57 protein-coding genes and 1 pseudogene (1 of these 58 only partly in view) are annotated in these 56,026 nt (G+C 53.8%); 31 read left to right on the plus strand and 27 right to left on the minus strand.

What is annotated here, in order from left to right; genetic code table 11:
- Positions 1-427 carry the 5' portion of a TrmH family RNA methyltransferase gene (locus PsWM33_RS14840; protein WP_063291332.1) on the minus strand. 410 nt of this gene lie to the left of the window's left edge, so the window shows 427 of its 837 coding nt (coding positions 1-427); the start codon lies at positions 425-427; its stop codon lies off the left edge, out of view.
- Positions 428-431: 4 nt separating this feature from the next.
- Positions 432-1,637: a class I SAM-dependent methyltransferase gene (locus PsWM33_RS14845; protein WP_446737453.1), complete on the minus strand. Its 1,206-nt coding sequence runs from the start codon at positions 1,635-1,637 to the stop codon at positions 432-434.
- A 356-nt stretch (positions 1,638-1,993) separates the two neighbouring features.
- Between PsWM33_RS14845 and PsWM33_RS14850 the strand changes: the two genes are divergently transcribed.
- From PsWM33_RS14850 to PsWM33_RS14870, 5 genes are all read left to right on the plus strand, one after another.
- The gene (locus tag PsWM33_RS14850) at positions 1,994-2,695 is read left to right on the plus strand and encodes an SRPBCC family protein (RefSeq protein WP_057464200.1); all 702 of its coding nucleotides are present in this window, start codon (positions 1,994-1,996) and stop codon (positions 2,693-2,695) included.
- A 193-nt stretch (positions 2,696-2,888) separates the two neighbouring features.
- Positions 2,889-3,377 carry a (2Fe-2S)-binding protein gene (locus tag PsWM33_RS14855; RefSeq protein ID WP_063300744.1) on the plus strand — a complete coding sequence of 163 codons (489 nt, stop codon included), beginning with the start codon at positions 2,889-2,891 and terminating at the stop codon, positions 3,375-3,377.
- Positions 3,378-3,485: 108 nt separating this feature from the next.
- The gene (locus tag PsWM33_RS14860) at positions 3,486-5,849 is read left to right on the plus strand and encodes a xanthine dehydrogenase family protein molybdopterin-binding subunit (RefSeq protein ID WP_063300745.1); all 2,364 of its coding nucleotides are present in this window, start codon (positions 3,486-3,488) and stop codon (positions 5,847-5,849) included.
- Between the two features lie 3 nt (positions 5,850-5,852).
- Entirely contained in the window at positions 5,853-6,350 is a 498-nt protein-coding gene (locus tag PsWM33_RS14865; protein ID WP_063300746.1) for a hypothetical protein, read from the plus strand.
- Between the two features lie 42 nt (positions 6,351-6,392).
- Positions 6,393-7,190 carry an FAD binding domain-containing protein gene (locus PsWM33_RS14870; RefSeq protein WP_063300747.1) on the plus strand — a complete coding sequence of 266 codons (798 nt, stop codon included), beginning with the start codon at positions 6,393-6,395 and terminating at the stop codon, positions 7,188-7,190.
- Positions 7,191-7,235: 45 nt separating this feature from the next.
- On the opposite strand, the gene PsWM33_RS14875 is transcribed toward PsWM33_RS14870, so the two are convergent.
- Complete coding sequence (locus PsWM33_RS14875) at positions 7,236-9,221, minus strand: methyl-accepting chemotaxis protein (protein WP_063300748.1); 1,986 nt, start codon at positions 9,219-9,221, stop codon at positions 7,236-7,238.
- Between the two features lie 225 nt (positions 9,222-9,446).
- Positions 9,447-10,208, minus strand: a complete 762-nt coding sequence (locus tag PsWM33_RS14880; RefSeq protein ID WP_057464195.1) for an SDR family NAD(P)-dependent oxidoreductase — start codon at positions 10,206-10,208, stop codon at positions 9,447-9,449.
- A 117-nt stretch (positions 10,209-10,325) separates the two neighbouring features.
- Here PsWM33_RS14880 and PsWM33_RS14885 point away from each other — a divergent pair, with 117 nt between their 5' ends.
- Complete coding sequence (locus tag PsWM33_RS14885; RefSeq protein WP_057464194.1) at positions 10,326-10,535, plus strand: (2Fe-2S)-binding protein; 210 nt, start codon at positions 10,326-10,328, stop codon at positions 10,533-10,535.
- A 54-nt stretch (positions 10,536-10,589) separates the two neighbouring features.
- Complete coding sequence (gene bfr, locus PsWM33_RS14890) at positions 10,590-11,075, plus strand: bacterioferritin (protein WP_054784322.1); 486 nt, start codon at positions 10,590-10,592, stop codon at positions 11,073-11,075.
- Between the two features lie 53 nt (positions 11,076-11,128).
- On the opposite strand, the gene hrpB is transcribed toward bfr, so the two are convergent.
- The 4 genes from hrpB to PsWM33_RS14910 form a co-directional block, all read right to left on the minus strand.
- On the minus strand, positions 11,129-13,582 hold the full coding sequence (hrpB, locus tag PsWM33_RS14895; RefSeq protein ID WP_063300749.1) for an ATP-dependent helicase HrpB: 2,454 nt from the start codon (positions 13,580-13,582) through the stop codon (positions 11,129-11,131).
- Between the two features lie 99 nt (positions 13,583-13,681).
- A complete protein-coding gene (glk, locus tag PsWM33_RS14900) occupies positions 13,682-14,725 on the minus strand; it encodes a glucokinase (RefSeq protein ID WP_063300750.1) in 1,044 nt (347 codons plus the stop codon).
- Positions 14,726-14,739: 14 nt separating this feature from the next.
- Positions 14,740-15,168 (minus strand): methylglyoxal synthase, encoded by a 429-nt coding sequence (locus tag PsWM33_RS14905; RefSeq protein WP_063300751.1) that lies wholly within the window; start codon positions 15,166-15,168, stop codon positions 14,740-14,742.
- 261 nt (positions 15,169-15,429) lie between these two features.
- The gene (locus tag PsWM33_RS14910) at positions 15,430-16,254 is read right to left on the minus strand and encodes a DUF1194 domain-containing protein (RefSeq protein WP_208860247.1); all 825 of its coding nucleotides are present in this window, start codon (positions 16,252-16,254) and stop codon (positions 15,430-15,432) included.
- A gap of 728 nt (positions 16,255-16,982) precedes the next feature.
- Between PsWM33_RS14910 and PsWM33_RS14915 the strand changes: the two genes are divergently transcribed.
- From PsWM33_RS14915 to PsWM33_RS15020, 22 genes are all read left to right on the plus strand, one after another.
- Positions 16,983-17,915 (plus strand): sugar-binding transcriptional regulator, encoded by a 933-nt coding sequence (locus PsWM33_RS14915; RefSeq protein WP_244272480.1) that lies wholly within the window; start codon positions 16,983-16,985, stop codon positions 17,913-17,915.
- 69 nt (positions 17,916-17,984) lie between these two features.
- Positions 17,985-18,983: a BMP family lipoprotein gene (locus tag PsWM33_RS14920; protein ID WP_063300752.1), complete on the plus strand. Its 999-nt coding sequence runs from the start codon at positions 17,985-17,987 to the stop codon at positions 18,981-18,983.
- 306 nt (positions 18,984-19,289) lie between these two features.
- Positions 19,290-20,828 (plus strand): ABC transporter ATP-binding protein, encoded by a 1,539-nt coding sequence (locus PsWM33_RS14925; protein WP_063300784.1) that lies wholly within the window; start codon positions 19,290-19,292, stop codon positions 20,826-20,828.
- A 61-nt stretch (positions 20,829-20,889) separates the two neighbouring features.
- The gene (locus tag PsWM33_RS14930) at positions 20,890-21,993 is read left to right on the plus strand and encodes an ABC transporter permease (protein WP_063286754.1); all 1,104 of its coding nucleotides are present in this window, start codon (positions 20,890-20,892) and stop codon (positions 21,991-21,993) included.
- Between the two features lie 10 nt (positions 21,994-22,003).
- Positions 22,004-22,972 carry an ABC transporter permease gene (locus tag PsWM33_RS14935; RefSeq protein ID WP_057464188.1) on the plus strand — a complete coding sequence of 323 codons (969 nt, stop codon included), beginning with the start codon at positions 22,004-22,006 and terminating at the stop codon, positions 22,970-22,972.
- 11 nt (positions 22,973-22,983) lie between these two features.
- Complete coding sequence (cdd, locus tag PsWM33_RS14940; RefSeq protein WP_057464187.1) at positions 22,984-23,388, plus strand: cytidine deaminase; 405 nt, start codon at positions 22,984-22,986, stop codon at positions 23,386-23,388.
- A 2-nt stretch (positions 23,389-23,390) separates the two neighbouring features.
- Complete coding sequence (locus PsWM33_RS14945; protein ID WP_063286755.1) at positions 23,391-24,197, plus strand: purine-nucleoside phosphorylase; 807 nt, start codon at positions 23,391-23,393, stop codon at positions 24,195-24,197.
- Positions 24,198-24,211: 14 nt separating this feature from the next.
- Positions 24,212-24,991, plus strand: coding sequence for a deoxyribose-phosphate aldolase (gene deoC, locus PsWM33_RS14950; RefSeq protein WP_057464250.1), 780 nt, complete (start codon positions 24,212-24,214; stop codon positions 24,989-24,991).
- Position 24,992: 1 nt separating this feature from the next.
- A complete protein-coding gene (gene deoA / locus PsWM33_RS14955; RefSeq protein ID WP_057464185.1) occupies positions 24,993-26,309 on the plus strand; it encodes a thymidine phosphorylase in 1,317 nt (438 codons plus the stop codon).
- A gap of 99 nt (positions 26,310-26,408) precedes the next feature.
- The gene (locus PsWM33_RS14960; protein WP_063286756.1) at positions 26,409-27,629 is read left to right on the plus strand and encodes a phosphopentomutase; all 1,221 of its coding nucleotides are present in this window, start codon (positions 26,409-26,411) and stop codon (positions 27,627-27,629) included.
- A gap of 250 nt (positions 27,630-27,879) precedes the next feature.
- Entirely contained in the window at positions 27,880-28,755 is an 876-nt protein-coding gene (locus tag PsWM33_RS14965) for a phytanoyl-CoA dioxygenase family protein (protein ID WP_063295148.1), read from the plus strand.
- A 3-nt stretch (positions 28,756-28,758) separates the two neighbouring features.
- Entirely contained in the window at positions 28,759-29,760 is a 1,002-nt protein-coding gene (locus PsWM33_RS14970; RefSeq protein ID WP_063286758.1) for an adenosine deaminase, read from the plus strand.
- Between the two features lie 243 nt (positions 29,761-30,003).
- Entirely contained in the window at positions 30,004-31,239 is a 1,236-nt protein-coding gene (locus PsWM33_RS14975) for a DUF1688 family protein (protein WP_063300753.1), read from the plus strand.
- Between the two features lie 127 nt (positions 31,240-31,366).
- Positions 31,367-31,996 carry a uracil phosphoribosyltransferase gene (gene upp, locus PsWM33_RS14980; protein ID WP_057464180.1) on the plus strand — a complete coding sequence of 210 codons (630 nt, stop codon included), beginning with the start codon at positions 31,367-31,369 and terminating at the stop codon, positions 31,994-31,996.
- A gap of 171 nt (positions 31,997-32,167) precedes the next feature.
- Positions 32,168-32,830, plus strand: coding sequence for a phosphoribosylanthranilate isomerase (locus PsWM33_RS14985; RefSeq protein ID WP_063286760.1), 663 nt, complete (start codon positions 32,168-32,170; stop codon positions 32,828-32,830).
- A 164-nt stretch (positions 32,831-32,994) separates the two neighbouring features.
- Positions 32,995-33,504 (plus strand): retropepsin-like aspartic protease family protein, encoded by a 510-nt coding sequence (locus PsWM33_RS14990; protein WP_208994572.1) that lies wholly within the window; start codon positions 32,995-32,997, stop codon positions 33,502-33,504.
- Positions 33,505-33,646: 142 nt separating this feature from the next.
- A complete protein-coding gene (locus PsWM33_RS14995; RefSeq protein ID WP_063300754.1) occupies positions 33,647-34,639 on the plus strand; it encodes an aldose epimerase family protein in 993 nt (330 codons plus the stop codon).
- Positions 34,640-34,686: 47 nt separating this feature from the next.
- Positions 34,687-35,736, plus strand: coding sequence for a histone deacetylase family protein (locus PsWM33_RS15000; RefSeq protein WP_063300755.1), 1,050 nt, complete (start codon positions 34,687-34,689; stop codon positions 35,734-35,736).
- 250 nt (positions 35,737-35,986) lie between these two features.
- Positions 35,987-36,430, plus strand: coding sequence for a DUF805 domain-containing protein (locus PsWM33_RS15005; protein WP_063300756.1), 444 nt, complete (start codon positions 35,987-35,989; stop codon positions 36,428-36,430).
- A gap of 102 nt (positions 36,431-36,532) precedes the next feature.
- Positions 36,533-37,702, plus strand: a complete 1,170-nt coding sequence (gene dapE / locus PsWM33_RS15010) for a succinyl-diaminopimelate desuccinylase (protein WP_063300757.1) — start codon at positions 36,533-36,535, stop codon at positions 37,700-37,702.
- 24 nt (positions 37,703-37,726) lie between these two features.
- The gene (locus PsWM33_RS15015; RefSeq protein ID WP_063300758.1) at positions 37,727-38,335 is read left to right on the plus strand and encodes a hypothetical protein; all 609 of its coding nucleotides are present in this window, start codon (positions 37,727-37,729) and stop codon (positions 38,333-38,335) included.
- Between the two features lie 95 nt (positions 38,336-38,430).
- Positions 38,431-39,249, plus strand: a complete 819-nt coding sequence (locus PsWM33_RS15020; protein WP_063300759.1) for a DUF2189 domain-containing protein — start codon at positions 38,431-38,433, stop codon at positions 39,247-39,249.
- Positions 39,250-39,311: 62 nt separating this feature from the next.
- On the opposite strand, the gene truA is transcribed toward PsWM33_RS15020, so the two are convergent.
- From truA to PsWM33_RS15045, 5 genes are all read right to left on the minus strand, one after another.
- Positions 39,312-40,142 (minus strand): tRNA pseudouridine(38-40) synthase TruA, encoded by an 831-nt coding sequence (truA, locus tag PsWM33_RS15025; RefSeq protein ID WP_063295156.1) that lies wholly within the window; start codon positions 40,140-40,142, stop codon positions 39,312-39,314.
- Between the two features lie 152 nt (positions 40,143-40,294).
- Positions 40,295-40,834, minus strand: a complete 540-nt coding sequence (locus PsWM33_RS15030; protein ID WP_063295157.1) for a GNAT family N-acetyltransferase — start codon at positions 40,832-40,834, stop codon at positions 40,295-40,297.
- A gap of 55 nt (positions 40,835-40,889) precedes the next feature.
- The gene (fmt, locus tag PsWM33_RS15035) at positions 40,890-41,834 is read right to left on the minus strand and encodes a methionyl-tRNA formyltransferase (RefSeq protein ID WP_063300760.1); all 945 of its coding nucleotides are present in this window, start codon (positions 41,832-41,834) and stop codon (positions 40,890-40,892) included.
- A 133-nt stretch (positions 41,835-41,967) separates the two neighbouring features.
- On the minus strand, positions 41,968-42,495 hold the full coding sequence (def, locus tag PsWM33_RS15040) for a peptide deformylase (protein WP_063300761.1): 528 nt from the start codon (positions 42,493-42,495) through the stop codon (positions 41,968-41,970).
- A gap of 377 nt (positions 42,496-42,872) precedes the next feature.
- Positions 42,873-43,217, minus strand: a complete 345-nt coding sequence (locus tag PsWM33_RS15045; RefSeq protein ID WP_063300762.1) for a hypothetical protein — start codon at positions 43,215-43,217, stop codon at positions 42,873-42,875.
- A 279-nt stretch (positions 43,218-43,496) separates the two neighbouring features.
- On the opposite strand from PsWM33_RS15045, the pseudogene PsWM33_RS15060 reads away from it, so the two are divergent.
- A pseudogene (locus PsWM33_RS15060) lies at positions 43,497-43,999 on the plus strand (IS3 family transposase); the annotation flags it as partial.
- A gap of 171 nt (positions 44,000-44,170) precedes the next feature.
- Positions 44,171-44,833 (plus strand): 4'-phosphopantetheinyl transferase family protein, encoded by a 663-nt coding sequence (locus PsWM33_RS28885; protein WP_446737454.1) that lies wholly within the window; start codon positions 44,171-44,173, stop codon positions 44,831-44,833.
- Here PsWM33_RS28885 and metK read toward each other — a convergent pair.
- From metK to PsWM33_RS15135, 14 genes are all read right to left on the minus strand, one after another.
- The gene (gene metK / locus PsWM33_RS15070) at positions 44,796-45,974 is read right to left on the minus strand and encodes a methionine adenosyltransferase (protein WP_063300765.1); all 1,179 of its coding nucleotides are present in this window, start codon (positions 45,972-45,974) and stop codon (positions 44,796-44,798) included. The two genes, PsWM33_RS28885 and metK, sit on opposite strands and share 38 nt — an antisense overlap.
- 223 nt (positions 45,975-46,197) lie before the next feature.
- Positions 46,198-46,638, minus strand: coding sequence for a MarR family winged helix-turn-helix transcriptional regulator (locus PsWM33_RS15075; RefSeq protein WP_063300766.1), 441 nt, complete (start codon positions 46,636-46,638; stop codon positions 46,198-46,200).
- 25 nt (positions 46,639-46,663) lie between these two features.
- Positions 46,664-47,119, minus strand: coding sequence for an SRPBCC family protein (locus PsWM33_RS15080; RefSeq protein ID WP_063300767.1), 456 nt, complete (start codon positions 47,117-47,119; stop codon positions 46,664-46,666).
- 17 nt (positions 47,120-47,136) lie between these two features.
- Positions 47,137-48,369, minus strand: coding sequence for an MFS transporter (locus PsWM33_RS15085; RefSeq protein ID WP_063300768.1), 1,233 nt, complete (start codon positions 48,367-48,369; stop codon positions 47,137-47,139).
- The gene (locus PsWM33_RS27370) at positions 48,362-48,757 is read right to left on the minus strand and encodes a hypothetical protein (RefSeq protein WP_193778408.1); all 396 of its coding nucleotides are present in this window, start codon (positions 48,755-48,757) and stop codon (positions 48,362-48,364) included. The genes PsWM33_RS15085 and PsWM33_RS27370 overlap by 8 nt, the downstream gene beginning before the upstream one ends.
- Positions 48,754-49,170 (minus strand): EVE domain-containing protein, encoded by a 417-nt coding sequence (locus PsWM33_RS15095; RefSeq protein WP_063300769.1) that lies wholly within the window; start codon positions 49,168-49,170, stop codon positions 48,754-48,756. Before PsWM33_RS15095 ends, PsWM33_RS27370 begins: the two co-directional genes overlap by 4 nt.
- Positions 49,167-49,643, minus strand: coding sequence for a hypothetical protein (locus PsWM33_RS15100; RefSeq protein ID WP_063300770.1), 477 nt, complete (start codon positions 49,641-49,643; stop codon positions 49,167-49,169). The genes PsWM33_RS15095 and PsWM33_RS15100 overlap by 4 nt, the downstream gene beginning before the upstream one ends.
- Positions 49,630-50,283, minus strand: coding sequence for a hypothetical protein (locus tag PsWM33_RS15105; protein ID WP_063300771.1), 654 nt, complete (start codon positions 50,281-50,283; stop codon positions 49,630-49,632). The genes PsWM33_RS15100 and PsWM33_RS15105 overlap by 14 nt, the downstream gene beginning before the upstream one ends.
- A 3-nt stretch (positions 50,284-50,286) precedes the next feature.
- Positions 50,287-51,426, minus strand: coding sequence for a beta-ketoacyl synthase N-terminal-like domain-containing protein (locus PsWM33_RS15110; RefSeq protein WP_063300772.1), 1,140 nt, complete (start codon positions 51,424-51,426; stop codon positions 50,287-50,289).
- Positions 51,423-52,160: a cyclase family protein gene (locus PsWM33_RS15115; RefSeq protein WP_063300773.1), complete on the minus strand. Its 738-nt coding sequence runs from the start codon at positions 52,158-52,160 to the stop codon at positions 51,423-51,425. The genes PsWM33_RS15110 and PsWM33_RS15115 overlap by 4 nt, the downstream gene beginning before the upstream one ends.
- A complete protein-coding gene (locus tag PsWM33_RS15120) occupies positions 52,157-53,086 on the minus strand; it encodes a hypothetical protein (RefSeq protein ID WP_063300774.1) in 930 nt (309 codons plus the stop codon). Before PsWM33_RS15120 ends, PsWM33_RS15115 begins: the two co-directional genes overlap by 4 nt.
- Positions 53,071-53,514 carry a hypothetical protein gene (locus PsWM33_RS15125; protein WP_063300775.1) on the minus strand — a complete coding sequence of 148 codons (444 nt, stop codon included), beginning with the start codon at positions 53,512-53,514 and terminating at the stop codon, positions 53,071-53,073. Before PsWM33_RS15125 ends, PsWM33_RS15120 begins: the two co-directional genes overlap by 16 nt.
- A complete protein-coding gene (locus PsWM33_RS15130; protein WP_063300776.1) occupies positions 53,507-54,220 on the minus strand; it encodes an SRPBCC family protein in 714 nt (237 codons plus the stop codon). The genes PsWM33_RS15125 and PsWM33_RS15130 overlap by 8 nt, the downstream gene beginning before the upstream one ends.
- A gap of 4 nt (positions 54,221-54,224) precedes the next feature.
- Positions 54,225-55,625 carry a coproporphyrinogen-III oxidase family protein gene (locus PsWM33_RS15135; RefSeq protein ID WP_193778409.1) on the minus strand — a complete coding sequence of 467 codons (1,401 nt, stop codon included), beginning with the start codon at positions 55,623-55,625 and terminating at the stop codon, positions 54,225-54,227.
- Positions 55,626-56,026 lie beyond the last annotated feature (401 nt).

A 56,026-nucleotide genomic window follows, 5' to 3' on the forward strand; every position in this document is an offset into this window, starting at 1 on the left:
GATTACCGGGATCGCGGACACGATCGAGCGCGATCCACGTCGTGGCACTTTTCGGGTCAATGTCACTCAGCTTCATAGTTTGCTGTTCATAAACACCAACCACCATCTGCGGGTTGTCACGGCGGGTGATCGCACCAAGCACAGCCGTGTTCACCTCAAGAATGAGGGCGCCACGGGCTTTTGCTTTCGCAGCCGCTTCTAGCGCAATCTTGTTCTCACGAGCTTCAGGACCAAGCGCTAGATAACGCACACCCCAGCCTGCTTCCAATGCGTCGGTTGCCAGTTTCAGGCCTTCAGCAACGAACAATCCGGACTGTTTGCGATTCTTGCGCTGAGCAACAAGGCCTTTAATTTCCTTCACAATCGGATTGGAATGTGAGGTGATCTGCTTTACTGCACCGGCACGGTGATTATCTCTGGTTTCCATCGAGTTATGCTCCCTCAGCCTTATTGTTTTCAGGTGCGCTCCACCGGCTGAATAGGGAGGTTGAGAGCAATCGTGGTCCATCAAGTTCGCGAATAGCCAGCTCACCGGATTCAATCGTGCCCGGCAGGCCATCAAGGCATTCACGCATCAACTCATGAGAAGACAGGAAACTGGCGCGGATGGCGTAGCTGGACATCAGCAGGAACTGCGCATTGGGCGAGAGCAGCTTTCGCACGCACGCCAACATGTGCGGTACGCTCTCAAAGAAGTCCCAGACCTCTCCATTCGGCCCGCGACCATATTTCGGCGGGTCAAGGATAATGCCGTCATAGGTGTTTTCGCGGCGCACTTCCCGCTCCACAAACTTCATGGCGTCATCACAGATCCAGCGAATTGGCTTGTCTTCAAGGCCGGATAATTCCTGGTTCTCACGTGCCCAGACAATGGCCTTTTTAGATGCATCAACATGAGTGACTTGCGCGCCAAGAGCAGCAGGCAGCAGCGAAGCCATTCCTGTGTATCCAAACAGGTTGAGAACTTTGAGCGGACGATCTGCTTTTTTGATCTGCTCGCCAACCCAGTCCCAGTGCGCAGCCTGTTCAGGAAACACGCCCACATGGCGAAAAGACATGAACTGGCCATTGAAGGTGGCAGGGCCGTATTTCATCTGCCAGATCTCATCAACCTGATTGGCAAACTTCCAGCGACCAGGGCCTTCTTCTTCAACGTCGCCGGTAAAGATAGCGTCTGCGCTTTTCCATTCGCTTTCTGGCAGACGAGGGGCCCCCATAGCCTGCGCTTCAGGGCGGATCAGCTTATAGCGACCATAGCGCTCAAGCTTTTGTCCGTGTCCCATATCCAGCAGGGCATAATCGTCCCAGCCGTTCATTTCCACCATCACAGGCAAAACGCTGGCAGGGGTGGTGAAGCGGGCAGATGTTGGCTTATGTTCGCGTACAATGGGCTCAACAACCGTGGTGGCTGGAGCGCTGCGCGTTTGGTCTCGCCGGATCGGGCGCGTTGCTGCTGCGCTATCTTTCTTGCCACCACGAGTGTCGCGGGGATTGCGCGCCTCTCTCTGGTCCCGATTATCTCGGGTATCGCGTTTGGCAGAAAAACCACGCTTCGGACCGTTGTCCTTCCGTGCTCCGCCTTTTTTGGATTGCGCATTGCGGGTTCGTGGAGCGCCGCCTTTGGGTGATTTGCTCAAGGATGTTGCCTTTGATTTTCTGCGCACAAACGCGAGACAAAGCCTCACGCTGAATTCGTTTATTTAATGAAAAGGCATTAAGGCGATGCGGGCCTCGGGTCAACGCTTTAGCGCAAAACAAGCTCTTTACCGTTAAGTGAGTATCCACAGCGTGGGAACACCAGCATAATGCAGGACGTATAAAACGTCGTTGTGTTCTGAAAAGAAGTTTTGAGCATCCATGACAATTTTAACACGAGAGGTACTTGTCTTTTCCCTCGATTTAAGTCCACTCTACATGATGTAAAATGCAAAAGTGACCTTAAGGCGTGGAGCCTACCTAAAGGAAGCACTGAAAAGAACGAGGGGGCCAATCCATGGAAATGTCTGGAGAGCAGCAAATACCTGCGAGTCAGGAAAAGGTTTGGGAAGCTCTCAACGATCCTGAATTGCTGAAAAAGTGTATTCCCGGTTGCGATAGTCTGGAAAAAACCTCCGACACTGAGATGTCTGCCACGGTCACAGCAAAAGTGGGACCGGTCAAAGCCAAATTCAAAGGAGAAGTAACCCTCTCTGATCTGAACCCGCCAAACTCCTACAAAATTTCCGGAGAAGGCAAAGGCGGTGTTGCTGGTTTTGCGAAGGGCTCGGCAGATGTAACCCTGTCAGAGAGTGGGGATGGCACTCTTCTGAGTTATGAGGTTAATGCAAAGGTCGGCGGTAAACTTGCTCAATTGGGAAACCGGTTGATCGATTCAACTGCCAAGAAGATGGCTGAGGAGTTCTTCTCGAATCTGAACAGAGAACTCGGTGGAACTCCGGTAGCAGGCAAGGACGAGCCGCTAGAAGCTGTTGAGTTGGATCAGGGTCTGATCGAGGAAGCCAAGTCTATCGCAAACGAGCACGCCATCGAAGGATCAGTTGAAGCCATGGCCGATGCTGAACATGCGTTGGAAGATGCAGTCAAAGACGTTGAGGAGAAGGTAGAAGTTGCGGCGGGCAAGGGATTCTTAGGTGGTCCGCTAGGTTGGGGCCTTATGGCTCTGGTTGTTTTGATTGCTCTTTATTGGTTACTTTGAAACTAGGAATTTGGCGGTCGGAGATTGCAAGGCGCGTAGAGGGTGCTTTGTAAGCTAACGGCCCCGCCGAATAACAAGGCCAATGGCCTAAATTACAACCAACTGCCTTGATAGGATGGGAGATCCTGACCAAGGCTGTTGGCTTCATAGTCTGCGGACGCGAAATTGCAGGCTTTTTTGAGGGAGGAAAACCATGGCGACTGTCTCTATGACGGTGAATGGAAAGCAGATTTCTGGTGAGGTCGAAGACCGCACCCTTTTGTCTACATTTCTGCGCGAAAATCAGGGATTGACCGGAACACACATCGGCTGTGACACCTCACAGTGTGGTGCATGTCTCGTGCACATGGACGGTAAGGCGGTGAAGTCCTGCAGTATGCTTGCTGTTCAGGCAACTGGGTCTGCTGTCACCACAATTGAAGGCGTTTCCCAAAATGGCCAGCTGCACATCATGCAGAAAGCCTTCAAGGAAAACCACGGTCTTCAGTGCGGTTTCTGCACCCCTGGCATGATCATGTCCGCAATCGATATGATTGATCGCCTAGGTACAGATCTCGACGAGAAAACAATTCGCCATGAGCTGGAAGGCAACATTTGTCGCTGCACCGGCTACCACAACATCGTCAAGGCAATCAAAGCCGCAGCTGACGAAATGGCCGAAGTTCTCGAAGCCGCAGAATAATTCGGAAATTCAACTGATCATTGATCCAGCTGCACCTTATTTCAGGTGCGTTGCACTGCTGGAGCCTATGAACAGTTGCTGAAGTCAACCTTCCGGGAGGGGATGGAAATGACAGCAGAAGGAATCGGCGCACGAGTGCTGCGCAAAGAAGACAAAAGATTTATTACCGGAAATGGCCGCTACACGGATGACATGACCATGCAACGCATGGGCCACGCTGCTTTCGTCCGCTCAACACACGCTCATGCACGCATCAAGTCCATCAACACAGATGACGCGATGAAAATGCCGGGTGTTGATGCGGTTTTAAACGGACATCAGCTGGTCGCGGACGGTATCGGCAACATCATTTGCGGATGGATGATCCATTCCAAAGATGGTTCTCCAATGAACATGGGCGCGTACCGTGCTTTGGAGTCGGAAACAGTCCGTTATGTCGGTCAGGCCATCGCAGTTGTTGTTGCTGATACTCAGCAGCAGGCACGTGATGCAGCAGAAGCTGTTGTGGTGGAATATGAAGACTTGCCAGCTGTCGTTGACAGTCTTGACGCTCTGAAAGACGGCGCACCACAGCTCCATCCAGAAGCCGCTGGCAACCTCATCTACGATTGGGAGATCGGCGAGGAAGCTCCAACGGATGAAGCGTTTGCAAACGCAGCACACATCACCCGGATGGACATCGACAACAACCGTCTTGTTCCAAATCCGATGGAACCACGCTCTGCTCTGGCGCATTTTGACCCGTCAGAAGAGCACTACACGCTTTACACCACCTCTCAGAACCCGCATGTGGCACGCTTGGTACTCTCTGCGTTCTACAACGTGGCACCTGAGAACAAGTTGCGCGTAGTTGCGCCGGATGTTGGCGGTGGCTTCGGCTCTAAGATCTTCATTTATCCCGAAGAGATTGCTTGTCTTTGGGCAACAAAACGCGTTGGCCGTCCAGTCAAGTGGACCTCCGACCGCACAGAAGCCTTCCTGACAGATGCGCATGGTCGTGATCACCACAGCACCGCAGAGCTGGCTCTGGATGCGAACAACAAAATCACCGGGTTCCGTGTGAAGACAGTCGCCAACCTTGGCGCTTACATGTCTTTGTTTTCATCTTCTGTACCAACCTATCTGTACGCGACGTTGCTGTCGGGCCAGTACAACATTCCAAACATCTACGCGAATGTGAAAGCGGTCTACACCAACACCACTCCGGTGGATGCATATCGCGGTGCTGGGCGTCCAGAAGCCACCTATGTGGTTGAGCGCATGATGGAAACGGCTGCAAAAGAAGTTGGCATGGCGCCAGCTGAATTCCGCCGCATCAACTTTGTGCGCGAGTTCCCGCATCAAACACCAGTGATCATGGCTTATGATGCCGGTGATTACGAAGCCTCTCTTGATGCAGCCATGAAGGCCATCGATTATGATGGGTTTGCTCAGCGTCGCACTCAATCCGAAGCGGCTGGCAAGCTCCGTGGTATCGGTATGTCTTGCTACATTGAGGCATGTGGTATCGCACCATCTCAGGCTGTCGGTTCACTCGGCGCAGGTGTAGGTCTTTGGGAATCTGCTGAGGTTCGTGTGAATGCCGTTGGAACCATTGAGGTTCTGACCGGGTCGCACAGCCATGGCCAGGGTCACGAAACCACATTCGCTCAGTTGGTCTCTGACCGGCTTGGCCTGCCAACGGAGAGCATCTCCATCGTCCATGGTGATACCGACAAAGTGCAAATGGGCATGGGCACATATGGCTCCCGCTCTGGTGCCGTTGGTATGTCTGCAATTGCTAAGGCACTCGACAAAGTCGAAGCCAAGGCGAAGAAGATCGCAGCGCACCTGATGGAAGCGTCCGAAGGGGACATCGAAATCGAGAACGGTGAGTTGAAAGTCACCGGAACCGATAAGAAACTCACCTTCACCGAAGTTTCTCTGGCAGCTTACACAGCCCACAACCTGCCGGAAGGCATGGAACCCGGCTTGAAGGAAGGTGCCTTCTACGATCCAACTAACTTCACGTTCCCTGCAGGGTGTTACATCTGCGAGGTCGAAGTTGATCCGGATACGGGCGTTGTCTCCATCGAGAACTTTGTCGCAGCTGATGACTTCGGCACCATCATCAATCCGATGATTGTGGAAGGTCAGGTGCACGGTGGTTTGGTGCAAGGCATCGGGCAGGCCATGCTGGAAAATACCCAGTATGATGAAGACGGTCAGCTGCTTACAGCGTCCTACATGGATTACACCATGCCGCGTGCGGATGATGTGCCGTCCTTCACGCTGGAAACCACAGTCACTGAATGCCCGGGCAATCCGCTCGGCATGAAGGGCTGCGGTGAGGCTGGCGCGATCGGGTCTCCACCTGCTGTCATCAATGCTGTAACGGACGCCCTTGGCATTCGTGACATGAATATGCCTGCCTCGCCAAACCGCGTCTGGCAGCTCATTCAGGACAACGGCATGAAGGAGGCCGCGGAGTAGTCAATGGCACAGGCTGGCGCTAAATCGACATTGGATCACAAGTTCATCGCCATCGAACTCAATCAGCGTGCATGGGCTCTCTTGGAAAATGAGAGCCGCTCGCCCGAGGAAAATGACGAGATGCTTCATGTCGCTCACGCTAGCCTTTGGCACTGGCTTCAGGCCGGAACGAAAGTCCATCAGCAACGTGGCTTGTGGCTCGTGGGTCGTGTCCATGTTCTGCTTGGAAACCGTGAAGCAGCAATGCGTTACGCCCGGCAGACCGTGGACCTGACAGAGGTTCACCAAGAGGATATGGCAGACTTTGACCACGCTTATGCCTCTGAACTTCTGGCACGCGCCACATTGCTGGCAGGGGAAGAAGGCGAAGCCTCAGTTCTGTTTGAAAGAGCTGCACGGCTTGGCCAACTGATCCACGGTGAGCAAAATCGCAAGATTTTCTTTTCTGATCTGGAAGCTATTCCGTACCTGAAAACTGAATTATCCGAACTAAACTCATAGCAACTCTGCCAAAGACCCCTTTAGGGGGATGGGAGGCTAAAAATGTACGAGACCAAATATCATCGCGCATCAACAGTGTCAGATGCAGCGAAAATGCTGAAAAATGCTGATGACGGTAAACTGCTTTCTGGTGGTCAGACCTTGATCCCAACCATGAAGCAACGTCTGGCAGCACCAAGTGATCTGATTGACCTGCGCCACATCGGAGAAATCTCCGGTATTGTGAAGCAGGCTGATGGCTCAATCCGCATCGGGGCTGCAACTTGTCATGCAGATGTGGCAGGCAGCGCGGATATCAAAGCCGCCCTTCCAGGGCTGGCTGATCTGGCAGGCACGATCGGTGATCCGCATGTCCGTCACATGGGCACCATTGGTGGCTCTGTCGCCAACAATGACCCTGCAGCAGATTATCCGGCAGCTCTGTTGGCTCTTGGGGCAACCATCGAGACCAACAAGCGTGAGTTCTTTGCGCAGGACTTCTTCACTGGCATGTTCGAAACGGCGCTGGATGAAGATGAGATCGTGACTGCGGTTGTCTTCCCGGTCGCATCGAACACTGCATACGCGAAGTTCCCTAATCCTGCCTCGCGTTATGCAATGGCTGGCGTCTTTGTAGCAAAGACTGGAGCGGGTGCACGTGTGGCTGTGACAGGTGCCGGTCAGGATGGTGTTTTCCGTATGCCTGACATGGAAAAAGCTCTGGATGGCAACTGGTCTGCCGATGCTGTCGCAGGCATGGCACCATCTGCTGACAACATGCTCTCAGACCTTCATGGCACCGCTGCCTACCGCGCCAATCTGGTGACGGTCATGGCAAAACGCGCTGTCGCGGCATCTTAAAGACCTGAAAGGAGATGGTAATTCATCATCTCCTTTCAATCCTCTTTATGTTGCAACTTTGACTAGAAAATGATCAATTTCAACTTTTAGCTGTTCGCTTTGGTCGCTCACGTTTTGGGTTGCGGCTTGCACTGCATCAGCATTTTCTGAGGTTTTTAGAGAAGAACTTGCGACAGCATCTACACGGAATGACATCTGCTTAGCCCCTTTAGCAGCGGCAGCTACGTTCTGATTGATTTTGTTGGTTGTTTCCAGCTGAGCTGACACACTGTTTGCTAGTTCATTGGTAAGCCAGTCCATAGAGGCAATGCTCTCCCTGATCTGATTGATAGCGGTGGATGCGGTCTCGGAACTACTCTGAATTTCCCGAACTACCTTTTGAATATCTTCGGTAGCCGCGCTGGTCTGATTCGCGAGGTCTTTCACTTCAGAGGCAACTACAGCAAAACCCTTACCCGCGTCGCCTGCGCGGGCAGCTTCAATCGTGGCATTAAGAGCGAGAAGGTTTGTGCGGCTGGCAATTTCCTGAATGAGATCCATCACATCGCTAATTTTATGAGAGGCTTCGAGCAGGGAATTTATCATCCGAGTAGAATGCTCTGCTGATCTACTGGTCTGACTCATAGTTGTAGCGGTTGTTGAAATCCGTTCTTGAAAATCCTGCGTACTGATGGCCAGTTGTTCCAAGGATTCCGCAATGGCAGAGACCTCATGAGTGGTTTGCTTCAACGTTTTATTGGCAGCTTTAGCGCCTTCTGATGTAGTTGCTGCAAGTACTGTCAGGTCTTGAGAAGCGAGGCCCAGTGTACCTGCGCTATCCGCAATGCTTTGAGTAAGGCCATAGGAGTTCATGCGAAAAGTCCCGATCCATTCGGTCAGTTGAGTTGTTCTGGTTGATGCGGATTTGGCTTGTTGTGCTTGCTCGCTTTCAAGTCTGCTTCTCTCAGTTGTGTTGCGATCAAAAATCGCTAGTGCGTCGTATAAGTTGGCGATTTCGGGGACACGGCTCGGCTTGGATGGGAAGCGGATCTCTTCTTTCTCAGCGAGGCTGTACACATCTGAAACAGCTTTCCGCAATGGTTTTACAACCCGCCAAGAAAGAATAAGGGCGACCAGCAAGCCGGCAAGAACTGCAGTTATGCCTGCAACAATAGTTCCCCAGAATAAGAAAGCGCTGGATTGCTCTATGTTCTGATTGAGCGTTGCCTGATCACCGTGCAGCTTAGTGAGAATTCTCTCAGAGCTTTGCTCAATAGCGCCTAACAGGGCCTCCACTCGTTGCTCTTCCCGTTGGAGACCGGTGTATGCACCAAAAAAACCCATCATATTTTGGAGGAGCAAATCCCTGTCTCGACTCGCAAACTTCAGAATAGCTCGCTCGCGGCGTGGCAGAACCTTAAGAAGCGGTTTAGCTTGACTAAATGCCTTGCCCAGAGCTGCTATATGTGTCTCAAATTGTGTGCGGTTTGCTTCATTTGGCAGCAAGGTGAATTGCAACGCAGATGAAAGGGTGCTTTGCGTAAGGGGACTAATACGAGTTGCTAGCTTTTTGGCATTCGGACTCAATCCTTCAAGCTGCCGAAGCAGGTTGCCGCTCGAGTTTGCAAGGGCCACGCTGTCCGAGCTGATTGCATTTCGTGTCCCATGGAGAGAACGCCGTGCTGCGAGCAAGGCGGTTACATTCTCTTCGAATTTCTCAGTAGAGGAGGAGAGAGTGTGGGACAGATTACTTTCACCCACGTTGTTGAGCCAACTTTGAGTGTGTGCGATTGTAGCGTTGAGCTGAATGGAAACAGGTTGGATGAGGGCTTCATCATCGCTTACATACTCGGGCGCTTCCATAGCTTTTATGCGATGAGAGGTTTCGGAAACATTTTGCAACAATAGGTTAGCCAGAGTGACGCCGTCTTCCTGTACTCTGATAGAGGCAATTGCCTCCTGAATGCGATAGGTTTGCAGTACAGTGATGCAGGAAGCGCAGGCACTAATGGAAACAATAAAATAGAGACTGAAATTGATGCGTCCGCTCATCGACCTCGAAGATTTTACGAGGGCGGAGAGAAATAGTTTCATGTATCTAAGCATGTATACGGTCGCTTATTCATCTAAAGATGTAAGTTCAATAAAAAATGTTTCTAACAGATTTGTGATGGTCCAATGATTACGAGGTATTGGGTCGGGCTGTCTTGTTGATATGTCTATAAAATAGCAAAGGGCGCTTAATGCGCCCCTTTCACGTTTCACATAAGAACGCGTTTATACGTGCTGACCGCCGTTGATATGTATTTCCGCACCTGTCACGTAAGAAGATGGAGCAGAGCACAGGAAGTAGATGGTGTCTGCCACTTCTGTGGTGCTGCCCAAACGGCGCATCGGAATGGTCTCGACGATTTTCTCGGTACCAGGTGAGAGAATCGAAGTATCGATCTCGCCCGGAGCAATCGCATTCACACGAACGCCGTGCGGCCCAAAGTCAGCAGCCATTTCGCGCGTTAGGGAAGCAAGAGCTGCCTTGGAAGTGGCATAAGCTGTTCCCGCAAACGGATGCACACGGCTCCCAGCGATGGACGTGACGTTCACGACAGAGCCTCTCGCAGCCCTCAGCTCATCAAACAAACCGCGAGCCAGCATAATTGGCGCGAAGAAGTTCACCTGAAACACATCTCGCCATGTTTGCATTGGGGTTGTCAGGGAATCGAGGCGTTGGCCTTCCTCGTCTTTCGGGCTGATACCCGCATTGTTGACGAGGGCATGAAGCATGGAGCCGTTGTCTTTCAGACGCTCTTTGATCTGGAGAACGGCGTTTTCCAGATTACCTGCATCACCCAAGTCCACTTCAATGTGGTCCTCCGGCCCGGATGGCCAAGGGCATTTGTCAGAAAATGGTTGTCTGGAACAGCTAATGACCCGATAACCCGCTGAAGAAAATTTCTTTACGGTTGCGTGGCCGATTCCACGGCTTGCGCCCGTTAAGACGATTGTCTTGCGGAGATCCTTCGTCGTTTGGTTGGTGTTCATAGGGGCTTTGCTCGTGATAGGACTGCAGGAAACTGGAGTATTATTCTCTAGTTTTAAAAGATCTACTGTTTATATAATGCTTTGCAAGCGAAATTGGGAGCCCGAAAGCAACCAACAATGATCATTTGTCACTGCAACGTCATTAATGACAAGGAAATAAAACAAGCTGCACGTGAGCTTTGCGAGAATCCTGAGGGGGGTGTCCCCACTCCGGGCGCGGTATTTCGTCATCTTGGGTACAGGCCAAAATGTGGTGGTTGCTTTAAAAGCATCATCGAAGTTGTATACGCTGAGGCTGAACAAGTTAAAGATGACTCTGGACAGTAACTTGGAATTATTCTAAAAAAGGTCAATACCTCAATTTGTCAAGGAGAGAGTGACATGAAGGGTGAACCTAAAGTACTGGAATATCTCAACAAGGCTCTACGCCACGAGCTGACCGCAGTAAATCAATACTGGCTGCACTACCGTCTCCTTGAAGACTGGGGCTTCACAAAGCTTGCAAAAAAAGAACGTGAAGAATCCATTGAGGAAATGGAACACGCCGATAAGCTGATCGAGCGTATCATTTTCCTCGAAGGTCACCCGAATCTGCAGACACTCGATCCGCTGCGCATCGGTCAGGACCTCAAGGAATGCCTTGAATGCGATCTGGCAGGTGAATACTCCGCTCGTGCACTTTACAAAGAAGCACGCGAAGTTTGCCGCGACGAAGGTGATTACGTCACCATGAAGCTTTTTGAAGATCTGATGGCAGACGAAGAAGGTCACATCGACTTCCTCGAAACCCAGCTGGAACTTCTTGAGAAGATCGGCGTCGAGCGCTATGGCCTGCTGCAGGCAACTCCTGCAAACGAAGGCGAATAAGCTTTTCACCTATGAGTTTTAGAAGGCCGGAGAGCGTTATGCTCTTCGGTTTTTTATTTGCGCGGTTTCACCCGGCGCGTGGCTTCCGCATCCAGCGGATTGTCCGGCCACGGGTGTTTTGGGTACTGCCCCTTCATATCAGCCTTTACATCTGCCCAGGATCCTTGCCAGAACCCAGGTAGGTCCTTGGTGATTTGGATGGGCCGCTGAGCAGGGGAGAGCAGTTGCAACACCAACTGAACTCTTCCACCGCAAATGCTTGGATGATCCGCAAGACCAAACAGTTCCTGTACGCGAACGGAAAGCATCGGCCCTTGCTCGCCATCATAATCAACCGGAATGCGCGATCCGGTGGGCACGACAAAGTGTGAGGGGGCAAGAGTTTCAAGTTCCGAACTCAACTCCCACGGAACCAGCGTTGCAAGCGCGTCCCCCAACGTGCCCGCACTCACTTGAGACAGCGCAGTCTTCCCAGCTAGGAACGGACGCAGCCACTCAAAGTCTGTACTCAGAGCCTTGTCACTCAGATCCGGCCATTCCTTACCTGCCGTCTCGCGCAGATAAGTTACGCGTCCGCGATAGCGTAACTGATCCTTGCTCCATGGCAGACGGGCCGCGCCTTTGCGCGCAATCTGTTCCAGCAATGCGTCGATGATCGCTTCAGGATCAGGATCAGAGATTTTCTTCTCGTTCAGCACCAATTTGCCTAGGACCCGCTGCCGGACCGCCTTGATGGCGCCATCTGGCATCAGCTGCACCTGCTCCTTCTCACGGAGGTGAGAGGCAAAGCGGGCTTCGAGTTCACTGAAGGAAAGTGGCGCAGCCAGCAAGATACGTGCGCGTGCGGCTGTTCCTGTGACTTCGGCAACACTCAGGAACTTCTCGGCATACAGCGCTTCGCTCTCTTCCAGCTGCGCACCGCGGCCATTGGCAAGGCGAAAACTTCCTCTTGCACCCCGTTGCTGCGCGATGCGGTCAGGATAGGCAAGGCTCAGGATATCACCAGCGTCTTCAAAGTTAGCACGCTCAGAAGATCGCCCGCCAACAAGCTTCACCCAGCGCTTTGCCTGTGCCCTTGCTTCTTTTCCTCGTGGGCTTTGATCCTGCATCAAACGGCGCAAACGATCTCGCAGATCAGTTGATCTGCCACCCAACCCATGTTCGCCAATAATCACGGCAATCAGTGATGCCAGCTCCGCCTGTCCTTCTTGAGAGGCTTGCACCAGCATATGCCCAAGACGCGGGTGCAACGGTAGTCCAGCAAGATCACGCCCAGCTTTGGTCAGGCCACCATCCGCATCCAGAGCATCCAGCTCCTCCAGCAGCTCTTTAGCCTCAGACCAGGCCGCAGCAGGTGGCGGTGTCATGAACTTCAGTTGAGCGGGATCAGTAACACCCCAATTGGCAACATCAAGCACCAGTCCAGAAAGGTCACTCTCCAAAATCTCAGGCTTTTCAGCCGCAGGCAGTGCCTTTGTCTGTGCTTCTTCCCAGAGCCGATAACAAATGCCCGATTCCACGCGGCCAGCACGCCCTTTACGCTGTTCCGCTGTCGCACGAGAAACCTTCACGGTTTCAAGGCGTGTCAAACCCGTTTGCGGATCATAACGCGGTACGCGGGAAAGACCCGCATCAATCACAATGCGGACCCCCTCAATAGTCAGGGATGTCTGTGCAATGGCTGTGGTCAGCACCACTTTTCGCTGACCGGGCTTGGCAGGACGAACAGCCAGATCCTGCGCCTTACTATCCAAAGCGCCATAAAGAGGGGCAATACTCACATCGGCGGCAACGCGTCCTTCCAGCAAAGATTGCGTGCGCTTGATCTCACCCTGACCCGGCAAAAACACGAGCACAGAGCCTGTCTCTTCAGCCAATGCTGAACGAATAGCCCGCGCCACCTGGTCTTCCAGCCTTCCTCGAGGATCGCGGCCAATGTAGCGCGTCTCAACTGGATACTGGCGGCCTTCACTCTTCAGGATTGGTGCATCATCTAAAAGCTTGGAAACTTCAGCTGCATCCAGTGTTGCAGACATCGGCACAATGCGCAGGTCGTCGCGCAAAGCTTCCTGAACATCCAAAGCAAACGCCAGACCAAGATCTCCGTCCATGGAGCGTTCATGGTATTCATCAAAAAGAACCGCAGCCACACCGAAAAGCTCAGGGTCATCAAGGATCATGCGGGTGAAGACGCCTTCAGTCACCACCTCAATGCGGGTTTTGCCCGAAACCTTGCTGTCCATGCGCACGCGGTAGCCAACCGTCTCGCCAACGCTCTCACCCAGCGTATGCGCCATACGTCGCGCAGCAGCACGCGCTGCAAGGCGCCGAGGCTCCAACACAATGATCTTGCCATCGTCTCGCCATGGAGCATCCAGCAGGGCGAGCGGCACACGGGTCGTCTTACCCGCACCCGGCTCGGCAACAAGAACCGCATTGGTGTTTTGCTCAAGAGCAGAAAGCAAGTCCGGTAGGATTGCTTCGATTGGCAAAGAGGAAGACGTCATGGGCTCCGCAAAATGTAGGCGTCAAAAAAGAGGAAGCAGCTCCACAGACCTTAATCTATGCAAAGCTGCTTCCAGTCAAATTGGAATTTGGGCTCAGTGCTATTCCGAGGTTGTGGTGTCCTTGCGGTGCCAGCTGCGGCCAGTCAGGTCTACCAGATAATCATCAGGTGCACGGGTATAAGCCGCAAGGCCTTCAAGGGCGGGGCTCTTATGTGTGATGATGTAAGTCGGAATAGACTTCATGATGCTTTCATGCGGCGCTTTGGCCTCAAAAGCGGCGCGGAACTCACCACCATGCAGCCAATGCGAGATCTTCGGCGGAATGCCGCCTGCCAGATACACACCGCCACGTGCGAGATTGGTGATCGCGAAATCCCCCGCAACACGGCCAAGCGCAGCAGAGAACAATCGCAGCACTTTCTGCGCAACCTCATCACCATCATCTGCCGCTAAAGGCACATCCGACGGCTTCTCATAGGTACGATGCACCCCATCAGCCTGCAGCACAGCCTTGGCAAGGCGCACAAGGCCGGCACCGCAGACAACCTGCTCAGCACCAACACGCCCGCCAATGCGCTCGATATATGGCCAGATGCGGTATTCTTCCTCACTCAGCGGGCCAAGCTCCACATGACCACCCTCACCAGGAACGGGAATCCATTTTCCGCAGGAGCGGATCATTGCACCTGCACCAAGGCCGGTGCCCGGTCCAACAACAAACTTGGTTGCGTTCTGATCAGCCACGCCGCCGCCCACCTGATCCAGATCGACTGGGGATAGGGATGGCAAGGCAAGGGCCTGTGCCTCAAAGTCGTTGAGAAGAACCACCTGTTCCAGACCAAGCTCTTTGATGAGAGCGGGAGGCTCAATCACCCAGCTTGCATTGGTCAGAGCGATCCGGTCGCTGGAAACGGGAGCAGCAACAGCCAGCACCGCAGACCGCGGCGCAGCGTAGCCTTGTTCCAGAACTCCGGCACGAATGGCATCCTGAATGGTTGCATGCGCCTTCGTTCCTTCCTGACCACAAAGCTTGGTTGGCTCATCAGGGCCTTCGATCAATGCAAAGCGAGCATTCGTGCCGCCGATGTCAGCGACAAGGACCGGGTAGGGTAGGTTTCTTGTAAGCGGAGCAGAGTGCAGCATTTATAAGTGTGACTTTATTGTTGGCTGGAAATTTCTGGTGTCTGCGAGGAAGTGGAAAGTCCCGCTAAGCGTGCAGAGCGCAAAATGATGTCTGCTGTACTGCGGTTCAACGCCATTGGAATATCGTAGACCAGCGCCAGACGCATCAATGCTTTCACATCCACATCATGCGGCATTGGGGAGAGGGGGTCGACAAAGAAGAACAGGCCATCCAAGGCGCGGTCAGCAATCATTGCGCCAATCTGCTGGTCACCACCAAGCGGGCCGCTTTTCATGCGTTCTACATCCAGAGATGGACATGCCTCCTGAATACGGCCACCCGTTGTCCCCGTCGCAAAAAGCTTGTAGTTGACGAGTTTGCTTTCGTGCAATTTGGCAAACGCGACCATTTCGTCTTTTTTGGCATCGTGGGCGATAAGGGCGAGAGTTCTACGCTCGGTCATTTAGGCTCCGTCAACACGTCGCTGGAGCGCATCCCTGAAAGGTGGTTCCGTTTTTCGGAGAGGGACACGCAGAAACAAAAACTTAGAGCTTGCCTGAAACTGTGCGCGGCATGCTCTAAGTCTCTTGGGATTACTTATCCTTTAGCGCGTCTTGACAGGCTTTGAAAGAGTCAACTTGCGCCGTTTGTGTCTGATATTTGAGCGGCGACAAACGGCAGCAGGTCATACACAGGTTTCCGAAACATTTCGGAGCCAGCAGTATCAGTCGAACAAAGAGCACATGACCATGTCTCTGCGTGACTTGGCGCGGATGAATTTGGGTTTGTCATCGACAAGACCGGCAATCTCCAGCACAAGTTTCATGCGGATGGCATCACTGAAGCCTTCCTTGGAGCGGACCGGGATTGAAAATGCCCCAGGTCCACCAATTACGCAGTCCTCGTAATAATGGTCCAGATGCAGCATGGACTGCCAAGAAATACTCTCTTCCTTCAGCATCAAAGGGAGGCCGTTGACTGTCATACCCTGCGCAATTGCAGCATCACGCGCTTCGGTGACAGCACTGCCCTGATTGTTCGGACCATCGCCGGAGATGTCGATGACCTGACGCATGCCGTTGTATTCGTTTGCGATGACCAGATTGACCGCCTGTGTCAGCGCGGAGGAGATGGAAGTGCGCTGTACCCGGCGCAAGGGGGCCTCGGCAATCTTGCCTGCAAACTTACCCGCAGTTGCCTCGTCCGAAATAATGGTCCAGTCCGCAACAACAAAGTGCTCGTCTTTGCCACCCCACTCCATGTAGGCAACAGCAATGCGACCGATGGGGCCGTATTTGATCGCATCAAGCACCTCGTCAGATGTCAGTGCCGCAACATACCCTTCTCTTTGAATGCGCTGTTCCTCTGGATCCATGCTCTGAGAAATGTCCACGGCCAGAACCAGTTCAAGGTCCACCTCCTTGGACATATCGAAGTTCAAAGATGCATGAGTATTGGAAGTTGCCAGGATGGGGGTAGAAAACAAGAAACCACCAAGTGCGAATGCGCCCGCAATCGCAGTGAGGGGTTTTGTGCACATGGGCCGCATTTTCAGCCTCCTTTTTTGCAAGATTCAGGGTGTCCCGGTCACGGACCTCCCCGCCTCGATTTTTTTATTTTGCTGCAATCGGCACTGAGCTAACGAAAACAGGTTACATCCATAGTATTCCCACGGTCATCCATGAATGTGGAAGACCATTCACTAGCATTGATATATATAGGGTTGTATTAAGCTGGCTCTGTGGAAAATAACTGTTTGATTTGCCAGTAAACGCCATCTGAAGATTTTGCGGCGACAAATGTTGTGCCAGTTAGTGCGTTGAAAATATTTTGTTTATTTTGCAAATATTGAGAGTTGATCAAATGTTACATAAAGTTGATTAATTTCTTCATGATCTCTTTGCAAATTTGACCTGAAACGTGAGTCGTAACCTAAGTAATTTCCGCAAGTACTTGAACTGAAGCTATTTGATTTTATTAGTATGGCAAAAACAGTGGTTTAGTTAGCTAGCAATAAGATTCTGCAAATCGCGCAGTTTATTTCCTTGACCTTCCGTTTCACCTAATGCAAATGTGTGTCTGAAATATTTCTCACGTGGTGAAGAAATATTCTTATCTGATTTGGGGGAGTGCTCAGAAGCTCTGAAACTGAGCATTTCGGTAGGAAAATTGGGAATGGATTCTGGAGGTATTTCCAGAAAGCCATATAGGAATATAAGAGGCTAGACCATGAAGGCAGACGAATGGACCACATCTTTGGCCATTAGGGCCGCTTGGATGTCTTTCATTGGCCGAAGCACTCAGGGAGAGATTGCTGGCCGCCTTGGGGTTTCTCCTGCAAAAGTTCATCGCCTAATAGCACATGCTCAAAAAGAAGGCTTGATAAAATTTCATATCGAAGCCCGGCCTTCTGAATGCGTTGAATTAGAACAATTTCTCTGCAAGCGAATGAATCTGGAAAATTGCTTTATTGCTCCGGATCTTGGCAGCGGTGACGAAACAGACTCTTTCACGGCAGTTTCATCTTTTGCTGGCCAATACCTTCATTCACTTTTTACAACGAATCCACCTAAGCGCATTGGCGTAGGCATGGGGCGCACGCTCCAGTCCACCATCGAGGCAATGCCTCGTGTGCATCTTCCAGAGCTTGAGCTGCTGTCCGTATCCGGCTCGCTCACCCGTCGTCTTTCTGCCAACCCGTATGATGTTGTGCAGCAGCTATGTGCGAAGACGGGCGGTGAAGGTTTCTATCTTCCTGTTCCTTATATTGCTGAAACCAAAGCAGAAAGAGACACCTTTGTGTCTCAGGGCGCTGTACAGGAGCTGCTCGCGAGAGCTAAGGCCGCAGAACTCTTCATCATCGGCATCGGGTCCGTTGAGAAGGAAGGCCACCTTGTACAACGCAAGCTGATTACCTCTGAAGAACGTGAAGAACTGCTGGAAAGCGGCGCTTGTTCTGACGTGATGGGCCGCTTTGTCGACATTGACGGCAACGAAGTGGCCTGTTCTCTAAACGAAAAAGCAGTTGGATTGCACTTTGATGACGTCCGTAAGGCGCATGTTGTCGCGATCGTTGGCGGTTACCGTAAGGCGAAAGCAACACTGGCAGCATTGGCGACCGGCATCATCAAAGATCTGATCATCGATGAGGTTTTGGCCAGAGAACTCGCTGGCCTGCTGAAAGAGAACGAGCTCGAAGCAAAGACGTAAGTTGGGAGTCTGTTCTTCTTAAGGGAGAATCCTTTCCGCTCTACGGGAAGATATAATAAGGAAGAAACCGTGAAAACCACAACAATCCTCGGTGCAGTTGCTTTAGCAGCAGTCATGACGACTGGAGCTATGGCAGAAACTTTCAAGCCCGCAGTCGTTTATGATTTCGGCGGTCGTAATGACCGGTCTTTCAATGAAGCTGCTTACAAAGGCGCGTTGCAGTTCGAAGAACGTACAGGCATCAAGTTCCGCGATTTTGAGATCCAGAATCCATCTCAGCGTGAACAGGCTCTGCGTAACTTCGCGCGACGTGGACTGGACCCAATTATTACAATTGGTTTTGCACAAGCAACAGCACTGGAAAAAGTCGCGAAAGAATTTCCAGACACCCACTTTGCTATCGTTGATGCCGTTGTCGATCTGCCAAATGTTCGTTCCATCGTTTTCAAGGAAGGGGAAGGCTCATTTCTTGTTGGTCTGTTAGCTGGGATGACAACGGAAACCAATACGATTGGTTTCGTCGGTGGTATGGATATTCCTTTGATCCGCAAGTTTGCATGCGGTTACAAGCAAGGTGCCAAATACGTCAAGCCAGATATTCAGGTTCTTGAAAATATGGTTGGTACCACTGGTGCTGCCTGGACTGACCCTCTGAAGGGGGGGGAACTTGCCCGTTCCCAGTTCGCTCGTGGGGCAGACATTGTTTTCCATGCTGCAGGTTCCACTGGCACAGGCGTTCTGCAAGCTGCAGCGGATGAGGGGAAGCTGGGTATTGGTGTTGACTCTAACCAGAACCATTTGCATCCAGGCTCTATTCTCACTTCTATGATTAAGGGCGTAGATGTTGCTGTTGATAAGGTACTGACAGACGCTAAAGAAGGCAAGTGGAGCTCAGGTGTTGAAGTTCTCGGCCTTGCTGAGAATGGTGTTTCCTGGTCTTACGACGAGTATAACAAGCCTCTCATCACAGCAGAAATGCAGTCTGCAGTTGAACAGGCAAAGATGGATATTATTTCTGGCAAAGTAGAAGTTCACGATTACATGGTGGATTCTACCTGTCCGTTCTAATCTAATGGAAAGTGCCCGCACTGTCTGGTGTGGGCATTTTCGCTTACGGTGGTTCTTCGGAACGACCACTCCTTCCAGACTTTCAGTCTTGAAGGGATTTATGAGGGACTTGCACCCCTGTAGCCCGAGTAGAGTTTTCAGCCTTTGGGAGCGAAGGTTGAGGAGGAAACGAGGATAACTGCATTGGGATCTGTTCTCTGCTTCTCCTGGGGGTGGGGCAACGCTTTTGAAACGGTGTACTTCGAAAGTAGGAACGAGATTGATGCGCAAGTTATTGATTTTATAGACCAGAAAGGCCGGGCAACAGTGGCTGAAAGCAATGTACCTGCCATCGAGTTAATTGGCGTAAGTAAAAGTTTTGGGCCTGTTCAAGCAAACAAGGACATTGACCTTGTTGTAGGAAAAGGGTCCATTCACGGCATCATTGGGGAGAACGGAGCGGGCAAATCCACCTTGATGTCGATCCTCTACGGTTTTTACCATGCCGATAGCGGAACAATTAAGATCGATGACAAGACAACCACTATTCCTGATTCGAAGAGCGCGATTGCGCAGGGCATCGGTATGGTGCACCAGCATTTTATGCTCGTCGATCCATTCACAGTTCTAGAAAACGTTATTCTTGGCGCTGAGGGCGGCGCACTGTTGAAAGATGGTGTAGCAAACGCACGTCGCGAACTTAAGCGTTTGGCAGACGAATACGACATGACAATTGACCCCGACGCAGTCGTGGGTGAGTTGCCAGTTGGTTTGCAGCAGCGAGTAGAGATCCTGAAGGCTCTGTACCGCGGTGCAGACATTCTCATTCTTGATGAGCCGACCGGTGTTTTGACACCGTCTGAGGCTGATCACCTCTTCCGCATTCTTCGCGTACTGCGCGATCAGGGTAAAACAGTTCTGCTGATCACCCATAAACTGCGTGAGATCATGGATGTAACCGATACGGTGTCCGTGATGCGTCGTGGTGAAATGGTGGCCTCTCGCAAAACTGCTCAAACCTCCATGGAAGAACTGGCTGAACTTATGGTTGGCCGCAGTGTTCTTCTGGAAGTGGACAAGCCTGAAGTCGAAGTTGGCAAGCCTCTCCTCAAAGTGGAAGGCCTCAACGTTCGGGATGATCGCGGCGTGATGCGCGTGAAGGATGTTTCCTTCGAAGTGCGTGCAGGTGAAGTTCTTGGTATCGCAGGCGTTTCCGGCAACGGTCAGTCTGAACTCCTCGCAGCTCTTTCCGGCATCACCCGCGCCGAAAGCGGCAAGATGGAGCTGTCAGGCGAGTCGTTGGACCTCTCAGCGGCACATAATGCAGCTGAAATGCGCACCAAGGGAATGAGCCACGTACCTGAAGATCGCCACCGGATGGGGCTGGTCAACAAGTTCGCAGAATATGAGAACTCCATTCTCGGCTACCATCGCGAACCGAAATACTCAAAAGGTATGTTCCTCAATAAAGATGCAATCCGTAAGGAAGCTAAGGAACGCATCGAGAAGTACGACATTCGCCCTCCAACCACCGAAATGACAGCTGCAAAGTTCTCTGGCGGTAACCAGCAGAAAATCGTTCTGGCACGTGAAATTGAGTGTAACCCGGACGTTCTTCTGATCGGTCAGCCGACACGCGGTGTTGATATTGGTGCGATTGAGTACATCCACAACCGGATCATGGACATGCGCGCGCAGGGCAAAGCTGTCCTTCTTGTATCCGTGGAGCTTGAAGAAATTCGTTCACTCTCCGACCGCATCATTGTCATGTTTGATGGCAACGTGGTTGGTGAACGCGGGCCAGAAGCAACAGAGCAGGATCTTGGTCTTCTCATGGCTGGTGTCAATCAAGAGGCAGCAGAATGATCATGAACTCCCTGTTTAACAACAAAATTTGCTTTGACCTGACATTTGGGGGAACACAGAAATGAGTAAGGGGCAACTTCCTCGTTGGGTTGACTACGGTGTTTTACCGGCCCTCAACCTGCTCGCGGCATTTATCATCTCTGGCTTGGTCGTTGTAGTAATTGGCGAAGATCCATTCGAAGCCGTTAAATGGCTCGTTTGGGGTGCGCTGGGTTACGGTGAAGGCTTTGGCTATACCCTCTACTACGCAACCAACTTTATCTTTACGGGCCTGGCTGTGGCAGTCGCTTTCCACGCTGGTCTGTTTAACATTGGTGGTGAAGGTCAGGCCTATGTCGGCGGTCTGGGTATCGCACTGGTCTGCCTCGCCATGGACCGCTTTGTTCCATGGTGGGTGACGTTCCCATTCGCGATTATCGGTGGTGCTGTATTCGGTGCAGCCTGGGCATTCATTCCGGGTTACCTGCAGGCAAAGCGCGGCTCTCACATCGTTATTACGACGATCATGTTCAACTTCATCGCATCCGCGTTGATGGTGTACCTGCTGTCTAACATCCTGATCCCTCAGGGCACGATGTCCCCATCCTCTCGTAACTTCGAGGCTGGCGGTCAGCTTCCACTGCTCAGAAACGTCTTCTCAAGCTTCGACTTCGGTCAGTCTCCTGTGAACCTGGCGTTCTTCCTCGCTCTCGCTGTTTGCGTGGTGGTCTGGCTTCTGATCTGGCACACCAAGCTTGGCTATGAAATCCGCAGCTTCGGTGCAAACCCGGATGCAGCAGCCTACGCTGGCATCTCTCCGGTGCGCATCACTGTTGTAACCATGCTGATTTCCGGTGCTCTTGCTGGCTTGATGGGCATCAACGTTGTGATGGGTGAGCAGACACGCTTGCTTCTCGACTTCGCAGGTGGTGCAGGCTTCGTTGGTATCGCGGTAGCGCTGATGGGACGAGGGCATCCGATCGGGATTATTCTCGCCTCCATGCTCTTTGGCCTGCTCTATCAGGGCGGCGCAGAGCTGGCGTTCGAAATCCCAACAATCTCACGCGACATGATCGTGGTCATTCAGGCCCTGGTTATTCTCTTCGCTGGTGCTCTTGAGCATATGTTCCGCCCAGCAGTTGTAGCGTTCTTCGATCGCTTCTCATCAAGCACAGCAGAAGCATAGGGAGACGGACATGTTAGACACAATCATTCTTGTTCTCGACAGCACATTCCGCCTGTCAACTCCTCTTCTGTTTGCGTGCCTTGCTGGCCTGTTTTCAGAGCGCTCCGGTATCGTTGATATCGGTCTGGAAGGTAAGATCCTCGGCGCAGCTTTTGCTGCCGCTGCCGCAGCCTACGTCTTCCAGAGCCCGTGGATCGGCCTTCTGGCGGGTATCATGGTTTCCGTTATGCTGGCACTGGTGCACGGTTACGCATCTATCAGTCAACGCGGCAACCAGGTGGTTTCCGGTGTGGCGATCAACTTCCTTGCAGCTGGTCTAACCGTATTGCTGGGTCAGGCATGGTTCTCTCAAGGTGGACGAACACCGGCTCTGTCTCCGGCAACCCGCTTTGAAAGCCTCACGCTGCCATTCGCCGACACTCTGGCAAACGTGCCTGTGCTGGGTCCGATCTATGCCAATCTGATCTCTGGTCACAACATTCTGGTTTATGCATCTTTCGCTGCCGTACCGTTGACCTGGTGGATCATTTTCAGAACCCGCTTTGGTCTGCGTCTTCGCGCAGTAGGTGAGAACCCTTCCGCAGCTGACACAGCAGGTCTATCAGTAACACTGCTACGTTACCGTGCGACAATCATTTGTGGTATTCTCTGCGGGTTCTCTGGTGCTTACCTGTCTGTTGCTCAGGGCGCCGGATTTATTAAAGATATGAGTGCGGGCAAGGGCTTTATTGCTCTGGCAGCTCTTATCTTTGCAAAGTGGAAGCCAGTGAACGCCATGTTCACATGCCTTCTCTTTGGTTTCCTAGATGCATTGGCAATCCGTCTTCAGGGCCAGGAAATTCCTGGAATTGGTGAAGTGCCTGTTCAGGTCTTCCAGGCTCTGCCTTACGTGCTGACTGTGGTTCTTCTTGCCGGCTTTATCGGTCGCGCAATCCCACCGAAAGCATCTGGTATCCCATATGTTAAAGAGCGTACATAAGGACAATAATAATGAGCGCATTTGACAAGCTTTTTGAAGAAGCAAAGGCGGCACGAGAAACCGCCTATGCGCCATACTCCAACTTCAAGGTGGGCGCTGCATTGCTCACCACTGATGGCAAAGTCGTCTCCGGATGTAACGTCGAAAACGGCGCCTACCCGGAAGGCACCTGTGCTGAAGGCGGAGCAATCGCGGCAATGATCCGCGGTGGCTCTACCAAGATCAATGAGGTTGTAGTGCTGGCAGACGCCGCGCTGTGCACACCATGCGGTGGGTGTCGTCAAAAACTTTCTGAATTTGCAAGCAACAAGCAGATCAAGATCCATGTAGCCAACCTCGAAGGTCTGCGTAAAACCTTCACCATGGAAGAACTGCTGCCTGCTGGCTTTGAATTGAATGAACAGATTGAGGATTGATTATGAGCGGATTTGGTAAGGAATCAGCGGAAATTGTACGCGCTGCTCGCCCAGGTGATTATAAAGTTGGGATGATCCTCGGTTCTGGTCTGGGTTCTCTGGCTGACGAAGTGGAAGACGCGGTTCGTGTGTCTTACAACCGTCTCACCGGTTTCCCTGTCTCTTCTGTTACCGCGCACGCAAGTGAGCTGGTTGCAGGCACTCTGGAAGGTGTCCCGGTTGTTATTTTGTCCGGTCGTGCACACTACTATGAGAGCGGCAACCCATCCGTGATGCGCACTCCGCTTGAGACCCTCAAAGCACTTGGCTGTGACACAATCGTTGCAACCAACGCTGCAGGCTCCCTGCGTGAAAATATCAAGCCGGGTTCTCCAATGCTGATCAATGACCACATCAACTGGTCTGGTCTGAACCCGCTCATCGGCGAAGAAGACGAGAGCCGTTTCCTCGATCTTTCCGCCGCATACGACCCAGAGCTTCGTGAGCAGCTCAAAAAAGCAGCTGCTGAAACTGGTGAAGACCTCGAAGAGGGCGTCTACATGTGGTTCTCCGGCCCGTCTTTCGAGACACCGGCAGAAATTCGCATGTCTCAGGTGCTCGGTGCTGATGCCGTTGGCATGTCCACCGTACCGGAAGTGATTATGTCTCGCTTCCTCGGCATGCGCGTCGCAGCAATCTCCACCATCACCAATATGGGAGCTGGCCTACAAGCCCACGGCCTCTCTCATGATGAAACCAAGGAAATGGCCCCGCTCGGAGCGGCCAAGATCAAAAAGATTTTGCGTGCCTTCCTCAAAAACATGGCTTGAAGGAAACTGGCAAAATGACCGAAGCATCAACAAAAGAAATAGCAAAGCGTGCTCTAGGACTTATCGATCTAACCAACCTGAATGATGACTGCACTGCAGAAGATGTAGCAGCACTTATTGAGCGCTCAACTACACCTTACGGTCACACCGCAGCCATCTGCATCTGGCCTCGCTTTGTAAAGCAGGCTGCTGAGCTTCTGAAGAACTCTCCAGTTCGCATCGCGACTGTTGTGAACTTCCCTGCTGGTGGTGAAGACACTGCAGCAGTGATCGAAGAAACCAAAAAGGCTGTTGCTGACGGCGCGGACGAAGTTGATCTCGTCATGCCATATCGCGCATTCGCAGAAGGCCGCCGTGGTTTCGCTGAAGATCAGATCAAACAGGTTCGTGGTGCAATTCCTGCTCCAGCACAGCTCAAGGTTATCCTTGAAACCGGTGAGCTGAAGGATCCTCGTCTGATCCACCTGGCTTCTGAAATTGCAATTGCACAAGGCGCAGACTTCATCAAAACCTCAACAGGTAAAGTAGAAGTCAACGCAACTCTCGAAGCTGCGGAAATCATGCTCAACGTACTGCGTGAAACTTCCAAGGAAGATCACCGTGTTGTTGGCTTCAAGCCAGCTGGTGGTGTGCGCACTGTAGAAGAAGCAGCTGAATACCTGAAACTGGCTGACGACTTGATGGGCAGCAACTGGGTATCCTCAGCAACGTTCCGTTTCGGCGCAAGTGGCCTGCTTGATGCAGTGCTCGCTGGCATCGAAGGCCGTGATAACGACACTAAAGAGACCTACTGATATGCTTCCTCAAGAAATCGTTCGTAAGAAACGTGAAGGCGAAGTCCTGACAGCTGAAGAAATTCAGTTCTTTGTAAAGGGCATCACTGATAACAGCGTAACCGAAGGACAGGTTGCTGCTCTGGCAATGGCCGTGTTCTTCCAGGGTCTCAGTGTTGACGAGCGTGTTGCACTGACACTCGGCATGCGTGACAGCGGTGACGTTCTTGACTGGTCCGACATCGGCGCACCAGTCGTTGACAAGCACTCCACGGGTGGTGTTGGCGACAACGTTTCTCTGATGCTTGCGCCTGCACTTGCTGCAAACGGTGCTGCTGTTCCAATGATCTCCGGTCGCGGCCTCGGCCACACCGGCGGTACTCTGGACAAGCTGGAAACCATTCCGGGCTACTCCGCAAAACCATCCAACGAACTGTTCCGCAAGGTTGTTCGTGAAGTTGGTTGTGCGATCATCGGCCAGACTGGCGACCTCGCACCTGCTGACAAGCGCTTCTACGGTATCCGTGACGTGACCGCGACTGTTGAGAGCATTGATCTCATCACCGCGTCCATCCTGTCCAAAAAGCTGGCAGCTGGCCTTGAAACTCTGGTTCTCGACGTTAAGTGGGGCACCGGCGCATTCATGGCGAACTACGAAGACGCAAAAGCTCTGGCCGAAAGTCTCGTTCTTGTTGCAAACGGTGCAGGTCTTAAAACCACCGCATTGCTCACAGATATGAACGAGTCTCTGGCATCTGCAGCTGGTAACGCGATCGAAGTTCAGAACGCTGTAGACTTCCTGAAAGGCACCCACGTTGACAATCGTCTGTGGGATGTGACCGTTGCAATTGGTGCAGAAGGTCTTGCCAACTCAGGTCTTGCTGACAGCGTTGATGACGGTAAGAAGAAGATGGAAGAAGCCTTCACCTCCGGAAAGGCAGCTGAACTCTTCGGCAAGATGGTCGGTGAACTCGGCGGTCCAAACGACTTCATGGAGAAGCCAGAAGCATACCTTGCAAAGGCTCCGATCCAACGCGCAATTCATGTGCCAGAAGCATCTTTGGTGACTGGTGTTGATGCACGTGCAGTTGGTCTCGCAGTTGTTGAACTTGGTGGTGGTCGTCGTGCCGCAGCGGACGAAATCGATCCTGCTGTTGGTCTCACAGACATCGCTGGTGTTGGTACGTCCGTAGACAGCGAAACTCCAATCGCTGTCATCCACGCACACACTGAAGATCAGGTAGAGCGTGCAGAGAAAGTTCTGCGTGATGCTTACACCTTCGGTTCTGCAGCGGACGTTAAAGAGTTCGACACAATCCGTGACCGTATTGCGCCTTAATCTGCGCAGCAATAATTAACTGGTAGGACAGCCTCTCACCTCTTTTGAGCAGACAATTATCTGATTGAGAGCTGTCCTCCAAAAACTAAGGAAACGCGAATGCCACGCGCAATTATGTGTGTACTCGACAGCTTCGGTATCGGCGCAGCCGACGATGCTGACAAGTTTGGCGATGTCGGCTCCGACACTCTTGGTCACATTGCCGATGCATGTGCAGAAGGTAAAGGCGATAAAGAAGGTCTGCGCAGCGGTCCTCTCTCCTTGCCAAACATGGATCGTCTTGGACTGGGTGCTGCCGCTCGTGCATCCACTGGCAAAGACATTAAAGGCCTGGATTTCTCCGGCACACCAGAATCCCATTGGGGTTTTGCTGCTGAAGTTTCCAACGGTAAAGACACACCATCCGGTCACTGGGAAATTGCTGGCGTACCAGTCACTTTCGACTGGGGCTACTTCCCGGATGAAAACCCGTCCTTCCCCGCTGAGTTGATCGAAAAGATCATTGAAGTTGGTGAACTGCCGGGCGTTCTGTGCCTGACACACGGTTCTGGCACTGTTGTCATCGAAGAATTCGGTGAAGAGCATGTCAAAACCGGTAAGCCAATCATCTACACCTCTGCAGACAGTGTTCTTCAGATCGCTGCACACGAAGAGAGCTTTGGCCTTGAGCGCCTGCTGGATCTCTGCGTGAAGTGCCGCACGCTGGTAGACGAATACAACATCGGTCGTGTGATTGCCCGCCCGTTTGAGGGTTCTGCTGAAGCTGGCTTCGAGCGGACTTCAAACCGTCGCGACTACTCTGTTCTGCCACCGGCTCCAACAGTTCTGGATCGTTTGGAAGATGCTGGCCGTCAGGTGATTGCTGTCGGTAAGATCTCCGACATCTACGCAGCACAAGGCATCACCAAACTGCTGAAGGGTGCTGGCAACGATCAGCTCTTTGACCGCACTTTGGAAGCAATGGATCTGGCGAAAGACGGAGACCTCGTGTTCTCCAACTTCGTTGACTTCGACATGCTCTACGGCCACCGCCGTGACGTGCCGGGTTATGCCGCAGCTCTGGAACACTTCGACAAGCGTCTGCCAGAGATGATCGAAAAGATGAACGACGGCGACCTGCTCATTCTGACTGCCGACCACGGTTGTGACCCAACCTGGAAAGGCACAGACCACACACGTGAGCATGTTCCTGTACTGGCTCTGGTGAAAGGCGAGAAGGGTTCCAACATCGGAAAACGCCCGACTTTCGCTGATATGGGCGAGTCCGTTGCCAAACATCTTGGAATTTCAACTGGCGAAAACGGAAATAGTTTTCTGTAGATCCACTAGGAAATTTTGAAAATAAGCCGGGCAAGCATTGTTTGCCCGGTTTAGTGTACCGCGATATATTTCTGAATTGCCTATGATTTGCAATTGTTAGAGTGCGTTCCGTTTGTTTGGACACAATCAAACGGCAAGAATTCACTCCAATAAAAATGTTGGAGCATGATGCGTGACTTTAAAGGAACGCGGCATGCTCTGAGGATGCTGGGAGAGGCATCCGTCGTGTTACATGAGAGGGGAATGCAGCATGCAGGCTCGCACGTTTACTGCACAGCAAGATGGAAGCTTAACGCCTGAGATGAAGCAGGCGTTTGAAGAGGACGGCTTCCTCGTTCTTGAAGGATTTGCATCGCCGGAAGAGTGCGATCAGTTGAAAGCACGCATGGCTCACCTGATTGACGAGTTTGACCCGTCAACAGTCGCGTCCGTGTTTGAAACCAATGCGCAGACGCATGCGAAGGACGCTTATTTCCGTGAAAGCGGTGATAAAATCCGTTTCTTCTTCGAGGCAGAAGCATTTGACGAAAATGGTGCTCTGACCAAAGACAAACATCAGGCACTGAACAAAGTCGGTCATGCTCTGCATGACTATGACCCTGTGTTTGAACAGTTTTCACGCTCCCCGAAAATGGAACGCGTGGCCAAAGATATCGGACTGACAGAGCCACTGCTCGCTCAGTCCATGTACATCTTCAAACCGCCTCACATCGGCGGAGAAGTAAACAACCATCAGGACTCCACATTCCTCCACACAGCGCCGTTGACCTGCACAGGCTTCTGGTTCGCTTTGGAAGATGCGGATGAAACCAACGGTGGTTTGTATGGCGTTCCAGGTGGTCATCAAGGACCGCTTCGCAAACGCTTCCATTACAACGGCGAAGGCCTTGTGATGGAGACCCTAGACGAAACCCCACTCGAAAAATCTGCAGATGATGCGGCGCCACTTGTTGCCCCCAAAGGGACCCTTGTTATCCTTCACGGACTTGTGCCGCACAAATCTGCTCCGAACCGCTCTGATAAGTCCCGCCATGCCTATGCTGTACATATGGTAGACGGAACCGCAAAATGGTCGGATGACAACTGGATTACTCGGGCTAAAGACAAGCCAATGCACGGATTTTAAGAAATGAGACCAAAGCAGAACGTGGTGCCACGTGCCGAACTGCACTGCCACATTGAAGGTGCAGCACCTCCAACGCTCGTAAGAAAGCTGGCTCAACGCTATGATGTAGATCTGGGTGATCTGTTCGACACCAACGGAGCCTACAGCTGGCATGACTTTACCACCTTTATTCAGCAGTACGATGTTGCAGCATCTCTGTTCCGCCGCCCGGGCGATTATGCAGAACTGGCTGAAACCTACTACAAGATGCTGGCAGCTGAAGGCGTGATCTATGCGGAGGTGTTTATCTCTCCTGATCATGCAATCAAAGCAGGCCTGAGCTACAATTCCTATCTGGAAGGCCTCATAGCCGGTCTTGAACGCGCAAAAGCTGACACAGGCATCGAAGGTCGTCTGGTTCCACTCGGCGTGCGTCATGAAGGCGCTGAATCCGTTGAAGGCGCAGTCAAGGCTGTCATCGACAACCCACACCCAATGGTAACAGGCTTCGGTCTGGCTGGTGACGAGCGCATTGGCCCGGCAAAGGATTTCGAAAAAGCCTTCGCTATGGCCCGTGAAGCTGGTCTCGGCCTCACAGCCCATGCTGGTGAGTTCGGTGGTGCTGAAAGCGTGCGTGATGCACTGGATTATCTGAAGATCACCCGTATTGGTCACGGTGTGCGTGCCGTAGAAGACGACGCGCTGGTTCAGCGTCTTGTGGATGAGGAAATCACCCTTGAGGTGTGCCCGCATTCCAACATTGCGCTCGGTGTCTACTCAAACCTGCGCTTCCACCCGGTAAACATGCTGCGTCAGGCAGGTGTGCGTATCACCCTCAATTCCGATGATCCGCCATTCTTCCACACAACGCTTGGCCATGAGTATGTTGAAACATCTCGTGTGTTTGGCTGGACGCGTGACATCCAGAAATCCATCACAAAGAATGCGCTGGAAGCAGCGTTTGTTGATGAGGAAACCCGTGCTGTTCTTCTAAAGCGTTTGGACACTTTAACTGAAGAAGCATGAGTTTTTGCTTGAGTTGAGTGTGCATAAGCAGGAAAACTGGCATAGCCGGGTTTCTTATGCTCAAAACCTCAGAGCATAGATTGCAAAAAGCCCGTACCTTCATAAAAAGGTGCGGGCTTTATAGCGTAGATCACTGGGGCATTTTAAGCTTCGGGGCAGACGTTGCATAAGGCCGATTCCGGCAAACCAGAAATACGAGTGCTTTACAGGCCTCACTAGGCAAAACGATAGGAACCGACGAAGATGGAGATGCAAGCATCGCAGGCTTTGTCCTTGCTCAACGCAAAAGCAGTACGTGAACGCTCACATATGCTTTTGGAGCTGGGATTGCAGGGCGAACTTGAGCATTTTGCTGTTGATCTGTCTCACCTTGCAGAAGCTGCCCGCAGAACACTCGCTGCGACCGACAACACCTATCCAGACCGGCAAATTCCGTTTCATGCCCGCTGGCGCCAGTTTGAGACCGGTGGCATAGACCGTTGGGGAATGCTGGCTGGTGCGCGAAGCTTTTCTGATGTGCAGGGCATGGGCCGTGCAGCCTGCGATCTGGCAATTGTTTCAGCGCTGCTTGATGCCGCCGCTGGTGAGCACTGGACGTATCGCGAAGCAATCACCAATGAGACCTTCAAGCACTCTGAAGGATTGGCGATCGGTTCACTGGCCATGTTCTCAGCTGGCTTCTTTTCTCACGAGCCGCTGGACCCGCTCAGGGCAGATGCCATCACCTTGTTCCGTTTGGACAAAGATGAGCTCGCAGAAGGCCTACAAATCACAGAGAAGAACCAGCTCATCGGGCTGGATGGGCGACTGTCTTTGCTGAACCGTCTGGGAGAGGCTGTTTCTCTTCGTGACGATCTGTTCGGCAAAGAAGATGAGCCACGTCCGGGCGGTCTCTTCGATATCCTCTATGAGGAAGGGCAAAACGGCCCTCTGGATGCAGAACGTATTCTGGAGCTGGTTCTGGATGGACTAGGGCCGATCTGGCCCAATCGTGAGCAGATTGACGGTGTGATCCTCGGAGACACTTGGCGCCATTCCAAAGTCACAACTCAGGACAAAACCACCAATCTTGTCCCTCTTCACAAACTTTCTCAATGGATTGCTTATTCTTTAGTTGAACCTCTGTCGTGGGCTGGTATTGAGATGACAAACATTGATGGTTTGACTGGCCTTGCTGAGCATCGCAATGGCGGATTGTTTTTGGACACGGGCGTGCTGCGCCTGAAAGATCAAAAGCAGTCTCTGAACAAACACGAAGTAAGCAGCGAGCTGGTTGTTGAATGGAGAGCGCTCACGATCGCTCTTCTCGATAAGCTCGCGGATTGGATTCGGGCAGATTTGTCTGTCTCCCGGGACCAGCTTCCACTGGCATGTGTGCTGGAAGGTGGGTCTTGGGCTGCAGGACGACAAATTGCCCTTGAAAAACGAGGTGATGGATCTCCACCCCTGATGATTATCAGTGATGGAACCGTTTTTTGATCTATAACCTTTCGTCAATTGCACCCGAGAATATCAGGTGCCTAACTAAGACACGCACTGCCATGTACATGCTGACAAAAGGCAGCTGCATATAAAAGACCCGACTGGGTTGAAAAAGAGGAACACGATGTCCGGCGCAACCGTAATCGCACACCCGCTGGTCCAGCATAAGCTGACCCACATGCGGAGAAAAACAACCCCGACGCAGGACTTCCGCCGCTTGCTGCGCGAAATCTCTTTGTTGCTGTGCTACGAAGTAACACGCGACCTGAAGATGACCACCCAGTCCATCGAGACACCAGTTGCTGAAATGGATGCACCGGTTCTGGCTGGTAAAAAGCTTTGCTTCGCCTCCATCCTGCGTGCTGGTAACGGCCTGCTGGAAGGCATGCTTGAGCTGATCCCGTCTGCACGTGTGGCGCATATCGGTCTCTACCGTGATCCTAAGACCCTTGAAGCCGTTGAATACTACTTCAAAGCGCCTCAGGAGCTGGAAGAGCGTCTGGTGATCGTTGTTGATCCAATGCTGGCAACTGCAAACTCTGCAATTTCCGCTGTTGATCGCCTGAAGAAGCGCGGCGCAAAGAACATGGTGTTCGTTTGCTTGCTGGCTGCTCCTGAAGGTGTTGCGCGCTTCAACGAAGCACATCCTGACGTGCCAATCTACACCGCCTCCATCGATGAAAAGCTCAACGAAAAGGGCTACATCATCCCGGGTCTCGGTGATGCTGGTGACCGGATGTACGGTACAAAATAAACTTTCTTGGTTTAGAAGCGTCAGGCATCAGGTCTGGCGCTTTTTTCTTGAAGACATCCTCAAGAAATACAGACAGAAATACCGGAGACGATACGCATCTCAAAACTGTGTATTCGTCCTTTATGAGGTGTAGACCGTGTTGTAAGGTCATGCGCGCAAGGGGATGATGGAATGCCAAATAAAGCTCGTACCCGTTTGAAGGTTTGCTGTATTTCAACTTCGGGTGAAGCAGCCACCGCTGTTGCTTGCGGCGCCGATGCTGTCGGTCTTGTTGCCCACATGCCGTCCGGTCCCGGTGTGATCGAAGATGACCTCATTCTCAATATTGCCCGGCAAGTCCCGCCAGCTGTCGCAACCTGGCTCCTCACATCACGTACCACTGCAAAAGACATCGTCGAGCATGTGCTCACCTGCGGCACCAACACGGTTCAAATTGTCAAACCAATTGATCCGGGCGAATATCAGGAACTGCGCTTAGACCTGCCTGCCTGCACACGCATCGTGCAAGTTGTTCATGTCGAAGACGAGTATTCCTTTGAAATCGCACAGGAATATAGCCGCGTTGCAGATGCGGTTCTGCTCGATTCAGGCCGCCCTTCAGAAAATGAACTCGGCGGAACAGGCCGAACGCACAACTGGGATCTAAGCCGCCATATTGTCGAGAAACTCGATATTCCAGTATTCCTTGCCGGTGGACTAACCCCTCAGAACATCATCGAGGCAGTTGAGACTGTAAAACCCTACGGCGTAGATGTTTGCAGCGGCGTGCGTGTGAATGGTCGCCTCAACCGAACTCGACTGTCAGAATTTGCTGCGGCGATCGCCTGTACCTGAGTTCTAGGTAGATCTCCGGAAATCTTAGGTTTTTAATTAGAATTCTTGCCTTTTTCTTCGGCTCGGCTGTATACCTATGAAAAGTAATGGGCAAAACACTGAGTGATCTCTGAACACGGCGAAAGACCGGGATGTTGTGGTGCCCAGAAGATGTGGGGGCGCACGTGCAACGTTATATCTGGGTCATGGTTGTCGTCATTTGTGTCGCGTTGATCGTGCCCCGGGTGCTCGAAGAGCGCTTGCTGGGCGTCGTTGAGGTGCACGAATCTCAGCCAGTAAACGAGCCTCAGAAAACCTCAAAACGCATCACCAGAATTCGCAAGTCTCCCAACGGCCACTTCATAGCGACCATTAAGATCAATGGTCACAAGACCTCAGCTCTGATTGATACGGGTGCAAGTTTGCTCGCCATACCTTACAGCATCGCACGTAAGGCTGGCATAAGGGTGCGCAACGAAGATTTCACTGTCGAAGTGCGCACAGCAAACGGCATCACGTCGGGGGCATCTGCCTCTATTTCAAATCTCTATCTGGGTTCAATTCATATACGCAACGTTAAAAGCCTAATCCTTAAAGATGAAGCGCTCTCACAGGTGCTTTTAGGGATGTCTGCGTTGAACAGGCTTGGCAAAATCACGCTCGGCAACAAAGAACTCGTGATCGCGCCAAGATAACCAAAAAAATAAACCCTGCTTTCTGCTGCTCTTAGACTGGCGGTATCCTTTTGTCTTGCTTGTACTAATTCTCGTTTCATAGGAGGTTGGTATGGAATGAATGACCTGAGGGGAGGCAGGTCTGCAATGGAAAGGGAAAGCAGTGGCTATTCGTGATTTCGGTGAACTGGAAAACCGGGAAATTGTCAAAGAAGTGACACTGCATGGCGGCAACCTTACCGCAAGCATCCTCACCTATGGCGCCACAGTTCGCAGACTGCAACTGGGAGATCGCGACCTGACACTCGGCTTTGACAATCTGCGCGACTATGAACTTCACTCCCCGCACATGGGCGCGACTGCAGGCCGCTGCGCTAACCGCATCGCAAGCGGTTGTTTCTCAATTGGCTCTGAAGAATTTCAGCTCTCTGTGAACGAAGGCGGACGACATCATCTGCACGGCGGGCACAAAGGCTTCGCCCATCGGATCTGGACCATTGAAGAAGCCAGCGAGGACAGCGTTTTACTCTCTTTGGAATCTCCGGATGGCGAAGAGGGATATCCGGGCACAGTCCAGATCACCTGCCGCTATACCCTGACCAAAGACAACACGCTGCGCATCGAATTCTCCGGCACCACAGACAAGCCAACCCTGCTGAATCCGGCGCACCACAGCTACTTCAATCTGGGCGATCAAGAGGATGTCACCAGGCATCAGATCATGATTCCTGCGCGCTCTTACCTCCCTGTTTCTGATCAGCTGATCCCGACTGGTGAGATCGTTGATGTGGCAGGAACACCCTATGATTTCCGTGAGATGCGCGAGATTGCCGACGCGCAGGATTCACGCTTCGATAACAATTTCTGCCTCAGGCAGTTCCGTCTGAAAAAGCCTGAGCTATCCGCTGTAGTGTTTGAACCTGAGACCGAGCTCAAGATGGAAGTCTGGTCAACAGAGCCCGGCATCCAGTTCTATGACGGCAGTTCCCTCAATACCCCGGTTCCGGGCTTTGGCGGCAAAATGTATGGCCCAAGAGCGGGTCTGTGTCTGGAACCTCAATGCTGGCCAGACAGCCCAAACCATGAAGAGTTTGCGTGTTCCACGCTTCAACCCACTGAGCACTATCTACAAGTAACCGAGTACCGTTTCATCTGATGTGCAAAGGAGAGACAGCACATCAGTTGTTGTAAAGGACGATAACAGTGAAGACCATTTTCTCACCTGATCAGCTGTTGCATGCCCCGACCAAAGAAATCTCTGATGGGCAGTTGGTTCCTGCCAATGAGGTCCCGTCTCGTGCCGAAATTGTTCTTGCGCACCTCAAAAAAGCGCAGTTCGGTGAGGTGCTTACACCAAATGAGTTTTCTCTGGACCCAATCCTCAAAGTACATGATGCAGATTATATCACCTTTCTGCAGGATTTCTGGAAGCTTTGGCTGGCAGAAGGGCGCACAGTAGAAGAGGTCTTCCCGTTCGTCTGGCCCGTACATGGTCTCAGACATGACATTGTTCCAGATCACATCGACGGAAAGCTTGGTTTTTACTCGTTCGATGCTGGCTCTCCCATGGGCGAGCACACATGGGTCGCAGCGCGCAAAAGTGCGGAAACCGCTCTGACAGGGGCGGAGTTGATCCTGTCAGGTGATAACTCCGCCTTCGCACTCTGTCGTCCTCCGGGCCACCACGCACATCGTCGCCTTTATGGTGGCTATTGTTTCCTGAACAATGCAGCGATTGCCGCGCAATACCTGCGAGATCAGGGCGTTGCCAAGGTCACGGTCTTCGACGTGGATTACCACCACGGCAACGGTACTCAGGCAATCTTCTATGACCGCGCTGACGTGCAGTTCCTCTCCATCCATGCAGACCCGAAGGTTGAGTTCCCTTATTATCTCGGCCATGCAAATGAGCGGGGCTTGAAAGAGGGCGCAGGATACAATCACAACTATCCTCTGCCACACGGCACCGAGTGGGCTCAGTGGGAGGAGGCAATGGAAGACGCCTGCCGCTCCATCGAGAAGTTCGCACCAGATGTCATCATAGTCTCTCTGGGCATGGATCCATACGAGAATGATCCGATCTCTCAGTTCAAGCTGAAGACGGATGATTTCACAAAAATCGGTGCCCGCATTGCCAAACTAGGCAAGCCGACCTTGTTTGTGATGGAAGGCGGATACGCGGTTGGGGATTTGGGCATTAACTGCACCAAAGCGCTGAGCGGATATCTCGATACTGTGAAGGTTGGCTCCTGACCGCCTAACCCGCTCCAAATGCTGTGTTTTATGTGGTGACGGGGAAAGAACTTTCCCGCCACTTGTGTCTTGCCGCAATGCCCCTCTTGAAAGCGGCCCACAATATGCGTACATCCTTGCGAACTGAAATTTCTTAAAGCGTATTCCCGTAAGGTGGGGAACGGTTTACGGATAACAACACGCGAGACCACGAGGGATTAAAGCGGCACAGCCAGTCTGACGAAAGGCGGCTGCTTTAAGTGATCAAAGAATGCCAGAGCAAAATCTAAGAAAAACAAGCCTTCTGTGGTTATTTTGCAATCCGTTCGGACGCATCTCCAAAGGCGTCTACTGGCTGGCAACTGCACTGATCTTCTGTGTTCTATCCATCGCAGTGAATGTCGCCACAAGCTCGCTTGCCGACACCTATATCGAGAACGGAACATCAGATCTCACATTGGCGCAGGCTTATAGTGATTTGCTGACGACAAACCCGTTGCTGTATCCGCTGCTGCTTGTTGCAAACTTCATGGTGTTTATGCTGGTGATCAAACGGTTACAGGACCGCGGTGTCACTGGCTTCGTCGCGCTGACACTCTTCTTGCCATTCCTGAACCTTCTGGTGCCAATCATCGTTGGTTTCCTGAAGAGCCAGGAAGGCCCGAATAAATACGGCCCGGCATCCAACACACGCCCATTCCAACGCAAAAAATAAGCGTTTATGTTGAGATTTTGCGTTGCTATGTGCCAGTGAAAATCACGAAGTTCTGGCAACTCGTGATTGACCATCAGGCGCGGCACAGCTAAATCTCGAAGCATGACTGATACGCTTTCTCCTGCGGTACAGATCTGCCGCGACCTAATCCGCTGTCCAAGTGTCACACCAGCTGAAGGTGGTGCCCTCACCACGCTCGAAAAGCTGCTCGCTGATGCCGGTTTCGATGTCTCCCGTGTGATGTTCTCCGACGAGAACACACCCGACATCGAAAACTTATTCGCAACCATCGGCTCCGGCAAACCGCACTTCGTGTTTGCAGGCCACACTGATGTTGTGCCAGTTGGTGATGAAGTAGCCTGGACTTATGGCCCGTTTGACGGAACCATTGCAGATGACATGCTCCATGGCCGTGGAACTGCAGATATGAAAGGCGGCGTAGCAGCGTTTGCCGCTGCTGCAATCGACTATGTTAAAGCGTATCCAAATGGAATTCCCGGCCAAATCTCCTTCCTGATCACAGGCGATGAAGAGGGACCGGCAATCAATGGCACTGTTAAACTGTTGGAATGGGCCAAAGAGCAGGGGCACGTTTTCGATGCCTGCATTGTTGGCGAACCAACCAATCCAGATGCTTTGGGAGATGCGATCAAAGTTGGCCGTCGCGGATCTTTGACAGGCACAGTAAAAGTCAACGGAACCCAAGGCCACGTTGCCTATCAGCACCTTGCGGACAATCCGGTCCCGGGCATGCTCAAGCTTCTGAGTGCGGTTGCTGAGGTCGAGCTGGACAAAGGCAACGAGCGGTTCCAGCCATCCAATCTGGAAATCACCACGGTTGATGTCGGCAACACCGCAACCAACGTCATTCCAGCCCACGTCATGGCGAAATTTAACATTCGCTTTAATGATCAATGGTCTGTCAGTTCTCTGAGCCAGCACATCGAGAAGCTTCTGAATAATGCGGCTCCAGAGGGCCTCGATTGGAGCATTGAGTTTGCCAGAGAAGCCACCGACAGCTTCCTGACACATGATGAAGCGTTGATCCAGACCCTGTCCAATTCCATCAAGACGGTCACTGGTCGCACACCAGAGCTGTCTACAGGCGGCGGAACCTCAGATGCACGCTTCATCAAGAACTATTGTGCTGTAGTTGAGTTCGGCCTTGTTGGCCAGACCATGCACAAGGTTGATGAACACGTTGCTGTAGCTGACATCGAGCAGCTCGCAGACATTTACCTCCGCTTCCTGCAAGATTACTTTCAGGCTTAAGCTAATAAGGAACAGGGTGTTGTGATGGTTCTTGGCACACAGGAAATTCGCCAGTCCTGCATTGCATCCTGGAGGATCATGAGGGGCGAGACAGAAGCCTTGCAGCAGTTTGATCTGTCTGCAGATGGCTTCTGGCGCTCCTTTCTTGTCATCTTCCTCCTGCTTCCGTTTTATTTGCTAAGCCTGATCGCAGAACATGCGTTGATGGTTGAGCACATTATGACCCAGGTGCAAGAGAACACTGAGATGGTAGCTGGTGGCTTCCAGCTGTATTTCGGGAAGTTCCTCTCCCTGTTTGTCGACTGGATCACATTCCCGATCGTTGTTGGGCTTCTTGCTGGATCGTTGGGGCTGAAGCGTAACTTCGGGCCATACATCATCGTCCGCAACTGGAGCACGCTCATCATCCTGCTCCCGCAGACACTGCTGTATCTGCTTTATATGGCGGGGCTCATTCCGTCAGAACTACTGATCATGCTGACTTTCCCGATCATCGGATGGGTGCTGTGGTACAGATTCCAGATTGCACGTGTGGCAGGGGACTGCAGCTTCTCAATCTCGATTGGCTTGGTGGTTCTGGATCTGGTGCTTTCCATACTGATCAGTACCTCACTTGACCGATTGTTTGCGTAGTAATACCTATTTTTCACGTACCCCTTTAAATTTTCAGTAGCGCTCATCCCAGTTTCCGCGCACACTTGACGTGGAGGAAAATTGGGAGGGACGGAATGTCAGACAATCATCTGACTGTGCCTACGGGTGCGCAAAACTCACAGCATAAACCGGCGAAGCCTATCGTTCGTCAGGTTACCCTAGAGGATATAACAAGCTCCCTGAAGCTTGGAATTCTGGACTTTGTGAAGACGCCTGTTATTGGCCTGACCTTTGGCGCCTTCTTTGTCGTCGGAGGGGTACTGGTCACGCTGCTCTCGTTCTGGGTGGACATGAGCTATATCAGCTACCCATTGGCCTGTGGCTTCCTGCTTTTAGGGCCGTTTGCAGCTTTAGGGCTCTATGAGGTTTCCAGACGACTACAGGCAGGCGAGACACCGCGCATGAGCGGCCTGTTTACGCTGATGTGGGAGCAACGCCGCGGCGAGATTGCATGGATGGCCTTTGTCGTCATCTTCATCCAGTTCCTATGGATGTTTAAGGTCCACCTGCTGCTCGCGCTTTTCTTGGGCATGCAGGGTTACGGCACATTCCTGCAATTCGCTCAGACGATCTTTGAAACTTCAGACGGTGTCTTGTTCTTGATCGCAGGCCACCTTGTCGGAGCGTTTTTCGCCATTCTGCTGTTCGCGGTCAGTGTCGTGTCATTCCCGATGCTGCTGGACACGGAAGTGGATTTCGTGACTGCAATGATCACAAGCTTCAAGGTGGTGACGGGAAGTCCGGTGATCATGGTGGGCTGGGGATTGCTCATCACGGCGATATTGATGGCTTCAATGATCCCTATGTTTGTCGGCTTACTGGTTACATTGCCAGTGCTCGGCCACACAACGTGGCACCTTTACAAACGGGTTGTGTCATTCGAAGGAAAGTAAGCTCATGTAACCGGAGGTGGACGGCCTCCGGTTTCCTATTAAGCTAACAGGTTGAAGAGAACCTAGTCTTCTTCATCCGCCGGGGCTTCATCAGCACCAACGCTCTTCAAGCTATCCTGATAGGCAAGGAACGACGCCTCATCCTCTTTTGGGGTGCGATAATCGACCTGCGTGAGATAAAGCCCCTCAGGCACAGCAACAGGTCCACACGCTTGTCTGTCACAGGCTTCCAGTGCTGCTCTCAGATCGTCTTTAGTCCAGCGGCCTTCACCCACAAGACGAAGGCTACCCACCATGGAACGAACCTGATTGTGCAGGAATGAGCGGGAGCTGCATTCTAGGAACACGTGATAGCCTTGACGATATACACAGATGCGCTCCATCGTCTTCCACGGGCTCTTCGCCTGACAACGCGTATGGCGGAAGGTCGTGAAATCATGATGACCCAGCAGCACTTGCGCAGCGTCGTTCATGGCCTCCGCATCCAGCTCCGGCTTCACATGCCATGCCAGCCCAAGGTCGTGGGTCAGCGGCTCAAGACGGTTTGCGATCTTAAAGCGATAATGACGGCGGATTGCTGAAAACCGGGCATCAAAGCCCAGACCTGCCTTCTCACAAGCCAGAATGGCAACTGGGTCCGGTTGCGTATGAAAGTTCAGCGCATTCTTCACGGTTTCTGCAGGCCAATCCTTTGCAAGATCCAGATGGGCCACCTGTCCGGTCGCATGCACACCAGAGTCCGTGCGTCCGGCACCGCCAATGGTCACTGTCTCACCCGTGAAGGACTTGATTGCGCGCTCAATAACACCCTGGGCTGTCGGCCCGTTGTCCTGACGCTGCCAGCCAACAAAAGGGCGTCCGTCATAATCAATGGTAATTTTGTAACGCGGCATTCTTGTTCTTTGCAAAGGTTAGGCAAGCAGACTGTAAGCCAGTTTGCAGGGCGTGAGACAAGCATGAGCTTGCAGGATATCTCTGAAATTTTGCGCTGTACTATCAGATTTGAAAGGGCAAGACCAGACCTGACGGTAAGCCTGAAAGGAACCTATTCGAACTCTCGGAAAGGTGTGGCATAGGTAACCTCAACCGGCAGGTCTTCGCGCCCCGCCTGCGTAAAAGGCAATGCCATGAAGATAGGCCCGGCATATGGTCCTTGCACCTTCTTGGCCAGTTCGCTGTCAAAGCCAAAGCGGGAATAGTAATCAGGAGCCCCCAACACCAGAACCAGGTCTTCCCCCAGCCCTTGTAAGTCATCCAGAGCTTCCTGAATGAGTTTCGTGCCTACGCCCTTGTTTTGAGAGGCGGGATCAACGCAAACTGGTGCAAGGCAGCTGATTTTCAGGCGGTGTCCTTCTCCCGTACCCGTCACACGAGAAAACGCGAGGTGGCCGAGTAATTTGCCATCATCATCCGTTGCAATCCGCTCAAGAACCAGCGCACCACAAGCACGCAGTCGCTCAACCAGACGTCCTTCGTTGCTCTGACCAAAGGCTTTGACGAGCAAAGACAAAATGGCAGGCTCGTCTTTCTTTTCAGGCGTACGGAGACCAACTTGATCCTCTCCAATCTGGTGGAATTCAACCATGATGCCTCCGTGTTTCCTGATGTTTCTTAAGAAAAGCCTATATGATTAATCAGGGTCAGGAAACCGTGTCTCCGGCACTAAGCTTAGAGCCACGTAAAAATTCCTCAGCAGACATCGCCTTTTTGCCAGCCCGCTGAACCTGAACCAGCTTGATCGCGCCAGAACCGCACGCAATCGTCAGCGTGGTATCGTCAACAAGCAGAACCTCACCAGCTGCACCAGAACCATCGGCTACACTGCTGCGCAGGATCTTCACACGTTCAGGGTTCTTGCCACCCAACACCATCTCGCACCATGCGCCAGGGAACGGAGACAGGCCACGAATGTGGTTGTGTACCTGCTCAGCTGGCAAAGACCAGTCGATGCGTGTTTCGCTCTTCTGGATCTTCTTGGCGTAGGTCACGCCCTCATCAGGTTGAGGCGTTGCACCAAGACCACCACGTGACAGAGCAGAAAGTGCACGCATCATCAAATCGCCGCCCAAAGCAGACAAGCGGTCATGCAGCTCGCCTGCTGTCATGTCCGGGGTGACTGCAACGGTCTCAGACATGCAGACCGGACCAGTGTCCAGGCCTTCTTCCATCTGCATCACCTGAATGCCGGAAGCTTTGTCTCCAGCCATGATAGCCCGGTTGATAGGCGCAGCGCCGCGCCAGCGTGGAAGCAGCGAGGCATGGCCATTCAAACAGCCGTGCTCGGTGCCCTCGAGAATGGCTTTCGGCAGCAACAAGCCATAAGCGACCACAACAGCCACATCCGCTTCAAAGGAGCGGAACCGTTCCTGCTCTTCTTCGCTCTTCAGTGATGTTGGTGTGAAAACAGGAATACCGAGGCTTTCAGCAGCTTCGTGCACAGGCGTCTTTTTCAGCTCCATGCCGCGTCCGGCTTTGCGTGGTGGCTGCGAGTAACAAGCGACCACATCCCAACCTTGCCCGACGATCTCAAAGAGTGTTGGAACGGAGAAATCAGGAGTACCCATAAAGATGACGCGCAATGACATAGCTGACCTGCTTGGCTGTAATTCTTGTATTCCAGACTTAATGCGTCAGCTGGTGGGGAAGGACAAGGAAAAAACAACAAAAAAAGCGGCTCTCCAAAGAAGGCCGCTTAATCCACTCGCAATACCAGGATGATCAGGCTTGTTTCGCCTGTTTGATCATCTTCTTCACGATCCGTTCACGCTTCAGCCGGGACAGGTAATCGATGAACAGCACACCGTTCAGATGGTCCAACTCATGCTGAATGCAGGTTGCCAGCAAACCGGCAGCTTCAATTTCCTGCTTCTCGCCTTCAACATTAAGGAAGGAAACGCGCACTTCGCTTGGACGCTCAACATCCTCATAAACGCCAGGAATGGACAAGCATCCTTCCTGATAAGTGCTCTTCTCCTCAGAAGACCAGGTGATCTCTGGGTTGATGAACACCATTGGCTGTTTTTCAACGGAATCGTCTTCTTCGCTCTCGCGCTCTGCAACATCAAGAACGAACATACGTTTCAAAACGCCAATCTGACTTGCTGCAAGGCCAATGCCCGGCGCGTCATACATGGTCGCCAGCATGTCGTCGGCAAGTTTTCTGATTTCGTCGTTGATGTCTTCAATCGGAGCGCACTTCTCGCGAAGGCAGTTTTCCGGGACAAATTTTATCTCGCGAATCGTCATAATTACTTTTGAAGTTGTTCTCGTTGCAAAGCTGTCTGCTCAACGTGAGGCCAGCTGATAGTGTTATTTACGCTTCATATCCTCTTATAAGAACTTTGCCAAGTCGTTGACTATAGGCTTTTGGTTAGCGGCTATTAATGGATATTGTGGGATGAAAATAAAGTATCACTCCCAATAATAGAGTGTCATCCTGAATAACCAAAAATTAAAATAAAGCATCATCCTAAATGCAGACTGGCTCATGACGCTAAAAAGAGCAATTACTACCGAAAAGAAGATCGCCAACGCGATTATTCTCCCCGTTCCAGCCCTTTATTGTCTATCATCGTAGCACCGCAGCAGCCGTCCCACCAACCGTCCAGATCAGCCAAGTTCAGCTACTTCAGGTCGGCCCATTGGTAACCAAACTCCTTCATCTTAGTATTGCAATTATAGAAGGCCTCCATTGCTATGTGCGAAGCAACGATTGGCGGACTATTCTCCTGAACGTCTTTAACTGCTTTGGAGTGCATGAGGATGCAATTCGATTTCAACCACTCTGGCTGTGTTACCGTTGATATGAACGCGGGATCTGCCAGATTGCCAATATCCTCTTCGTAGTGCGCAATCTCAGCAGCTTTCACCTTTCTCTCAGCCAACACACTTAGGGGCTTATTCACTCCCCAATACCCGCAACCTGCAATGAATAGGGCTAACGCAACTTTGGTAGTGTTCTTCATCATGCCGTCCTTCTCAGCGATGACATATGTAAACTCAACTTTTCAGTGTATTTTTTAGGCCTATTGTGGGATGAAAACAATGTGTCATCCTCAAAAATAAACAGATCGCCTCCACCGGACGCACACTTTGCTATTGCCATATTTTACCTCGCTGTCATTCTTGGGATGAAACTCTATTTTTTTGGGGCTTTGATTGCTTTCATTAAACTTCGGCAAACCGCCGTGAGAATGAAACTTTATTTTAAGTCTGAGAGGAAAGGCCCGTGAAAAGTCCTCGTTCAGAGTGATACTTTATTTTCATCCCACAGTTCGAAATATGGTGGCCTTGAAGCCCCTATGATCCAGTCAATGAAATCAACGGAGGATGAGCTGCGCCGCTTCAAGAAAATGTACGCAGAGCTCAGCCTGCAAAACGAACTTTTGAAAGAAGCTCTTGGAAAAAAGGTCTAAGGCCGTCTCCGCGCAAAGAGATGGCCCGTTCCGCTGTCGCGGACAAGCAGGTATCAATTGCTTTGGCGTGCCGCACATTTAGTGTGAGCCAGCGGTGTTATCGTTACACTCGGCTTTTGAATGACGACAATGCTCTGATTGCCGATTGGCTGGTTCGCTTGACATGTACGAACAAAACCTGGGGCTTTGGCCTGTGTTTCCTTTATCTTCGCAATATCAAAGGATTTGGTTGGAACCACAAGCGTGTTTATCGCATTTACCGGGAGCAGGAGCTGAACCTTCGGATCAAGCCGCGCAAGCGATTGAAGCGGGAAAAGCCGGACAAACTGGGCGTTGTTGCATAAAGGCGCCTTTATGCAATAACGCCCCTCTAGGCCTAGAGGGCGGTTGCGCCAACAATCTGAGGGCAGTAAACGCGGGCCACAAACAGAGTGCAAAAGGAGGCGCTGTTGACTCCAGTAGACCAGCTCTTACCCCCAGTTTCGACGCGGACTCTGACGTCAGGCGTGCGACTGAGTTGGGCGCGATTTCACGAGGAACCAAGCCCCGGCGGCGAAGCATTGCTCGCCGCCAATCGTCTTGGCTCCGCCACGAAAAAGCGGCAGGCGGAGTTTTTGGCCGGTCGGGTTCTGACCTGTGAGGCTTTCGGAATCGCTGACTTGCCACGCGGGGGGGCCGGAGCACCCCTCTGGCCTGCGGGGATCACGGGGGCATTGAGCCATAGTAAGGGCTGTATCGCCGCCTTGGCAGGACCCGATACGCGCCGATTGGGGCTCGATCTCGAAGCGTTGCTGCCAGAGCCGAGCCTCGGACCACTTATCGCGCGCGCTTTGACGTCTGCAGAGCGGCGGCGGCTGTTGGGAATGCCACCGCCACAGCAAGCGCGGCGCATGACCCTGATCTTTTCTGCCAAGGAAACAGTCTACAAGGCGCTGGCCGGGGAAGCCGGGGGCGGTCTCGAATTTCAGGCGGTCTGCCTGATCGGATGCTCGGACGGGCTTCGCGGGCGGTGGATAATGCAATTGACCCGGCGCGTGGCGTCGGGTCTGCCAGAAGGCGGTTGCCTGAAGGGCTGGTTTGTTTGGCATGACAATATGGTTCTCACCTGTCTGGACATGCCCGGCGGTCCGCTTACTCCGCAGCCACCAGCGCCGGAAAGCGCGCCCTGAGCGAGAGCACGAGATCCGTGCGTTCCCAGCCGAAACCGTCTTCGGTGGGCGCGCGGCCGAAGTGGCCGTAAGCCGCCGTGTCGCGGTAGATCGGCCGCCAGAGATCGAGATGCGAGGCGATGCCTCTCGGGGTCAGATGCATCAACTCCCGTAGTGCCCGGGAGATATCCGCCTCGGGCACGAGGCTGGTGCCGAAGGTCTCGCAATAGATCGCAACCGGGGCCGCCACGCCGATGGCATAAGCGAGCTGGATCTGACAGCGTGCCGCGAGACCTGCCGCCACGACGTTCTTGGCCAGATAGCGCGCGGCATAGGCGGCGGAGCGGTCCACCTTGGTTGGATCCTTGCCGGAGAACGCGCCGCCGCCATGGGGCGCGGCCCCGCCATAGGTATCGACGACGATCTTGCGTCCGGTGAGGCCGGTGTCCCCGTCGGGGCCGCCAACCACAAAACGACCCGTGGGGTTGATCAGCACGCGGGCCTTTGCCAGATCCCATTCCTCGGGCAGGGCAGCGGTGACGTAACCGCGTACGATTTCTTCGACGGTCTGCGGCGAGACATCTGCGCCGTGCTGGGTCGAGACGACGACCGTGTCAATGCCCACTGCGCGACCGTTTTCATAAAGGCAGGTCACCTGACTCTTGGCATCCGGCCCCAGCTCGGGAAGAAAACCCGCCTTGCGGTCGCGCGACAGGGTTTCGAGGATCTTGTGGGCGTAGAGGATCGGCGCTGGCATGAGTTCTGCGGTCTCAGAACAGGCGTAGCCGAACATGATCCCCTGATCGCCCGCGCCTTCCTCGGCACCGGTGGCGGCATCGACGCCCTGCGCGATATCCGCCGACTGGCTGTGCAGGCGGTTCACGATCTCCACGTTTTGCCAGTGGAACCCGTCCTGTTCGTAGCCGATGTCGCGGATGATACCACGCACGATGGCGTCAACTTCGGCCTCGCTGAGTTCCGCACCCTTGATCTCGCCGGCGATGGTGACGTGGTTAGTGGTGACCAGCGTTTCGCAGGCGACGCGGGCGTGTGGGTTGCGCACCAGATGTGCGTCAAGAATGGCATCTGAGATCTGATCGCAGATCTTGTCAGGGTGACCTTCGGACACGGACTCGGATGTGAAAAGAAATTTCTTACTCATGATGTTTGATCCTGTGGATTAATATAAGCGTTTGATAGTATGGAGGTTGTTCTGACTGTCGGATCACCGCGACAAGGCAACAGTGAGCGCCTTTGTTTCCTTTCCTCAAGGCAATTCAGGCCAAGGGGAGCGCGCGCATATCACCGGTCGTCGGTGACATGCTGCTTGGCAATCGGTTTGTTTCTGGATCGGTGTCCTGCGCGTGCGAGGTGCCTTTGCAGGGTCAGGGGGCGTCGATGGTAACTTTCGAAAGGAAATCGCGATCGATGTTTTCCACCAGCACGACCGTCTTGCGCAGGATGTCCCAGCCTTTTTCCGTTAGCCCCACAAGGCGCTCGCGGCGGTCGAGCTCATAGGGCTCGACCGCCACCAGCCCGTTGCCGACAAGGCGTTGGAGCAACTGGGAAACCAGCATTTTGTTGAGCTTTGTGATCTCAATGATGATTTTCTGGCGAACTGTCCTTTGGTTGGTGATCCGGTGGTTTTCTGCCGACAACCAGGCCGTTATGGCGAGAACACTGAAGCTGGGCTGTGTCAGATCATAGGGCGCGAGAGCCACGTCGATCTGTTTTTGCCAACTCAGAAATGTCTGCCAGAACCAAAATCCTGGGCTGTCCATGGGGCTGGTGTACTCCATGCGTATTGTTTCGATTTGGTTGGTCATGAGCTTTCCGTGACAGGGGTCGCGTTTATTCCGTAGCCCTTGCGTCGGGCATCTGCGGGGAGGCCGCTTGCGCCGACAGGGTTTCCATGGCGCTACGCAGGTGAGCTTTGATCTGGCGACCGATGACCTGGCCGAACAGCGGGGCGAGAAGGCCCGTCATGGAGACGGTGTGGCGGATCTGCCCTGTCTCGGTGTCCGGTTGCGGAAGGTATTCGTGCTGGAACACCATCTTCGTCAGCGGCAGCCGCGCAGTATCGGAGAAACTTTTCTCGTGCGACACCTCAGACAGCTCGAAGGCCAATTCCGGCCCGGTGGAGGGCTTCATCTTGCCCGTGGAGCCCACTTCGAAAGGTCCCTCAAGGCGCACCCAATCGAGTTCGCTGTCCCATGCGGGCCAATTCTCGGTGTCTTGCCAATGGGCCCAGATCTGGCTGGCCGAGGCATGCGTCGGCACCGTTTCGGAATAGGTCCAGGTAAACATGATACTTTCCTTCTTATTTACGATTGTTTGGCGCGCGTTTGGCGCGGGGAAGCTGTGTCCGTGGGCAGGGACAGGACGATCGGCAGGGCAAGGGCCACGACCAGAAAGGCCGCTGGTGCCAGCCCCTCCAGCCCTCCCCGGGCCATCACCGTGCGGCCAATCATGGCGCTCAGCGACAGGCCCGCGTTGAAGGCCGTGACATTCAGCGCGGCGGCCATACGGGGATTGCTGCCCTGTGCCGTCGAGATGGCCCAGCCGTGTACCATGGGCGCGGTCGCAAAGGCGCCGACTGACCAGACAGCAAGGGCCACCGCAGCCGCCACAGCCCCAAGACCGAAGCTCGCGCCGCCTAGCCCTGCGAGCTGTACCAGCACCACGAGAAGCAGCGCGTTGCGTTTTCCGAGGGTTTGCGGCAACGCCCCGCCGATCACATTGCCCACCAGAGCGCCGAGACCCACAAGCCCGAGCACGAGACCGGCCATGGTCGGCGAGAGCTCGGCGGTCGTGGTCATCCATGGTTCGGCGTAGGTGAAGAACACGAAACCGCCACCGAAGGCAAAGATGGTGAAGCCATACGGGCGCAACAGGTCGCGTCTGAAAACCGCGTCGCGCAGAACCGGCAGGGTCGGGGTCTGGGTCGTGCCGAAGTCTTTCGGCAAGACCAGCGGGATCAGGCCCGCGCCGATCCCCGCGCAAAGCGCGATCACAAGGAATGGCGCTTGCCAGCCAATCTGCGCTGCCAGAAGCATTCCCAAAGGAACGCCCAGTACCATGGCCACGGTCAGACCGGAAAACATCAGCGCCAGCGCCATGGGCATCCGCTTTTCATTGAAGAGGCTTGGGAGGCTTGCGGTGGCCACCGTAAAGTAGGCTCCATGCAAGACACCGCACAACGCGCGGAAAGCGATGAGGGATCCGAAAGTCGGCGCGAAAGCGCAGCCGAGGCTGAACAGGGCAAACCCGGCGCACATCCAGACCGCAAGCCTGCGAGCGGGCTGAGCGAGGCTCGCGAATGTCAGGAGCGGCGCCCCGATCGCGATGCCCAGAGCGTAAGCCGCGACCAGCCAGCCACCCGCCGCCAGTCCGACGCCGTAGCTCTGCGTGATCTGCCCGATCAGACCGATGACGATGAATTCGGAGAGGCCTGCGGCAAATGCCGTCAGCGCGAGTGTAAACACCGGAGCATCGGCGACGGAGCGTTCCTGCGGGTGCGCGATCAGATCAGAAGGGGTCCTCGTTTGATCAGTCATTGCCGGTTTCCTTCTTGAGAAAGGTCGCACAACAAAAGTCTGCCAGCCGCTCGCGTAGGGTTTCGACAAGGTCCGGCTTGCAGATCCGGCGATAGCAGACACCCAGACCGGCATCGGTGTCGTATTCCCAGACGCCGGACTGGATCAGTTCACCCAAGCCATTGCGCGCCACGATGAAGATCTTGTCGCCCCGGACCCGTCGCGTGACGACGATACTGTCCAGACCGTCGAGCCCCGCGAGCTTCAACTCGACCTTTTGCGGCGAAAGGTAATGCCAGCTGATCGCTTTGGACCATGCTTTTACGAGGAAGGGCCATTCGAGGCGCCGGAAGAACTCCGGCGCGCTTATCTGGTCGAAGAGGACCACGACCGTGGATGACTGTGTCATGCCGCATCCTCCAGACTGGCGCGCAGAAGGCCGGCATCATGGGCGCTGATTTCGAAAAAACCGCGCCGCGCCAGCATGCCCCAATTGAGATTGGCGGTCAGTTCGAGGCCCGGCACATCGTGAATGGGGCGGCCCGCAAAGCCGGTGTCAAAGGTGACGTCCTTGCGGAACGGCGTAAACCCCGGTGCCTGTTCGACCTGATACACCCGGTCATCATTGAAGGTGCAGCGATATTCGACCCGCTTGAGTTGGACACCGCCACGCATCTTTTCGCGCGGACAGTAGATGAAGACCTCGTCCCCTGCAGAGGTGCGCCGGAGTGGCGCGGCCTTACCATGGCAGACCTGAAGGAAACCTGACTGCGCGGCGATACGTGCATGTGCGCGGGAGATCACGGCGATCCAATGTGTCATGCCATCACCCGATCGTCTTGCATCGCCAGTTGTGCGGTCAAGGCCAAGGCGCTGACGCTTTCCACGACGTCCGACTTGAGGCGGTTCCAGACCTGCTCGGGAAAGGGTGTGTCCTGCGAAGGCACGGCGCAGATCGAATGGGCGAGGTTGGTCTTGCCCGTGGTGGGGTCAGTGGCGACCGAATGCCCGAAGGACAACAAGCCAAGGGGGCTGACGGAGCTGGTGGTGAAATGGCGCCCTTCCTCGAAGGCCGTCACGTTCACCGGGATCGGCGCAGGGGATGCCTTGGGAACCACGCAAAAGCGCTTGCCCAGGGCAAGTCCATTTTCCGTAGCCTCGATGCCCCGCAGGGACGCATCCCACTGCGGCCAGCCCGACAATGCACACCATGCTTGCCAGATGCCGAGGGCGGCTTGCGTGGGAACTTCGGCGCGGTGTTCGAACACCATAACGGTCTGATCAAGCTGCGACATTGGAATAAAGCTCCTGGTGTGCGCTCAGCGCGGTTTCGACTTGGGTTTCGGTGGTCTCTGCGGTCACCAGGCTGAAAGCGCCAAAGGCACAGGGGCGGGCATCGTCGACGGTCACGCCGCCGATCTGGCCCGGTACGGCTTCGAAGGTTCCGACGATAACAACGCCCTTGCGTGCGCCGCGCGCATCGCGCTTGAAGGCGCTGTCGATGGCCGCGGCCTTCATGTCGGGATCGGCGCTGGCGATGGTGATGGCCTCGCCCTTGTTGCCGTGCTCGATGGTCAGGTAGCCCTGAACCGTCGCCGGGAACCACGCGGTGGCCACGTAGTTATTCACGCCGTCGAGCGTCATGCGCAGGTCACCACACATTGCGTCGGCGACGTAATCCCAATTGGCGTAGCGGTTGCAAATCACGATCGGCGTGTCGGCGGGATCGGCGCCCAGTTCCTCCAGAAGCGCCGTGAGTTTGAAATGGCTGTACAGCCCGCCTGCGATGCGGGTCGCGGTGGACAGCTTGTTGCGCTGGCGGCGCCCGATGAGGCCGTCAAAGGACTTGCGGGGCATGCTTGAGGCGTTGCCGCCCTTGAGATCGGCGAAGGTCGCTTCCTTGTCGGAGAGCACACAGGTGAATGTCTTGCACATGGGTCAGGCTTCCATAATGACTGTTGCATGAATTCCGGAGAAGCCACTGGCCGTCTTCAGGATCGAAAACCGGTCTAGCGGTTCAGGTTGTTCGCGAGGCGGCACGGCTTCGTAGGCGTCGACAGGCAGATGCGCAGGCGACGGCGGCACGGTCGCTTCCCTGAGCATTTTCCAAGACAACGCCAGTTCGATCATGTTCGCGCCGCCAAGCGCATGGCCGTGATTGCCCTTGAAGGCCGTGATCGCCGGAAGCACCTCGCCAATCGTCGCGCGCAGGGCGTTGTACTCAGCTTCGTCGTTTTGCTGTGTGCCAGAGGCGTGCAGGTTCACATGCCCGATGTCGCCCCCGGTCAGGCCGGATTGGTCAAGCGCCAGTTCGATGCTCCTGCGGATCGCGTCGCCATCCGTGGCGATGTCGGTCATGTGATAGGCGCTGGACACGCAACCATAACCACTGATGCAGGGCATTGGCGCGTCCGAGGGTTCTGTTGTGATGAGAATGGCGCCGCCGCCATCGGCAAAGAGGAAGCCATCGCGGTTTTGGCAGAACGGCCGCGAGGGGCTGGCATTGATCCCGTGTGCGAAGGCCGTGGTGGCGTTGATCTTGGAGAATGCTTCCAAGGCCAACGGCGTCAGGCCGAAGTCGAGCGACATGATCACGGCGCGCTTGAGCCCCATGCGGGCCATGGTGGTCTTGGCCAGTCCCGTGGCCTGAAGACCGGCACAACAGCCGGTCGGGACAGAGACGAAGCGGGTCTCGGGCCCCCATGCAGCGGTCTCTTTGAAGACCTCTTCCACCTTGGAGAAATCGAGATCGTCAAGGGAGACCTGAGCCTTGCTGTAAACCTTGTTTTCCACCTGCCCCAGATTGCCAACGGCAGTTGCGAAAAAGATCGCGTCGACAGGCTCGGTAATCTGCAGATCGGCCACCAGCCCACGAATGGCATCGTTGTAGAGCGGTGCATAGGCGGCGATGTCCGACCCGGTGCCAGGTTTGGTTTCAGCGGCGCAAAAGGCACGGTTGCCCGGAAGATTGACCTGACCGAAGCTGGTCTTGCCGGCGAGAACCGCGCTCCAGATCTCTTCGAGATTGGCGCCCAGCGGTCCGACAGCTGCGGCATTTTCGATATAAAGACGTGTCATTTCAGAATCCTAGCAATGGCGCGGGTCCAGGCTGCGCCGCAATGAAGTTTCACTGGAAGAGCGATGAATTCGACGAGCTCTGCCGTCTCGAAATCCTTGAGGTCGCAGAGGCGCTCGATCTGGTAGTAAGGCCGGGTCCGGCCGAGAACATGCGCAGGCCAAAGGTCGGCTTGATCCCGGCTTTCCACAAAGGCCTTCGACATCACCGCAAACGGAGGGTCGAGGCTGAAGGCATCGGTGCCGATCAGGGTGTAGCCTCGGTCCAGCGCCGTCGAGACATAGCGCGCTGGCACGCCTTTGAAGTCGGTGAAATAGCTGGTCTCGCCATAGCGCTCGTAGGCGCCGGTGATGAAGAACACCGCCTTTGCCTGACCGGCATAAGCGTCGAGCTTGCGCAGATAGTCCGCCATGTCGATATCGACTTCGTGCCCCGTCGAGCTTCGTTCGGTGAAGATGACCGCCTGCCCCATGAAGTTCTCGATCGGAGCCGCAGCGATATCCGACATGCCCGGGGCATAGTGCAGAGGTGCGTCGATATGCGTGCCCTGATGCGTAGACAGCGTCACGATCTCGTTGGAAATCCCGTAACCGTCCGGCCAGTCTTCGGGATCGATGTCGAACCCCTTGCAGAGATGGGCCACTCCGGCTGCGTGATCGAGTGTATCGACCTCGATGGCCACCGGCTCGCCGTTGCCCGGATAAAGCGCGGTCGAGATGCATTGAAATCCCGTCATGCGAACAACTCCATTGGAATGTGAGGATCGACCTCCCGGCTGATCGGGCGGCGCAGGGTCTCAGTCGGAAAGCGTTTGCCGCCGCTGATCTCCGCAATTTGCGACAGAGCCTTGAGCGTGCCGTATTCCGTCAAGGGGCAGGGCAGACCGCGCGCATCGCCCAGAGGGCTGACATGGCTGAGGCTGTTGTGCACAATGGTCGGATGCGGCGTGGCGTTGCCGGACATGCGGATGCTCGACTCGTTGATCGAAAGCCCCGATCGCGCGGCGGCTTCCAGAAGCGCCGCGTGGTCGAAGGCGTCGGAAGGTGCGCTGGAGCAGCCCAACGAAACCATCGAACCACCAACCGGCACCACATAGAAGGTCCGCCGGTGACCGGACGCCGTGGTCTCTGCCCAGAACTCCATGGTTTCCGGATCGAGCGACGGGGGCCGCTCGGCGATGACATAGGTGCAGCAAGTGAGTGCAACTCCCTTGCGCGCGGTCTGATACGCCTTGTCCGCAGCCACGGCCTTGGCGCCGCGGCAGTCGAGAACAGCAGGATAGCCGGTGAGCGCTCCGATGGAGGGAATATCCTCCTCGACCTGATAATGAACCGGTGCCGCGTCCAGCAGGATCTTGGCGAGGCGGCCTTTGTCGTAAATGAAATATTGGCTATTGGTTGTGGCTTTGTGTTTTTGTCCTTTCGTACCGTTGCGCCAGGCCACCCAGCAGACCGGGGAAGCGGCGGCGCGAATGATGCGCTTCTCTTCCTTGGGACCAAGGAAGGCGCCTTCGAAAAAGGCCCGGCGCGGCACGATCTCCGGGATTGGACTGGCCGAAGTGTCCGTAGGGCGAAAGACAATGACGTCATTGGTCTGCGACAGAACCGACGCTGCGAGACCGGCGGTCACACCGCCTCCGACGATGGCTACGCGGGGACGCATGGCGTTTCTCCGATAAGGGTTTCGAGGTTTTCACGCAAGATGCCGAACATCTTGCGCCCGAGTGCCGGGCCGTAGGCGGCCTCATCCAGCAGCATGCTGCGCTTTGCGAACAGAACGTCGCCTTGCTCTGCTTCTGTCCACCAGGTGGCCCGCAGCGCAGTGATCCCGGGAGGCGGCACCAGATGCACCACGTCCACGGCATTCTCGCGGCGGTGACGCTCGACAGTGACCCGGTCCGGCACCGGGCGATCGGCATCGAAGACCAGATCGAAACGTTGATAATCCTTTCCTCTTTCGACAATGTTTTCGACGGACTTGACCCGGGCCAGCGACGCGAGCCACAGATCAAGCGACCAGATCCTGTCCAGCGGGGCGGTTCCCGCTGGAGTCTCGATCTTGGTCAGTAGGTTGAGGCAAAGATCAGGCATTGCCCCAACGCGCCCAGGTGTTCAGTGCTGCATTGATGTGCTTGCGGATCAGCGCGACATTGTCTTCGGCGGATGCATCCTCCTCGAGTTCGAAGCCGTGGAAGCTGATCAGCCGGGTCTTGCCGTCCGCCAGCGGTTCGAAGCGCCAGCCGCCTTTGTGGGTGACGAACCCTTCCGGCGGGCGCGGCTGAAGGAAGTCGACGATCCGGTATTGTTCGTTCACGTAGCGCCAGGACTGGACGTAGTACTCGTCGCCGCTTCCAAGTTCGGCGATGTGCATGCGGAAGCTCTGCAACTTTCCGTCATCGGTTTCGGGCTCGATCATGGTCACATGCGCGAGCACATCCGGCCAGTCGCGATAGTCGCGAATATAGCCGAACACCGTGTCCACATCCTGTTCGATAATCGTGGAGCCCTGCATGACGAAGGGCTCGTTTGTGGGTAGCCACGGGTCGCGCGCCGCGCTGAGGTGGGCGACCAGATCCTGAACGCTTTCCACCATGGTGTCGTCCAGCGGTTCTGCGGTCAGCGCGAGAGCTGACACGAGTTCGCAGGCGGAGACGATTTCCTGGCTGTCGCAGCCCAGATCGTCACGCAGGTCCGCGCTCAGATCGGTCAGTTCGGACACATCGTCCAGAACACCCAGTTCGAAGAAAACATTGGCCACGTCACTGACGGAGCGCTGCAAGTCGATACGTTTCAGCATTGGTTCAAGCCTTTTCCAGCCAATGGATTTTCTTGGAAGCGCCAAGGGTGATCATGTGATCGTTCATGGCCCAGCTGCTTTGCTGCTGTTGCAGGGCGACGGAGTTCTCCCACATGCTTTCGTCGAAGAATTCGAGCATGATGTTCTGAAGCCAGGCACGGCCCAGTTCCGTCACCACGTAGGCGTCGCCTTCGTCGCGCATCAGGCGATCGTCCAGCAGGCCCTGAAGAATCTCCGGGAAATCTTCGGCCAGATCGTTGCCCCAGTTCTTGGCGTAGTGATCCTTGTCGATCCGGTAGTAGAGAAGGTTGAAGATCATGTAGCGCTGACGGCTCATCAGGGGCGTCAGTTGGATCGAAGCGGTGGTGAAGGTGGGATCACAGTTTTCGACAGCGGCGATATACCCATCCACGTCCTTCGCTGTTCCGGTCCGGCGCTGGTTGATGAACGAGTAGGCGCCTGCGCCCACCCCGAGCGCATCGACACATTCGCGCATGGTATACCGGTTGTATTTCGACTCATAGCCCGGCTCCGCGTAGTGCTCGAGCATGTAGTTGTTCATACCAGCCTGCTTGGCAAACTCGGCGATCATCGCCTGCATCTGATGCACTTCGTCGCTTTCGGGGTCGGCGACGGGGCTGACCTTTCCGGCCTGAATCAGCTTTTCCTGCTGTGTGCCCGGGGTAACGCGGTAGAGGTATGTGGTCAGGTGCTTGATGCCGAGCTCGCTAATAACCTCGAAATCCTTGCGCCAGTCTTCCACGGTGTGGTCGGGCATGTTGTACATCATGTCGAGCGAGATGTGCTCCAGCCCGGCATCCTGAAGCATGCGAATAGCTTCGATGGTTTGGTTGGCCTGATGCGGGGAGCCTACGGTCTTCAGGACTTTGGGTTGGAAGGACTGTGCGCCGAGCGACACGCGGTTGATGATGGATTTGGCGACGTAGTCGGCTTTTTCGGGGGTGAAATCTTCGGCATTGCCTTCGAGCGTGATTTCGCAATCATCGGCCAAGCGGAAGTACCGCGACAGGGTGCCGAGCACCTTGTCCATGTGGTGAATTTCGAGAAGCGAGCCTGTTCCACCGCCAATATACACCCCGCGCAGGGTCGCGTTACCCCAGCGTTCGGTTGCGGCGTGGCGCTTCAGGTCAAGTACCAGCGCATCGACGTAGCGATCCATCAGGTCGGCTTTTTTGTCTGCGTTCTTCGGCAAGAGGTCCACGAAATAGGGACATGCCTTGCAACGAACGCGGCAATAGGGGACCGACAAGTACATGACGAAGTCTGTGCCGTCCGTGGTGAGATCGAGACTGGTGTCAAGCTCGGTCTGCAACTCCGGGTCGGACACGTCATACATGTCAGGCGGGTACAGAATGAACGGCATGTAGCAATGATTTTTATACAAAACTTTCTCCAGGGTTGAGCTGAAATGCCTCAGTGAGAATATGATACGATAATACATACATTTTAATATCGTACTAGTATTATATTTTACTTTTACGATACAAACTGCTGTTCTAACTGATTTTAAACGATTATTCTTTCCCACACCGCCGAAAATTTGAATCTTCCGAATGGCTGAATGGTCAATTTTTGCGAAATAACAATGCGTCTTTGTGGCTGATTCCGGAAAATTAACACTCTGCGCGCCTCAGAAGTACGACGCCCTTTGGTTGTGATTCTCACAGAAGAAAGCCTTCAACCCGCCCATCGCCACCTGTAGAAGGGGTCGATTTGGGGTGAGTGAAAAATAGGGCGGTCTTATGGGCGTTGTTGCATAAAGGCGCCTTCGCCCTTTATGTAGAG

The sequence above is a fragment of the Pseudovibrio sp. WM33 genome (assembly GCF_001623165.1).
In the GTDB taxonomy this organism is placed as follows: domain Bacteria; phylum Pseudomonadota; class Alphaproteobacteria; order Rhizobiales; family Stappiaceae; genus Pseudovibrio.

Bases quoted from the DNA above. Each gene is read 5' to 3' on its own strand.
- dapE (WP_063300757.1), top strand. From the start codon at position 36,533: ATGACTGATACGCTTTCTCCTGCGGTACAGATCTGCCGCGACCTAATC.
- fmt (WP_063300760.1), bottom strand. From the start codon at position 41,834: ATGTCATTGCGCGTCATCTTTATGGGTACTCCTGATTTCTCCGTTCCA.
- truA (WP_063295156.1), bottom strand. From the start codon at position 40,142: ATGCCGCGTTACAAAATTACCATTGATTATGACGGACGCCCTTTTGTT.
- PsWM33_RS14985 (WP_063286760.1), top strand. From the start codon at position 32,168: ATGCCAAATAAAGCTCGTACCCGTTTGAAGGTTTGCTGTATTTCAACT.
- PsWM33_RS15120 (WP_063300774.1), bottom strand. From the start codon at position 53,086: ATGCGTCCCCGCGTAGCCATCGTCGGAGGCGGTGTGACCGCCGGTCTC.
- PsWM33_RS15030 (WP_063295157.1), bottom strand. From the start codon at position 40,834: ATGGTTGAATTCCACCAGATTGGAGAGGATCAAGTTGGTCTCCGTACG.
- PsWM33_RS14910 (WP_208860247.1), bottom strand. From the start codon at position 16,254: ATGCGGCCCATGTGCACAAAACCCCTCACTGCGATTGCGGGCGCATTC.
- PsWM33_RS14960 (WP_063286756.1), top strand. From the start codon at position 26,409: ATGCCACGCGCAATTATGTGTGTACTCGACAGCTTCGGTATCGGCGCA.
- PsWM33_RS15105 (WP_063300771.1), bottom strand. From the start codon at position 50,283: ATGTGCAAGACATTCACCTGTGTGCTCTCCGACAAGGAAGCGACCTTC.
- PsWM33_RS15100 (WP_063300770.1), bottom strand. From the start codon at position 49,643: ATGTCGCAGCTTGATCAGACCGTTATGGTGTTCGAACACCGCGCCGAA.
- PsWM33_RS14965 (WP_063295148.1), top strand. From the start codon at position 27,880: ATGCAGGCTCGCACGTTTACTGCACAGCAAGATGGAAGCTTAACGCCT.
- PsWM33_RS14935 (WP_057464188.1), top strand. From the start codon at position 22,004: ATGTTAGACACAATCATTCTTGTTCTCGACAGCACATTCCGCCTGTCA.
- PsWM33_RS14945 (WP_063286755.1), top strand. From the start codon at position 23,391: ATGAGCGGATTTGGTAAGGAATCAGCGGAAATTGTACGCGCTGCTCGC.
- upp (WP_057464180.1), top strand. From the start codon at position 31,367: ATGTCCGGCGCAACCGTAATCGCACACCCGCTGGTCCAGCATAAGCTG.
- glk (WP_063300750.1), bottom strand. From the start codon at position 14,725: ATGCTGCACTCTGCTCCGCTTACAAGAAACCTACCCTACCCGGTCCTT.
- PsWM33_RS14850 (WP_057464200.1), top strand. From the start codon at position 1,994: ATGGAAATGTCTGGAGAGCAGCAAATACCTGCGAGTCAGGAAAAGGTT.
- PsWM33_RS15125 (WP_063300775.1), bottom strand. From the start codon at position 53,514: ATGCCTGATCTTTGCCTCAACCTACTGACCAAGATCGAGACTCCAGCG.
- PsWM33_RS15075 (WP_063300766.1), bottom strand. From the start codon at position 46,638: ATGACCAACCAAATCGAAACAATACGCATGGAGTACACCAGCCCCATG.
- PsWM33_RS14905 (WP_063300751.1), bottom strand. From the start codon at position 15,168: ATGACCGAGCGTAGAACTCTCGCCCTTATCGCCCACGATGCCAAAAAA.
- cdd (WP_057464187.1), top strand. From the start codon at position 22,984: ATGAGCGCATTTGACAAGCTTTTTGAAGAAGCAAAGGCGGCACGAGAA.
- PsWM33_RS14865 (WP_063300746.1), top strand. From the start codon at position 5,853: ATGGCACAGGCTGGCGCTAAATCGACATTGGATCACAAGTTCATCGCC.
- PsWM33_RS15115 (WP_063300773.1), bottom strand. From the start codon at position 52,160: ATGACGGGATTTCAATGCATCTCGACCGCGCTTTATCCGGGCAACGGC.
- PsWM33_RS15045 (WP_063300762.1), bottom strand. From the start codon at position 43,217: ATGATGAAGAACACTACCAAAGTTGCGTTAGCCCTATTCATTGCAGGT.
- PsWM33_RS14870 (WP_063300747.1), top strand. From the start codon at position 6,393: ATGTACGAGACCAAATATCATCGCGCATCAACAGTGTCAGATGCAGCG.
- PsWM33_RS14915 (WP_244272480.1), top strand. From the start codon at position 16,983: ATGTCTTTCATTGGCCGAAGCACTCAGGGAGAGATTGCTGGCCGCCTT.
- PsWM33_RS14875 (WP_063300748.1), bottom strand. From the start codon at position 9,221: ATGAGCGGACGCATCAATTTCAGTCTCTATTTTATTGTTTCCATTAGT.
- PsWM33_RS15085 (WP_063300768.1), bottom strand. From the start codon at position 48,369: ATGACTGATCAAACGAGGACCCCTTCTGATCTGATCGCGCACCCGCAG.
- PsWM33_RS15080 (WP_063300767.1), bottom strand. From the start codon at position 47,119: ATGTTTACCTGGACCTATTCCGAAACGGTGCCGACGCATGCCTCGGCC.
- deoC (WP_057464250.1), top strand. From the start codon at position 24,212: ATGACCGAAGCATCAACAAAAGAAATAGCAAAGCGTGCTCTAGGACTT.
- hrpB (WP_063300749.1), bottom strand. From the start codon at position 13,582: ATGACGTCTTCCTCTTTGCCAATCGAAGCAATCCTACCGGACTTGCTT.
- PsWM33_RS14930 (WP_063286754.1), top strand. From the start codon at position 20,890: ATGAGTAAGGGGCAACTTCCTCGTTGGGTTGACTACGGTGTTTTACCG.
- PsWM33_RS15095 (WP_063300769.1), bottom strand. From the start codon at position 49,170: ATGACACATTGGATCGCCGTGATCTCCCGCGCACATGCACGTATCGCC.
- PsWM33_RS15020 (WP_063300759.1), top strand. From the start codon at position 38,431: ATGTCAGACAATCATCTGACTGTGCCTACGGGTGCGCAAAACTCACAG.
- PsWM33_RS14975 (WP_063300753.1), top strand. From the start codon at position 30,004: ATGGAGATGCAAGCATCGCAGGCTTTGTCCTTGCTCAACGCAAAAGCA.
- PsWM33_RS15110 (WP_063300772.1), bottom strand. From the start codon at position 51,426: ATGACACGTCTTTATATCGAAAATGCCGCAGCTGTCGGACCGCTGGGC.
- PsWM33_RS14880 (WP_057464195.1), bottom strand. From the start codon at position 10,208: ATGAACACCAACCAAACGACGAAGGATCTCCGCAAGACAATCGTCTTA.
- PsWM33_RS14855 (WP_063300744.1), top strand. From the start codon at position 2,889: ATGGCGACTGTCTCTATGACGGTGAATGGAAAGCAGATTTCTGGTGAG.
- PsWM33_RS14860 (WP_063300745.1), top strand. From the start codon at position 3,486: ATGACAGCAGAAGGAATCGGCGCACGAGTGCTGCGCAAAGAAGACAAA.
- PsWM33_RS15130 (WP_063300776.1), bottom strand. From the start codon at position 54,220: ATGCTGAAACGTATCGACTTGCAGCGCTCCGTCAGTGACGTGGCCAAT.
- PsWM33_RS27370 (WP_193778408.1), bottom strand. From the start codon at position 48,757: ATGACACAGTCATCCACGGTCGTGGTCCTCTTCGACCAGATAAGCGCG.
- def (WP_063300761.1), bottom strand. From the start codon at position 42,495: ATGACGATTCGCGAGATAAAATTTGTCCCGGAAAACTGCCTTCGCGAG.
- metK (WP_063300765.1), bottom strand. From the start codon at position 45,974: ATGAGTAAGAAATTTCTTTTCACATCCGAGTCCGTGTCCGAAGGTCAC.
- PsWM33_RS15015 (WP_063300758.1), top strand. From the start codon at position 37,727: ATGGTTCTTGGCACACAGGAAATTCGCCAGTCCTGCATTGCATCCTGG.
- bfr (WP_054784322.1), top strand. From the start codon at position 10,590: ATGAAGGGTGAACCTAAAGTACTGGAATATCTCAACAAGGCTCTACGC.
- PsWM33_RS15005 (WP_063300756.1), top strand. From the start codon at position 35,987: ATGCCAGAGCAAAATCTAAGAAAAACAAGCCTTCTGTGGTTATTTTGC.
- PsWM33_RS14885 (WP_057464194.1), top strand. From the start codon at position 10,326: ATGATCATTTGTCACTGCAACGTCATTAATGACAAGGAAATAAAACAA.
- deoA (WP_057464185.1), top strand. From the start codon at position 24,993: ATGCTTCCTCAAGAAATCGTTCGTAAGAAACGTGAAGGCGAAGTCCTG.
- PsWM33_RS14970 (WP_063286758.1), top strand. From the start codon at position 28,759: ATGAGACCAAAGCAGAACGTGGTGCCACGTGCCGAACTGCACTGCCAC.